Annotated in this window: 67 protein-coding genes and 1 tRNA gene (1 of these 68 only partly in view); 18 read left to right on the top strand and 50 right to left on the bottom strand. The window is 56.5% G+C overall.

Features of this window, described 5'->3' with window-relative positions:
* Positions 1-317: the 3' end of a LysR family transcriptional regulator gene (locus tag AC2FIM_RS18570; RefSeq protein WP_246097333.1), read on the top strand. It extends 562 nt beyond the left edge of the window; 317 of the gene's 879 nt are visible here — the last part of the coding sequence; the start codon falls outside the window, past its left edge; the stop codon is at positions 315-317.
* A gap of 62 nt (positions 318-379) precedes the next feature.
* On the opposite strand, the gene cuyB is transcribed toward AC2FIM_RS18570, so the two are convergent.
* Both cuyB and cuyA read right to left on the bottom strand, forming a co-directional pair.
* Complete coding sequence (gene cuyB, locus AC2FIM_RS18565; RefSeq protein ID WP_271952022.1) at positions 380-1081, bottom strand: cysteate racemase; 702 nt, start codon at positions 1079-1081, stop codon at positions 380-382.
* A gap of 3 nt (positions 1082-1084) precedes the next feature.
* Complete coding sequence (cuyA, locus tag AC2FIM_RS18560) at positions 1085-2098, bottom strand: D-cysteate sulfo-lyase (RefSeq protein WP_271952020.1); 1014 nt, start codon at positions 2096-2098, stop codon at positions 1085-1087.
* 122 nt (positions 2099-2220) lie between these two features.
* Here cuyA and AC2FIM_RS18555 point away from each other — a divergent pair, with 122 nt between their 5' ends.
* Positions 2221-3108: a LysR family transcriptional regulator gene (locus AC2FIM_RS18555; RefSeq protein ID WP_142639713.1), complete on the top strand. Its 888-nt coding sequence runs from the start codon at positions 2221-2223 to the stop codon at positions 3106-3108.
* Between the two features lie 767 nt (positions 3109-3875).
* Here the strand turns inward: AC2FIM_RS18555 and AC2FIM_RS18550 are convergent.
* The 4 genes from AC2FIM_RS18550 to AC2FIM_RS18535 form a co-directional block, all read right to left on the bottom strand.
* Positions 3876-3952: transfer RNA gene (locus AC2FIM_RS18550), tRNA-Arg, on the bottom strand.
* 64 nt (positions 3953-4016) lie between these two features.
* Positions 4017-5399, bottom strand: coding sequence for a sensor histidine kinase (locus tag AC2FIM_RS18545; protein WP_271952018.1), 1383 nt, complete (start codon positions 5397-5399; stop codon positions 4017-4019).
* Between the two features lie 18 nt (positions 5400-5417).
* Complete coding sequence (locus AC2FIM_RS18540) at positions 5418-6836, bottom strand: dihydrolipoyl dehydrogenase family protein (RefSeq protein WP_496679014.1); 1419 nt, start codon at positions 6834-6836, stop codon at positions 5418-5420.
* Positions 6837-6838: 2 nt separating this feature from the next.
* Positions 6839-7570, bottom strand: coding sequence for a TVP38/TMEM64 family protein (locus AC2FIM_RS18535; RefSeq protein WP_271952047.1), 732 nt, complete (start codon positions 7568-7570; stop codon positions 6839-6841).
* A gap of 296 nt (positions 7571-7866) precedes the next feature.
* Here AC2FIM_RS18535 and rpmH point away from each other — a divergent pair, with 296 nt between their 5' ends.
* From rpmH to AC2FIM_RS18475, 12 genes are all read left to right on the top strand, one after another.
* A complete protein-coding gene (rpmH, locus tag AC2FIM_RS18530; RefSeq protein WP_005632162.1) occupies positions 7867-8001 on the top strand; it encodes a 50S ribosomal protein L34 in 135 nt (44 codons plus the stop codon).
* 25 nt (positions 8002-8026) lie between these two features.
* Entirely contained in the window at positions 8027-8452 is a 426-nt protein-coding gene (rnpA, locus tag AC2FIM_RS18525) for a ribonuclease P protein component (protein WP_271952015.1), read from the top strand.
* The gene (gene yidD / locus AC2FIM_RS18520) at positions 8449-8685 is read left to right on the top strand and encodes a membrane protein insertion efficiency factor YidD (protein ID WP_271952014.1); all 237 of its coding nucleotides are present in this window, start codon (positions 8449-8451) and stop codon (positions 8683-8685) included. Before rnpA ends, yidD begins: the two co-directional genes overlap by 4 nt.
* Before the next feature lie 66 nt (positions 8686-8751).
* A complete protein-coding gene (locus AC2FIM_RS18515; RefSeq protein ID WP_271952012.1) occupies positions 8752-10359 on the top strand; it encodes an acyl-CoA dehydrogenase family protein in 1608 nt (535 codons plus the stop codon).
* A gap of 44 nt (positions 10360-10403) precedes the next feature.
* Entirely contained in the window at positions 10404-11297 is an 894-nt protein-coding gene (gene ttcA, locus AC2FIM_RS18510) for a tRNA 2-thiocytidine(32) synthetase TtcA (RefSeq protein WP_271952009.1), read from the top strand.
* 73 nt (positions 11298-11370) lie between these two features.
* Positions 11371-12915: a putative bifunctional diguanylate cyclase/phosphodiesterase gene (locus AC2FIM_RS18505; protein WP_496708317.1), complete on the top strand. Its 1545-nt coding sequence runs from the start codon at positions 11371-11373 to the stop codon at positions 12913-12915.
* Positions 12916-13038: 123 nt separating this feature from the next.
* Positions 13039-14868: a membrane protein insertase YidC gene (gene yidC / locus AC2FIM_RS18500; protein WP_271952005.1), complete on the top strand. Its 1830-nt coding sequence runs from the start codon at positions 13039-13041 to the stop codon at positions 14866-14868.
* On the top strand, positions 14865-15602 hold the full coding sequence (locus AC2FIM_RS18495; protein WP_271952003.1) for an MOSC domain-containing protein: 738 nt from the start codon (positions 14865-14867) through the stop codon (positions 15600-15602). The genes yidC and AC2FIM_RS18495 overlap by 4 nt, the downstream gene beginning before the upstream one ends.
* A complete protein-coding gene (gene yihA / locus AC2FIM_RS18490) occupies positions 15599-16252 on the top strand; it encodes a ribosome biogenesis GTP-binding protein YihA/YsxC (RefSeq protein WP_142639735.1) in 654 nt (217 codons plus the stop codon). The genes AC2FIM_RS18495 and yihA overlap by 4 nt, the downstream gene beginning before the upstream one ends.
* 60 nt (positions 16253-16312) lie before the next feature.
* Positions 16313-17176, top strand: coding sequence for an acetylglutamate kinase (argB, locus tag AC2FIM_RS18485; RefSeq protein ID WP_142639737.1), 864 nt, complete (start codon positions 16313-16315; stop codon positions 17174-17176).
* A 20-nt stretch (positions 17177-17196) separates the two neighbouring features.
* Positions 17197-17871, top strand: a complete 675-nt coding sequence (locus tag AC2FIM_RS18480) for a ferredoxin (protein WP_496679007.1) — start codon at positions 17197-17199, stop codon at positions 17869-17871.
* Positions 17868-18365, top strand: a complete 498-nt coding sequence (locus AC2FIM_RS18475) for a SixA phosphatase family protein (protein WP_271951999.1) — start codon at positions 17868-17870, stop codon at positions 18363-18365. The genes AC2FIM_RS18480 and AC2FIM_RS18475 overlap by 4 nt, the downstream gene beginning before the upstream one ends.
* Positions 18366-18412: 47 nt before the next feature.
* On the opposite strand, the gene AC2FIM_RS18470 is transcribed toward AC2FIM_RS18475, so the two are convergent.
* From AC2FIM_RS18470 to AC2FIM_RS18430, 9 genes are all read right to left on the bottom strand, one after another.
* Positions 18413-19204 carry an amino acid ABC transporter ATP-binding protein gene (locus tag AC2FIM_RS18470; protein ID WP_142639743.1) on the bottom strand — a complete coding sequence of 264 codons (792 nt, stop codon included), beginning with the start codon at positions 19202-19204 and terminating at the stop codon, positions 18413-18415.
* A gap of 12 nt (positions 19205-19216) precedes the next feature.
* Positions 19217-20521 (bottom strand): amino acid ABC transporter permease, encoded by a 1305-nt coding sequence (locus AC2FIM_RS18465; RefSeq protein ID WP_142639745.1) that lies wholly within the window; start codon positions 20519-20521, stop codon positions 19217-19219.
* Position 20522: 1 nt separating this feature from the next.
* A complete protein-coding gene (locus AC2FIM_RS18460; protein ID WP_496679004.1) occupies positions 20523-21791 on the bottom strand; it encodes an amino acid ABC transporter permease in 1269 nt (422 codons plus the stop codon).
* A 127-nt stretch (positions 21792-21918) separates the two neighbouring features.
* Positions 21919-22935: an amino acid ABC transporter substrate-binding protein gene (locus AC2FIM_RS18455; RefSeq protein ID WP_142639749.1), complete on the bottom strand. Its 1017-nt coding sequence runs from the start codon at positions 22933-22935 to the stop codon at positions 21919-21921.
* 206 nt (positions 22936-23141) lie between these two features.
* Entirely contained in the window at positions 23142-23849 is a 708-nt protein-coding gene (locus tag AC2FIM_RS18450) for an ATP12 family chaperone protein (RefSeq protein ID WP_496679002.1), read from the bottom strand.
* Between the two features lie 4 nt (positions 23850-23853).
* Complete coding sequence (locus AC2FIM_RS18445; protein WP_496679000.1) at positions 23854-24525, bottom strand: HAD-IA family hydrolase; 672 nt, start codon at positions 24523-24525, stop codon at positions 23854-23856.
* Entirely contained in the window at positions 24522-25565 is a 1044-nt protein-coding gene (locus AC2FIM_RS18440; RefSeq protein ID WP_496679053.1) for an RluA family pseudouridine synthase, read from the bottom strand. The genes AC2FIM_RS18445 and AC2FIM_RS18440 overlap by 4 nt, the downstream gene beginning before the upstream one ends.
* A gap of 109 nt (positions 25566-25674) precedes the next feature.
* Positions 25675-26988: a replication-associated recombination protein A gene (locus AC2FIM_RS18435; RefSeq protein ID WP_281973750.1), complete on the bottom strand. Its 1314-nt coding sequence runs from the start codon at positions 26986-26988 to the stop codon at positions 25675-25677.
* A gap of 4 nt (positions 26989-26992) precedes the next feature.
* Positions 26993-28378 (bottom strand): trypsin-like peptidase domain-containing protein, encoded by a 1386-nt coding sequence (locus AC2FIM_RS18430; RefSeq protein WP_496708318.1) that lies wholly within the window; start codon positions 28376-28378, stop codon positions 26993-26995.
* On the opposite strand from AC2FIM_RS18430, the gene AC2FIM_RS18425 reads away from it, so the two are divergent.
* Positions 28377-29501, top strand: coding sequence for a TAXI family TRAP transporter solute-binding subunit (locus AC2FIM_RS18425; protein ID WP_496708319.1), 1125 nt, complete (start codon positions 28377-28379; stop codon positions 29499-29501). The genes AC2FIM_RS18430 and AC2FIM_RS18425 overlap by 2 nt on opposite strands.
* A 76-nt stretch (positions 29502-29577) precedes the next feature.
* Here AC2FIM_RS18425 and rplQ read toward each other — a convergent pair whose 3' ends face one another.
* The 9 genes from rplQ to AC2FIM_RS18380 form a co-directional block, all read right to left on the bottom strand.
* Positions 29578-30000: a 50S ribosomal protein L17 gene (rplQ, locus tag AC2FIM_RS18420; protein ID WP_142639761.1), complete on the bottom strand. Its 423-nt coding sequence runs from the start codon at positions 29998-30000 to the stop codon at positions 29578-29580.
* A 117-nt stretch (positions 30001-30117) separates the two neighbouring features.
* Positions 30118-31134, bottom strand: a complete 1017-nt coding sequence (locus AC2FIM_RS18415) for a DNA-directed RNA polymerase subunit alpha (protein ID WP_142639763.1) — start codon at positions 31132-31134, stop codon at positions 30118-30120.
* A gap of 115 nt (positions 31135-31249) precedes the next feature.
* Positions 31250-31639, bottom strand: a complete 390-nt coding sequence (rpsK, locus tag AC2FIM_RS18410) for a 30S ribosomal protein S11 (protein ID WP_037311698.1) — start codon at positions 31637-31639, stop codon at positions 31250-31252.
* A gap of 14 nt (positions 31640-31653) precedes the next feature.
* Entirely contained in the window at positions 31654-32022 is a 369-nt protein-coding gene (gene rpsM, locus AC2FIM_RS18405) for a 30S ribosomal protein S13 (protein WP_142639766.1), read from the bottom strand.
* 200 nt (positions 32023-32222) lie between these two features.
* A complete protein-coding gene (locus AC2FIM_RS18400; RefSeq protein WP_142639768.1) occupies positions 32223-32867 on the bottom strand; it encodes an adenylate kinase in 645 nt (214 codons plus the stop codon).
* Complete coding sequence (secY, locus tag AC2FIM_RS18395; protein WP_142639770.1) at positions 32864-34228, bottom strand: preprotein translocase subunit SecY; 1365 nt, start codon at positions 34226-34228, stop codon at positions 32864-32866. The genes AC2FIM_RS18400 and secY overlap by 4 nt, the downstream gene beginning before the upstream one ends.
* 109 nt (positions 34229-34337) lie before the next feature.
* Entirely contained in the window at positions 34338-34811 is a 474-nt protein-coding gene (rplO, locus tag AC2FIM_RS18390) for a 50S ribosomal protein L15 (protein WP_142639772.1), read from the bottom strand.
* Positions 34812-34964: 153 nt separating this feature from the next.
* Positions 34965-35792: a hypothetical protein gene (locus AC2FIM_RS18385; protein WP_496708320.1), complete on the bottom strand. Its 828-nt coding sequence runs from the start codon at positions 35790-35792 to the stop codon at positions 34965-34967.
* 177 nt (positions 35793-35969) lie between these two features.
* Positions 35970-36182 (bottom strand): DUF1127 domain-containing protein, encoded by a 213-nt coding sequence (locus AC2FIM_RS18380; RefSeq protein WP_142639774.1) that lies wholly within the window; start codon positions 36180-36182, stop codon positions 35970-35972.
* 512 nt (positions 36183-36694) lie between these two features.
* On the opposite strand from AC2FIM_RS18380, the gene AC2FIM_RS18375 reads away from it, so the two are divergent.
* Positions 36695-37708, top strand: a complete 1014-nt coding sequence (locus tag AC2FIM_RS18375; protein WP_185956743.1) for a radical SAM/SPASM domain-containing protein — start codon at positions 36695-36697, stop codon at positions 37706-37708.
* A 122-nt stretch (positions 37709-37830) separates the two neighbouring features.
* Here AC2FIM_RS18375 and rpmD read toward each other — a convergent pair whose 3' ends face one another.
* The 19 genes from rpmD to rplB form a co-directional block, all read right to left on the bottom strand.
* Positions 37831-38019, bottom strand: a complete 189-nt coding sequence (gene rpmD, locus AC2FIM_RS18370; protein ID WP_008757946.1) for a 50S ribosomal protein L30 — start codon at positions 38017-38019, stop codon at positions 37831-37833.
* Between the two features lie 12 nt (positions 38020-38031).
* Positions 38032-38601 (bottom strand): 30S ribosomal protein S5, encoded by a 570-nt coding sequence (rpsE, locus tag AC2FIM_RS18365; protein ID WP_142639778.1) that lies wholly within the window; start codon positions 38599-38601, stop codon positions 38032-38034.
* Between the two features lie 116 nt (positions 38602-38717).
* Entirely contained in the window at positions 38718-39077 is a 360-nt protein-coding gene (gene rplR / locus AC2FIM_RS18360) for a 50S ribosomal protein L18 (RefSeq protein ID WP_142639780.1), read from the bottom strand.
* A gap of 11 nt (positions 39078-39088) precedes the next feature.
* Complete coding sequence (gene rplF / locus AC2FIM_RS18355) at positions 39089-39622, bottom strand: 50S ribosomal protein L6 (RefSeq protein ID WP_058272374.1); 534 nt, start codon at positions 39620-39622, stop codon at positions 39089-39091.
* Positions 39623-39634: 12 nt separating this feature from the next.
* On the bottom strand, positions 39635-40027 hold the full coding sequence (gene rpsH, locus AC2FIM_RS18350; protein WP_142639782.1) for a 30S ribosomal protein S8: 393 nt from the start codon (positions 40025-40027) through the stop codon (positions 39635-39637).
* A 13-nt stretch (positions 40028-40040) separates the two neighbouring features.
* Positions 40041-40346 (bottom strand): 30S ribosomal protein S14, encoded by a 306-nt coding sequence (rpsN, locus tag AC2FIM_RS18345; RefSeq protein ID WP_142639784.1) that lies wholly within the window; start codon positions 40344-40346, stop codon positions 40041-40043.
* Between the two features lie 19 nt (positions 40347-40365).
* Complete coding sequence (gene rplE, locus AC2FIM_RS18340; RefSeq protein ID WP_142639786.1) at positions 40366-40926, bottom strand: 50S ribosomal protein L5; 561 nt, start codon at positions 40924-40926, stop codon at positions 40366-40368.
* On the bottom strand, positions 40919-41230 hold the full coding sequence (gene rplX, locus AC2FIM_RS18335) for a 50S ribosomal protein L24 (RefSeq protein ID WP_142639787.1): 312 nt from the start codon (positions 41228-41230) through the stop codon (positions 40919-40921). The genes rplE and rplX overlap by 8 nt, the downstream gene beginning before the upstream one ends.
* Before the next feature lie 2 nt (positions 41231-41232).
* Positions 41233-41601, bottom strand: coding sequence for a 50S ribosomal protein L14 (rplN, locus tag AC2FIM_RS18330; RefSeq protein WP_005621870.1), 369 nt, complete (start codon positions 41599-41601; stop codon positions 41233-41235).
* Positions 41602-41677: 76 nt separating this feature from the next.
* The gene (gene rpsQ / locus AC2FIM_RS18325; RefSeq protein WP_037311742.1) at positions 41678-41908 is read right to left on the bottom strand and encodes a 30S ribosomal protein S17; all 231 of its coding nucleotides are present in this window, start codon (positions 41906-41908) and stop codon (positions 41678-41680) included.
* Positions 41909-41912: 4 nt separating this feature from the next.
* A complete protein-coding gene (gene rpmC / locus AC2FIM_RS18320; protein ID WP_074736205.1) occupies positions 41913-42119 on the bottom strand; it encodes a 50S ribosomal protein L29 in 207 nt (68 codons plus the stop codon).
* A gap of 244 nt (positions 42120-42363) precedes the next feature.
* Positions 42364-42975 carry a hypothetical protein gene (locus tag AC2FIM_RS18315; RefSeq protein ID WP_496678980.1) on the bottom strand — a complete coding sequence of 204 codons (612 nt, stop codon included), beginning with the start codon at positions 42973-42975 and terminating at the stop codon, positions 42364-42366.
* A gap of 171 nt (positions 42976-43146) precedes the next feature.
* Positions 43147-43353: a cold-shock protein gene (locus tag AC2FIM_RS18310; RefSeq protein ID WP_010437077.1), complete on the bottom strand. Its 207-nt coding sequence runs from the start codon at positions 43351-43353 to the stop codon at positions 43147-43149.
* Positions 43354-43556: 203 nt separating this feature from the next.
* The gene (locus tag AC2FIM_RS18305) at positions 43557-44177 is read right to left on the bottom strand and encodes a 2OG-Fe(II) oxygenase family protein (RefSeq protein ID WP_142639790.1); all 621 of its coding nucleotides are present in this window, start codon (positions 44175-44177) and stop codon (positions 43557-43559) included.
* 142 nt (positions 44178-44319) lie between these two features.
* Positions 44320-44733, bottom strand: a complete 414-nt coding sequence (gene rplP, locus AC2FIM_RS18300; protein WP_085823145.1) for a 50S ribosomal protein L16 — start codon at positions 44731-44733, stop codon at positions 44320-44322.
* 12 nt (positions 44734-44745) lie between these two features.
* Positions 44746-45456, bottom strand: a complete 711-nt coding sequence (gene rpsC / locus AC2FIM_RS18295) for a 30S ribosomal protein S3 (protein ID WP_037311761.1) — start codon at positions 45454-45456, stop codon at positions 44746-44748.
* Positions 45456-45836 carry a 50S ribosomal protein L22 gene (rplV, locus tag AC2FIM_RS18290; RefSeq protein ID WP_039538267.1) on the bottom strand — a complete coding sequence of 127 codons (381 nt, stop codon included), beginning with the start codon at positions 45834-45836 and terminating at the stop codon, positions 45456-45458. The genes rpsC and rplV overlap by 1 nt, the downstream gene beginning before the upstream one ends.
* Positions 45837-45839: 3 nt before the next feature.
* On the bottom strand, positions 45840-46118 hold the full coding sequence (gene rpsS / locus AC2FIM_RS18285) for a 30S ribosomal protein S19 (RefSeq protein ID WP_005980699.1): 279 nt from the start codon (positions 46116-46118) through the stop codon (positions 45840-45842).
* A 3-nt stretch (positions 46119-46121) separates the two neighbouring features.
* Entirely contained in the window at positions 46122-46964 is an 843-nt protein-coding gene (gene rplB, locus AC2FIM_RS18280) for a 50S ribosomal protein L2 (protein ID WP_008757664.1), read from the bottom strand.
* A 319-nt stretch (positions 46965-47283) separates the two neighbouring features.
* On the opposite strand from rplB, the gene AC2FIM_RS18275 reads away from it, so the two are divergent.
* A complete protein-coding gene (locus tag AC2FIM_RS18275; protein WP_496678975.1) occupies positions 47284-48063 on the top strand; it encodes an HNH endonuclease in 780 nt (259 codons plus the stop codon).
* A gap of 151 nt (positions 48064-48214) precedes the next feature.
* Here AC2FIM_RS18275 and AC2FIM_RS18270 read toward each other — a convergent pair whose 3' ends face one another.
* The 7 genes from AC2FIM_RS18270 to AC2FIM_RS18240 all read right to left on the bottom strand — a co-directional run bounded on the left by AC2FIM_RS18270 (position 48215) and on the right by AC2FIM_RS18240 (position 53148).
* Entirely contained in the window at positions 48215-48391 is a 177-nt protein-coding gene (locus AC2FIM_RS18270) for a hypothetical protein (protein ID WP_050605905.1), read from the bottom strand.
* An 80-nt stretch (positions 48392-48471) separates the two neighbouring features.
* Entirely contained in the window at positions 48472-49506 is a 1035-nt protein-coding gene (locus AC2FIM_RS18265; protein ID WP_142639792.1) for a fatty acid desaturase, read from the bottom strand.
* Positions 49507-49676: 170 nt separating this feature from the next.
* Positions 49677-49973 carry a 50S ribosomal protein L23 gene (locus AC2FIM_RS18260; protein WP_142639794.1) on the bottom strand — a complete coding sequence of 99 codons (297 nt, stop codon included), beginning with the start codon at positions 49971-49973 and terminating at the stop codon, positions 49677-49679.
* A complete protein-coding gene (rplD, locus tag AC2FIM_RS18255; RefSeq protein WP_050605826.1) occupies positions 49970-50587 on the bottom strand; it encodes a 50S ribosomal protein L4 in 618 nt (205 codons plus the stop codon). Before rplD ends, AC2FIM_RS18260 begins: the two co-directional genes overlap by 4 nt.
* Complete coding sequence (gene rplC / locus AC2FIM_RS18250; RefSeq protein WP_271951966.1) at positions 50584-51309, bottom strand: 50S ribosomal protein L3; 726 nt, start codon at positions 51307-51309, stop codon at positions 50584-50586. The genes rplD and rplC overlap by 4 nt, the downstream gene beginning before the upstream one ends.
* An 18-nt stretch (positions 51310-51327) precedes the next feature.
* A complete protein-coding gene (rpsJ, locus tag AC2FIM_RS18245; RefSeq protein ID WP_008756422.1) occupies positions 51328-51642 on the bottom strand; it encodes a 30S ribosomal protein S10 in 315 nt (104 codons plus the stop codon).
* 753 nt (positions 51643-52395) lie between these two features.
* Positions 52396-53148, bottom strand: a complete 753-nt coding sequence (locus AC2FIM_RS18240; RefSeq protein ID WP_271951961.1) for an FkbM family methyltransferase — start codon at positions 53146-53148, stop codon at positions 52396-52398.
* A 256-nt stretch (positions 53149-53404) separates the two neighbouring features.
* On the opposite strand from AC2FIM_RS18240, the gene AC2FIM_RS18235 reads away from it, so the two are divergent.
* Positions 53405-53746 (top strand): RidA family protein, encoded by a 342-nt coding sequence (locus AC2FIM_RS18235; protein WP_142639802.1) that lies wholly within the window; start codon positions 53405-53407, stop codon positions 53744-53746.
* The last annotated feature ends 122 nt before the right edge of the window (positions 53747-53868 follow it).

Raw genomic sequence — 53868 nt, 5'->3', positions numbered from 1 at the left:
AGGATGGCCCACCCATCCCCTATCTGGCATATGATCGTTCTTCGTTTTTAGGCATGGTTGTAGAAAATACCATAGACCGCAAACCCCTGAACGCCGAGACGATTTATGTTGATAGTCTGGTTGAGACAATCAAGAGACGCCTGATTACCGGAAGCGGCTTTGCCTGGATGCCCGAAACTGCGATTTCGCCAGAGCTGGACGCGGGATTGCTGGTGCCAATCGGCGATGACGCGTGGTGTGCCACCTTGACGATTTCCGCATTTGCCAATCCGGCGACCTTTGATCAGACAGCGCAACAGCTTTGGGACCAATTATGAACAAAGGTATCTGTTGACTTACAGATTGCCTCCGAACGCTGTGGCGCACTTAATTCAATCGCCTAAACTTGCCCTGCGTGGGAAAATTCGACAATCGCCTGGACAAGCAGGTCAATCGTATCAATGGCATTGACCTCGGCCGCAACACTATCAGCGATGAGCGAGAATTCTGAGCAAGCCACAAGCTGCAGGTCGGCCCCTGCGGCAACAAGTTCTTTCGAGGCAACTCTTAGTGTTTCGCGCCCTTCATTGCACGGACCGTCCGTCTTAATTTTCCGGATCGCTGCAAGCATCTTTTCATCACATGCGGACCAAACCACCGACAGCCCGCGCCTGTGCAACGCTGTCTCGAATAGCTGCGTATGTCGTACGGCGGGCGAGGCAAGCATCCCGACACATCCCCCTGATCCGAGCGTCCCAGCCGCATGATCAGCCGTCAGTTCGACCACGCTCAGCAAGGGTATTTCCACGGAGTCCGTAATCGCCTTGGCATAGTGATGGGCGGTGTTGCACGGCATCGCCAGCGCCAAGGCTCCAGCATCTTCAAGCCGACGCGCCATAGCGGCAAGCGTCGGCCCCGGATCCTCGCCGACGCCCTCGAGCAGATGACTAACCCGCGACGGCACCTGCGGGTTCATGTCGATCAACAAAGGTATGTGATCCTGGTCATCAGTTGCGGGTACGGCCGCCACCAGCTTGCGCTGGAGGAGGATCGTCGCTTCGGGGCCCATACCGCCAAGAATTCCAACCGGGCGCAGTGTCATGGCTCAGACAGTCACCCAGCGGTTTTGATGATCAAAGGCAAAATCATACCCCCCAAGGGCTGCGGCACCCCCGGTGTGCAGGAACACAATCCGTTCGCCATTGAACTCACCCTTGCGGGCAAGATCAATCAGACCGGCCGCACCCTTGGCAGAATAGCACGGATCGAGGAGGATGCCTTCGAGCTCTGCAAACATCTGGATCGCCTCTATGCCGCTTTTCGTGGGCAGGCCATAACCCTCGCCGACATAGTCAGTATTGGCCTTCACGTCTTCGCGCTTGACCATACCTGCGCAGCCCAGTTTTTCAGCGGTTTTGCAGGCGAGGTCAAAAACCATCTGTTCTTGCTTGGGCTGAGGCGCCCTTGTGCCGATGCCCAGAACGGGCACCTGCGCATTCATGGCACACATGCCCGTCACCAATCCGGCCTGCGTTCCTGAAGAACCGGTTGCATGCACCAATCTGTCAATTTGCAAACCACTGTTATTTGCTTGTGCCAACAGTTCGAAGGCCGCGTTAACATAGCCAAGTGCGCCGGTCGGGTTCGATCCGCCGCCAGGAATGACATAGACATTGTGCCCTTCCGCGCGCTTCTTTTCGGCTGCTTTTTCCATCTCACCCGGCATGTCGTGGCCGCCAGGAAACTTCTCGGTAGTTGCGCCATGCAAATGGTCTAGAAGGACGTTACCGTTCGTATTGTAGTTTCCATTTTGGTAACCGGTGCGATCCTCCAAAAGGATGTGACAGGCAAGCCCCAGCTTGGCGGCAAATGCAGCCGTCTGCCGACCGTGGTTGGTTTGCGTGGCCCCTTGGGTCATCACCATGTCGGCACCCTGCGCCTCGGCCTCAGCCATTAGAAATTCAAGCTTGCGGGTCTTGTTGCCGCCGGTCGACATACCGGTGCAATCATCGCGTTTGATCCATATTTCGACCCCCAGCTCTTTTGACAATCGCGTCATGGGTTCAAGCGGTGTTGGAAGATGGGCAAGATGCAGACGGGGAAAACGGGCAAGGTGCATGTCATGGTTCCTAATATTTGCTTTTGTCAACTTACTACGCGCTGAGGCGCATTCCTAATTCGAACTTCGGTACATAAATTGCAGGAATTGCATGTTGTCACGAACTGCACTATCGATCCGCCATGCGTCTTGAGTGGATCGATGATATATTGGCCGTGCTTGATAGCGGCTCTCTCGCCCGCGCCGCTGAAAAGCGATTGCTGACGCAATCTGCGTTTACTCGGCGGGTGCGGCTTATCGAAGACAACATCGGCGCAACGCTGTTTGATCGCCGCCGCAAGCCAGTCTCTTTGATGCCAGGCGTGCGGGAACTGGAATTTGAATTACGTGAACTCAGCACCCGGCTGCATGGGCTTCGGCACAGCCTAAAAACCGCGAGTGATCAGGCCGGCAAGTCGCTGTCTTTCGTTTGCCAACACGCCCTCACAACGACGGTTTCCCCCGAAATTGTGCGTGTTTTGACTGAAGATGGCGAAACCTCGGTTCGCGTGCGGTCAGGAAATCAAGACGAGTGCCTACTGCATCTGATTTCGAAGGAGGTCGATTTTGCCATCATGTACGCGGTGCCTGATGACAAGATGCAAGAACCCGTCAACGTATTTGAAACCAAAACGCTGGGGATGGATACGTTAATTCCCGTCTGCGCGCCTGCTGTGCGTCCGCAAGTGACGGAAGCCGCAATTCCAACAATCAGCTACCCGCCCGAGGTTTTTCTCGGGCAGGTCTATTCCCGGATGATCGCCCCGCGTTTGCCTGAAGGTAAAACCGCAATACCCAAGGCCGAAACCGCGCTTACATTGGCCATTCTAGAATACGCCCTGAATGAAATCGGAATTGCCTGGCTGCCCCACTCGCTGGTCGCGACCCACCTTTCTGACGGCAGGCTTATGTGCATCGAAGATGTGCTGCCCACTCAAATTCTGGCAATCAGGATGGTCCGCTTGGCAAAAGCGCAGCCAGATCATGCGGAGCAAATATGGAAACAACTTGAAGACATTTTAAGTTTCTAGTTTTCCCGCTGCACTCTCTATCCCAAATGGCAAGCCGCCCCTAAACAGAAGGGCTTGATTTTCCCTTACACACCCTTCGCCAGACCGAAAAAAAAACGAAGCCCACACGCAAAACGCTTCGTTATCGCAAAAACTGCTACATCCTAAGCACCTGATCTTGGCAGCAGTCGTCTCTCGAACATGCCCAGCTGCCAAAGAAACGATACAAGCGAGTGGCCACTTTGACCGTTGTGGTTTTTGAAATTCGAATACGCGGCGAACTTCCGCATTCCGCCCATTTTTTCGAAAATCAACGTGTTCTGGCGCAAAGAGTTACGGCGCAGCCCACACCGTCGCACTTGTTTTGGGGCCAGCCGGATTTGGACTAGCCAAACGCCCCTGGCCATCAGGGGAAAGACGCTGCCTTCCCGCTCGGGCAACCCTATTAGACAAAACCGTGTCCTCGACCGTGCCTGCGGGCCGCGCCACCTCCGTCGAATAGCATTGCCTCGCACCCTCCCGCGTTCGCCACGTGGCAGATTAGCAGGAACAGGCAGCTTCGCTGTCAGACCTACAAATCAGCTCTGATTTTCCAAGAGGGGCGATCAGATCAAACCAAACTGTCTGCGGGAGTATGAAATGGGGGCGGCGTGCTATTTGATGACGCAAAGGTCAAATTCAACCGATGTCCAACGTTGGGGGCGCCTTCTGATGTCGAACGTTCACTGCTTTTCTGATCCAACTATGACGGTTGGGTCAGGTTCGTGTGACGTTCAACAGGAAACCAGTGGCGGACCGAGGAGGATTCGAACCCCCGACCCCTTGATTCGTAGTCAAGTACTCTATCCAGCTGAGCTATCGGTCCGCGTTGGTGAGGCGCTATGTAGACCCGGCATTCGGGACGTGCAAGTCGATTCTGTAAAAATAATTCAAAAAGCCCCATCGCCCCGCGGGAGGCGAATTTCAAAGGTGGTACCTGTTGACCCTGTCTCGGTCAGAACAAGGTCACCCCCATGGCCCCGCAACAGTTCCTGTGAGATCGCCAAGCCCAGACCCGACCCGCCTTTGCGGACGCCACCCTGAAAGGGTGTGAACAGATTTTCACGCGCTTTGGCCGGCAGGCCCGGCCCTGTGTCGCTGATCTGAATACACCAGTTGGCGTCCTGCTCTTGCCCGGACAAGGTGATCCGACCGGGCTTTCCTGATGCAACCAGCGCCTGACGGGCATTTCGAACGAGGTTCATCATGACACGGAAAATCTGTTCAGGATCAGCTCTTACGACCAACTCTTCCGGCACATCATTGATGATCTCGACACAGGCATCGGCAACGGCAAGTTTCTCGCTCGCAACCACATCCTCGGCCACAGTGCGGAGCGGAACCAGTGTAAGCGACGGTGCAGGTTCTTCAGCGCGGCCAAATGCCAATGTGCTTTCGCACAGGGTTACCGCTCGGGTGATCGAGTTCACCAGCTTAGGGGCCATGCGACGCACCAACGGGTCTTCGCTGGATTCGATCCGGTCGGTAAACAGCTGGGCCGAGGTCAGGATGTTGCGCAGATCGTGGCTCACCTTGGCCACAGCCCCGCCCAGCTGCGCCAGACGCTCGCGCTGTTTCAGGGCCTGGGTCAGTTCGGTTTGCAACTGTTTCAGCGCCTCTTCGGCCTCGCGCAGCTCGGTCACTTTGGAATCCGGTGAGATGATTCCACGGGCATCTTCGGGGGCGCTGGCATAGCGCTGCATATATCCGACAACGCTTTTGATGGGCTTTACCAGAACCACCCGAACCGCAAGAAACAGGAAAAAAGCCGTGATGATCGAAATCACAAATGACAGGCCCAGAATGCGTAACCCATAATCCGTCATCGCCATACGCAAAGGCATGCTGTCAGTCGTCACCTCAATCAGCAGACCTGCGCCTTTCACAGGCTCGCCAATTACACGGATGACTTCATTTTCCGGCGTGAACAACCGCACGACAGCATCCCGGATCAAAACCCATGGTCGCGCGTCACGCAGGTCATAGGTCTTGCTGATCTGCCCTGGAATAGGAGAGGACAGCATCAACTGGCGCATCTCGTCTCGCCGTAGAACCACGTTATAGACGCCCGCATTGGCCAGCAGTTCAGCCTCAAGTTCCTCGGCCAGCATATCATCGGCCAACAAAGCGAGCGAGGCGATCTGAGCGCGCTCCAGCCGGTTCAGCAGGAAATCTTCGCGGAATCGCGCAATCGAAGGGACAAAAATCAGAACCTCGGCCAACATCACGAAGACCGTCGTCAGGATCAGAAATCGGCCTGACAGCGAGTTCACATTGCTCTCCCTTCCAGGTCAGGGCATCCAGCGCTGGACGAAGCTGACCACACGTTTAACCGTTTGATTCTCAAACAGCCTTGGTGAGAAATAGGCGCCCGCCACCCGTTTGTTAAGCTCTCCAATCGTCGGATAGGGCGAAACCATGGCGGCAACCTGCCCCATCTTCAGATTATTGGCCAGCGCCAGCGACCACAAGCTGATCAGCTCACCCGCCTGATGGCCAACAATTGTGGCACCCACAGGTCGGCCTTTGACGACCATGACCTTGATGAAACCATTCGTTTTACGCTCGGAAATGGCGCGGTCGTTGTGGTGATAGTCAAACCGCGCAATTTCCATCTTATCGCCATGCTCGGCGCGCGCCTGCACCTCGGTCAGGCCAACCTGCGCCAGCTCGGGGTCGGTGTAGGTCGCCCAGGGGATATGTGCGGTTTTCGCCTTGGAGGGCAGCCCAAACAGCGCCGAACGAATGATAATCCCCGCGTGATAGCCCGCCACATGAGTGAATTGCAGCCCACCTGCGACATCTCCGATCGCATAGACCCTGCGGTTCGTGGTGCGCAGGGTGTCGTCGACCTTGATGCCGGTTCGGATGGGCTCGATCCCGGCAGCGGCAAGGTTGAGGCGGTCGGTATTGGCCTTTCGCCCCGCAGCGAGCAGCAGATGCGTGCCCGAGAAGATCTCGCAGTTCTCGGTCACCACTTCAACCGCGCCATCGGAGCCGCGAATCTGTGCCACCATCGCCTGTTCATGGATCGCAACGCCCTCGGCGCGCAAACTGTCCAGCACGACCTCTGCCGCCTCGGGGTCATCCTTGCCCAGCGCCTTTTGCCCTTCGATGACTGTGACCTTGCAACCGAGCCGAATATGCGCCTGCGCCATCTCCATCCCGATGGGGCCACCGCCGATGATCAGCAGATGATCGGGCTTGTCGCGCAGATCAAAGATAGTCTCGTTGGTATAATACGGCACCTTGTCCAAACCGGGGATCGACGGAATCAGTGGTGAAGAGCCTGTTGCAATCACAACCCGCCTCGCGGTGATCAGATGATCCCCCGCCTGAACCTGTGTCGGAGAGACAAAGCTGCCATATTCCCGGATCACCTTGACACCAAAGCTTTCGAACCGCTCTTGGCTGTCCATCGGCTCGATCTGCGCAATCACATCATGCACGTGATCTTTGGCGGCGGCGTAATCCACCTGTGGCACCACATCCGCCACACCCAGCGCCGAGGCATGCGCCTGCCCATAGGCGGCCTTGCCGCTGGCAATCAGGGCCTTGGACGGGACGCAGCCGAAATTCAGACAATCCCCGCCCATCTTGTGACCTTCCAGCAGGATCACATCCGCACCCATCTGGCTCGCCCCCGCGGCGACCGACAGCCCACCTGACCCGGCCCCGATCACCAGGATATCGGATTTCAGTTCTTGCATGATCAGCTGTCCTTTTGGCCGCGCAGCGTTTTGATCAGAATGGGCAGAGCCGCCAGCACACACAAGCCGATGATGGGGCCGATGACAAAAGGCTCCCACAGCAGTGAGACATCCGGCGTTTCACCTCGGTCGAATACACCGCCCAGCCCGACGCCGATCCAAGTATAAACGATGCCACCGGGAATGATGCCCAGCGCCGTGGTGAACAGAAAGTTGCGGAACTTCACCCCCACCAGCGCCGGCACCAGATTGGCCACAAAGAACGGAACCACCGGGACAAGGCGCAGCAGGAACAGGACCGAGATCTCATTCTCGCGCAGGCCGTCCTTCAGCTTTTTGATCGTGCCTTCCGAGGCCTCAAGACGCGCCGTCAAGGACGCCCCCAACCCCCAGCGCGCCGCCAGAAAGATCACCGAGGCGCCGATGGTTGCTGCAAAAATGTTGAAGACCGTGCCTGCGAAAAGGCCAAACAGGAACCCTCCGGTCATCGATGCCACCGCAGCGCCGGGCAGCGAGAACGCAACGATGGCAATGTAAATCGCTATGAACGCACCTGCCATTGCCCAGTAATTGGCATCACGCCAACCCAAAAGGGCCTCTCGGTTGTCGCGCAGGGTTTCAAAAGTCAGGTATTCACCCAGTGTAAAGTAACCCACAGCGGCTACGGCAAGAATCACCAGCAAAGGAATATGTCGCGCAAGCCCGCTGCGCGGGGCCTGAGTTGTATCGCTCATAATGGTGTCCGGTTTTGTGCGTCTCATTCTGGCCTCAACATGCGACGTCACGCGCCCGGGCAACAGGGGCCTCACGCTGCCTTGATCTTTTCGACAGTGAATGTGAGGGTTTTGTGCCTAAAATCCGTATTTTTGAAATCTTTTACCGCGCGGGATTATAGAATTGTTGCAAAAGGCTGCAAAACCCCCACCAAGGGGTTTGACTTACCCCCCGCTTGGCAGTAGAGGACGGGCTTCGAACACCACGGGCAGGCGAATCCGCGCTGCACCCGACCGAATAGATTGGAGACGGAGCGATGAAACGCACCTATCAGCCTTCGAACCTGGTTCGCAAACGCCGCCACGGTTTCCGCGCGCGCATGGCCACCAAGGCCGGCCGCAAGATCCTGAACTCGCGCCGCGCACGTGGCCGCAAGTCGCTGAGCGCATAAACCGCTCACCGATCAGGTTATGAACATGACGCCGCCGGAGGCCCCTGAGGATGGTAAGAACCAACCTGGGGATACGCCCCCGGCGGCGTCCGTTTGCGCATCCAAAACATTGATCATCCTCAGGAAACGATCCGATTTCCTGAACGCCGCGCGCGCGCGTCGGCAGGGCACATCATCAATGATGGTGCAGGCGCGCAAACGCGCCGAGGGCGAGGCGGACGGGATTCGCGTCGGTTTCACCTGTTCCAAAAAGGTCGGCAATGCCGTGGCTCGCAACCGGGCCAAGCGACGCCTGCGCGAAGCTGCGCGCGCGGTACTGCCTGAGAAGGGGCAGGACGGCTGGGATTACGTGCTAATCGGTCGCGCCGATGTCACAGCCGGACGCCCCTATGCAGCGCTGCTGGATGATTTGCGCTATGCTCTGCGTAAAGTCCATGCTGCGCGGAAATGACATTGCTCTCGCATATCCTTGCCTTACCCATTCGGGCGTACCGGTTGCTGTTCAGCCCTTGGGTCGGGTTCAACTGCCGCTATCAGCCTACATGCTCGGCCTATGCGTTGGAGGCACTGGAAAAACACGGTGCCATCAATGGCACATGGCTGGCCGCACGACGGATTGGGCGCTGCCACCCTTTGGGTGGTGACGGGTATGATCCGGTTCCGGACCATGAAGATCCCTCCTGACCCGTCGTCGGACTTGACCGGAGCGCACCTTCGCTGAACAGTTGTGCTGTTCAATTCGAGGGCCAGATGACATCTGACGCGCGCCATTCCCTACCCACACATGACGTTCTGAACCAGCCGCCTGTGCGCGGAGATTTAGACCTTTGGGCCTCTGACCCAGTACTGCAAAATGTGGCAGGCGCGCGAAGCTCTATTCTTCGCAACTATGGTGCAGACCTTGGGCGTGCTGCAGTCAGAGACATGGCGCGCGAGGCCAATTTCCACTCCCCAGAACTTGTTCTGTTTGACCAAGGTGGACGCCGCCTGGATGAAGTGCGTTTCACTCATTCATACCATCACCTGATGCAACTCAGCCAATCATCCGGATACGCAGCCGTTGCCTGGTCTGACCTACCGAATGGTCACGCGACCCACGCCGCCATGGTCTACCTTGCCAGTCAGGTCGAACCCGGACATTGCTGCCCGCTGACCATGACTTACGCAGCCGTTCCAGCACTTGCGGCGAATGAAGAGATTGCCTCGATCTGGGTTCCCAGATTGACGGAATGGAACCACGATTCCTCTATCGCTCCTATCGCCTCCAAAAAAAGCGCCACGCTGGGCATGGCGATGACTGAGAAACAGGGCGGCTCGGACATTCGCGCCACTACAACGACGGCCACACGCGACGGAGATCACTGGCGGCTGCGTGGGCATAAATGGTTCTGCTCGGCCCCGATGTCCGACGGTTTCCTGACACTTGCCCAGACCCCCGGCGGTCTGACCTGTTTCCTTGTGCCCCGCTGGCTGGACGGCGAACGCAATGCAATCCACCTGATGCGGCTGAAGAACAAGCTGGGCAATCGGTCCAACGCCTCGGCCGAGATTGAATACCATGGTGCGCTGGCCTATCAGCTTGGAGATGAGGGCGCGGGTGTGCGCACAATCCTGGAGATGGTGCATCACACACGGCTCGACACTGCGATGGCCCCGGCAGGTTTGATGCGGGCGGCCCTCAGCGAAGCGCATCATTGGGTCAGCCATCGCAGCGCCTTTCAGCGCCGGTTGATTGACCAACCCCTGATGCGCATCGTTCTGGCCGATCTCGTGCTGGACTGGGAGGGGGCGCTGACACTGGGAATGCGTGTGGCGCAGGCTTATGACGGTCATACACCCGAGGATAAAGCCTTTGCCCGCATCGCTGTTGCACTCGCCAAGTTCCTCAACAACAAACGCTGTCCAGTCGTCGTGGTCGAAGCCATGGAGGTGTTGGGCGGCATTGGCTATGTCGAGGACACCCCCCTGCCCCTGCTCTACCGTGAAGCCCCTTTGAACGGCATCTGGGAAGGTTCGGGCAATGTGATCTGTCTGGATATCCTGCGCACCCTGGCGCGCGACCCCTTGGCCGCCCAGGTCCTGCAGGCCGAGCTTGAGGCGGCAACCGGAGTGAACCGCCACTATGATGCGGCGCTGAGGGACCACCGCGCCCGCTGGACCAATATCCCACCCGAAGCCGAGGCGCGCTGGTTTGCGGAGCGCACTGCTTTGCTGCTGACTGCCTCTCAACTGATACGCCAAGCGCCCGGGCCGGTCGCTGATGGATTTGTGGCGTCTCGGCTGACAGGTAACAATGGCCGCATCCCCGGTTCGGTGTCCGGGCTGGACACTGGTGCCCTGCTTGCGCGGTTGGGCTGACCCGCACACTTGCCCGGATACGCCATCTGCTGTAGGGGCAGCGCATGTTTGATGAAGCTGACGATATCCATCCGCTGTTTGCCGGCGCGCCTTCGACCACCGAGTTCAAGAAGCTGCGCAAACGCATCGTGCGCCACACCCGCGAAGCCATCGAACACTATGGCATGGTGGACCCGTCCGCGCATGAGAAAGACGGCAAGCCACCCCGTTGGTTGGTCTGCCTGTCAGGCGGCAAGGACAGCTATACCTTGCTAGCGGTTCTGTACGAGCTGAAATGGCGCGGCCTACTACCGGTCGATCTGCTGGCTTGCAATCTGGATCAGGGCCAGCCGGGTTTTCCTGCTACCGTCCTACCCGAGTTTCTGGAACGCATGGGTGTACCGCACCGCATCGAATATCAGGACACTTACTCGGTCGTCATGGACAAGGTTCCCCAAGGCCGCACCTTTTGCGCGCTATGTTCGCGCCTGCGCCGTGGCAACCTGTACCGCATCGCGCGGGAAGAGGGCTGCACGGCCGTGGTGCTGGGTCATCACCGTGACGACATCCTTGAGACGTTTTTCATGAACCTGTTCCACGGCGGCCGTCTAGCAACGATGCCGCCAAAGCTGGTGAACGAAGAAGGCGACCTGTTCGTCTTTCGCCCCCTTGCCCATGTCGCCGAGGCGGATTGCGAGAAATTCGCCAATGCGATGAACTACCCGATCATTCCTTGTGACCTGTGCGGCAGCCAGGACGGGTTACAACGCCAGCAGGTCAAACAGATTCTCGATCAGTGGGAAAAAAACAGCCCCGGACGGCGGCAAGTGATGTTCCGCGCCTTAACCAATGCGCGCCCTTCGCACCTTTTGGACCCGAAATTGTTTGATTTTGTTAATCTTTCCATCAATTCGAGCGAAAAAACTGAAAAAACGGATGATATTCCACAGCTGCGTTAACGAGTGACTCAGACTGATTTTCTACGGTTTGACCTGAGCGCAAGATGCTCAGGGTAAAGGCGAAGACGAACCGATGAGGAAATCTGTTTCCGTTGATCAATTTCTCGATACTCTCACCACGTATCTGAGTGGCCCGCCGGTGCTGGCCTTTGCTCCCGCCATTTCGCTTGCGGCTTTCTGGATCGGTGGCGAACGTGCGCTTGTCGTTGTGGCACTGAGCCTACCGTTGCTGATCGTCGCCTTCGCCTCAATCAGACGCACGCAAACTGCACGCAACTCTCCACTGCACCAACACGGAAGACTCACGCCAACGGATAAGTTTGCCGCCGAACTTGAATATTTCTTTGACCGTACCGATCACGATAACATGGGATCGGCTTGTATGATTATAGCCTTAGACGGGTTCACTGAATTTGTTGACCTGCACGGAAATGCGGCCGCGACCCATCTGTGCAGCCAATATTGTGACCGCATCTTCTCGGTCATTCGAACCGGCGATATTGCAACACGATTAGACGAGTGCAAAATAGCCATCGGCCTGCGCCCGTCACAGCATCTCGATCTCGAAGCCTGTATTCAAATGTCGGGCCGCATCCAATCCGCCGTTGAAGAGCCGATCACCCTAAACGGCACCACTGCCTATGTCTCGTGTTCAATCGGTTTTTGCCTGCAATCCGCAATTCGCGGATCCGGGTTTGAAAATTGGATTGATGCCGCATCTGCTGCGCTATGCGAAGCTCAGCGTAATGGGCCCTCAACGATCCGCGCCTTTTCAAACGAAACCCGCCGTAGATCCAATATCAGGGCCAACCTTCGCAAAGAGTTCGAGGCTGCGCTGGACAACGGACAAATCCGCCCCTGGTTTCAGCCTCAGGTTTCCACAGATACAGGGCGGGTTACGGGGTTTGAAGCCCTGGCCCGCTGGGAGCACCCGGAAAAAGGTATCTTGAACCCACAGATATTTCTGCCTTTTGCCGAACAGGCCGAGCTGATGGAGAGGCTTGGCCAGACGATGCGGCATCATGCATTCTCCGCGATGTGCGACTGGGACCGGAACGGGATTCACGTCCCACGAATCGGAATCAACTTTTCTTCGGACGAGCTACGAGACCCCGCTCTGCTGGACCGATTGAAATGGGAACTGGACCAAAACGACCTGACGCCCGACCGACTGGCTGTCGAAATTCTGGAAACCGTGTTTTCGCGGCGTCCGGACGATGTGATTACCCGCAACGTGACCAGCCTTGCAGCACTTGGCTGTTGTATCGATCTGGATGATTTCGGCACTGGACATGCCTCGATCGCCTCGATCAAACGGTTTGATGTGACGCGGATCAAGATAGACCGAACTTTTGTGGCCAAGGCGGACAGTGATGCATCGCAACAACAATTGGTCAGTGCAATTCTGACTATGGCCGAAAGGTTGAATGTGGAAACACTCGCCGAGGGTGTTGAAACCACCGGTGAGCACGCGTTGATGGCACAGCTTGGTTGTGACCACGTTCAAGGCTTTGGCATTGGCAAGCCCATGCCGTTCGAAAAGACCATGGATTGGATCTCGGCCCACCAGAACAAAGTCAAAGGCATTCCCAAGATTGGACGGCAAGCGGGTTCCTGATCGCAGGTTTTCACCACAAAAGCCCAATCTGGAACCATAAGGCGGGCGAATCCGCTTGACCTTTGGGGCTGCACTCTGTTGAACCCACCGGGTGTGTTTCACTGCTTAAGGTGGCTGTCCCAGATGGACGATCAGAACAAGAATCTCATCCTCGCAACCGCGCTCAGCTTTGTCGTGATCCTGGTTTGGTTCGTGCTGTTTCCACCGCCCGAGCAAACCACCATTACTGATCAGGCTGAAATCAGCGCCATCGAAAGCGATGAGGTTCAGACCCCCAGCGCCTCCAGTGCGGGCACCGTAGGCGAAGCCACGGCGAGCGCAGAAGAAACGCTGCCCGGGTCCGAGGCCGCGCGGATCAAGATCGACACGCCCCGCCTTGAGGGCAGCCTGTCGTTGTCCGGTGGCCGCATCGATGAATTGTACCTGAAGGATTATAAAGTCTCGATCCAGGACGACGCACCGATTGTCGAACTGTTCTCTCCGGTTGGATCTGAGTCTGCATATTATGCGCTCTACGGATGGGCGCCTGGCGCTGGTGTCACCGGCACGGACGTACCCGGGCCGAACACGATCTGGATCGTCGAAAATGGTGAAACACTTGGGGTGAACGCTCCAGTTACGTTGAAGTGGGAGAATGGCAACGGCTTGACCTTCCGCCGTACCATCTCGGTGGACGAGAACTATATGTTCGAAGTCACACAAGCGGTGGAGAACAACACACAAGCCGAGGTCGGCATGGCGCCATATGGCATCCTCGCCCGCCATGGTATCGGCGAAGATGGCGACCTGCCCGGACTGAAGAATTTCTTCATCCTGCATGAAGGCGTGATGGTCATGGCCGACGGTGTTCTGGATGAAATCGACTACGGCGATGTGCGCGACTTTGACATTGATCCGAACGAACGGGCGCAAGCCGAGGTCTTTCAGGTCAAAGACGGTGGCTGGGTCGGCTTTACTGATCACTATTGGATGACCACCCTGATCCCGGCAGAGGGCACGACCTTCAAGGCAGCAGCCAAATACGATGCCCGTCGCAAGATCTATCAGACGGAAACTGTACTGCCGACATTGCTTGTCGCACCTGGGGCTACTGAAGAGGTCACAACCCAGCTGTTTGCCGGTGCCAAGGAATGGGAAACCATTCGTGAATATCAGGCCGAAGGCGTTCAAAAGTTCATCGACAGCATCGACTGGGGCTGGTTCTATTTCCTGACCAAGCCGATCTTCTGGCTGCTGCACAACATTAACGCCCAGATCGGCAACATGGGCTGGTCGATCATCGGCCTGACCCTGATCATCAAGGCGATCTTGTTCCCGCTGGCGTTCAAGTCCTATGTCTCGATGGCGAAGATGAAGGAACTGCAGCCGCAGATGGAGGCCCTGAAAGAGGCCGCTGGTGACGATCGTCAGAAAATGCAGCAAGGTATGATGGAACTGTACAAGAAGGAAAAGGTTAACCCCGCCGCGGGCTGTTTGCCGATCCTGATGCAGATCCCGATCTTCTTCTCGCTGTATAAGGTGATCTTTGTCACCATCGAACTGCGTCAAGCACCGTGGTTTGGCCCGTTTCAGGACCTCAGCGCACCGGATCCCACGTCAATCATGAACTTCTTCGGCTGGCTGCCTTGGGCCGGGCCGCAACCTGACACCCTTATGGCGTTGATCTTCATCGGCATCCTGCCACTGTTGCTGGGGATTTCGATGTGGCTGCAGCAAAAGCTGAACCCGGCACCAACAGACGCGACACAGGCAATGATCTTTGCCTGGATGCCCTGGGTCTTCATGTTCATGCTCGGTGGGTTTGCCAGCGGCCTTGTGGTGTACTGGATCGCGAACAACACGATCACCTTTACCCAACAGTATCTGATCATGCGCAGCCAGGGTTATAAACCGGATGTATTTGGCAACATCAAATCCGGTTTCAAGCGCGCCGCTAAGACGGATGACAAATGACGGCTGAAGTCACCCATATTTGGCGGCATCCTATGAAAAGCCACGGCCACGAAGCCGTGCAGACCGTGACAGTGACCCCCGGGCAGACAATGCCCGGGGATCGCGTTTGGGCAGTTGCGCACGAAGCGTCAAAGGCCGATGGCACGAAATGGGTACCCTGCGTCAATTTCAGCCGTGGGTCAAAAGCCCCAGACCTGATGGCCATTTCCGCCAAGCTGAACGCGGATCTGCTGACCCTGACCCATCCCAATCGCCCCGATCTAACCTTTGACCCAGATCGGGAACAGGACGTGTTTCTGGATTGGGTGGGCCCGCTGATGCCCGCGGACAGGGCGGCATCTGCCCGGATCGTTCGGATACCAGGGCGTGGGATGACAGACAGCGATTTCCCGTCAATCAGCCTGTGCAACATGGCCTCTCACCGGGCGGTTGAACAAAAATTGGGGCAAGACCTGTCAATCAAACGCTGGCGCGGTAACATCTGGTTCGATGGTCTGCCCCTGTGGGAAGAATTCGACTGGCTCGACCGCGAGTTGCAAATCGGTGAGGCAGTGTTCCGCGTCCGCGAGCGGATTGTGCGCTGTTTGGCGACCACTGCGAACCCCGATACCGGCGACCGCGATGCCGACACTTTGGGCGCGCTGAACAGCTGGGGCCATCAGGATTTCGGCATCTATACCGAAGTGGTCCGCGGCGGGCTAATCTCGGTCGGTGACAAGGTGATACCGTTATGAGCACCCTACCCTTCCCTCTGGCCCAAGATCCCGATGAATTCTCGTTGGAGCGCGGGCGCAAGCTGTTTGCGGGCCCGTCCGAGTTTGTCAAAGGTGTCGTCGCCATGAGTGGGCTGCCCGACCCTGACCGGCTTGAGGTCTGCTTTGCGGGCCGCTCCAATGTTGGCAAGTCCAGCCTGATCAACGCGCTGACCGGCACCAAGGGGCTGGCGCGTGCATCGAACACGCCGGGCCGCACGCAGGAAATCAACTTTTTCACCCAAGGGCCGGAGCTGTATCTGGTCGACCTTCCCGGCTATGGCTATGCCAATGCGCCGGTTAAGGTGGTGGAAAAGTGGCAGCGGTTGCTGAAACAATATCTCAGTGGCCGACAGACCCTGCGCCGGGCCTTTGTCCTGGTTGACGCGCGCCATGGGGTAAAGCCTGTTGATGCCGAGATTATGAAGCTGCTGGACACTAGTGCCGTAACCTTTCAATGCGTGCTGACCAAGGCAGACAAGGTCAAGGCCAATGAACGCGAAAAGGTTCTGAACCAGGTCCGCTCGGCCTTGTCAAAACACCCCGCCGCTTTCCCCGAAATCGTGCTGACGTCGTCCGAAAAAGGGGATGGTATCCCAACGTTGCGCTCGATCATCACGCATCTGGAATAGCTTGGCCCTTGGCAGCACCTTTCAAAGGCCCTAACACGGTGGGCCAGAGGGACCTTAGCCATGAAGACAAGAGATATGAACCGGGATTGGATCGCCACCGCCGCCACATTGAACAGCGCACTGCCCTATCTGCAGCGCTATGACGGGGCCATTGTCGTCATCAAGCTGGGCGGACACGCCATGGGCAGCGATGAAGCGATGGAAAGCTTTGCCCGTGACGTGGTTCTGATGCGCCAGGTGGGCATCAACCCGGTTGTGGTACATGGCGGCGGTCCCATGATCAACGCGATGCTGGACAAGCTCGATATCCAATCCGATTTCGTGAACGGTAAGCGTGTGACGGACAAGGCGACTGTCGAAGTGGTCGAGATGGTGCTCTCGGGCCTCGTGAACAAACGCATTGTTCAGGCCATCAACGGACAGGGAGGGACTGCGGTTGGCCTGTCGGGCAAGGACGCCAACTTGATGATCTGTGATCAAACCGATGCCTCGCTGGGGTTTGTTGGCTCTCCTTCCGAGATGAAACCCGAAATCCTGCACGATCTGTTTACGCATGACGTGATCCCGGTAATTGCGCCTCTGGGCGCCGGGCGCGAAGGTGAGACGTTCAACGTCAACGGTGACACCGCCGCCGGTGCCATCGCCTCGGCCTTGAAGGCAGACCGTCTTCTGTTGCTGACCGACGTATCAGGCGTCAAGAACGCTGCCGGAGAGGTCGTGACCGAGCTAAAAGCCGGTCAGATCCGCGAGATGACCCTGGACGGGACCATCGCAGGCGGAATGATCCCCAAGACCGAAACGGCGCTGGACGCACTGCATAGTGGGGTGCGGGCCGTAGTCATTCTGGATGGGCGCGCGCCCAATGCGGTGCTACTGGAACTGTTCACCGAACACGGAGCTGGGTCGCTGATCCGACCCGATTGATCGACTGCGACGGAGGTGACATGACAGTTCAAACCGCACCTTCCCCGAACATTTATCAACGTGTCGACAGCGCGGCTGCTGAGGTTGGGCTTATCGTGATGGGTGCGTTGCATCCTGGGCGCGCTAATGCCAAGCAATTGGACAGCGGCACCCTGATCCTGCTAGGAGCAGGGCCCACGTTCTGGCCTGTTTTGAAATCAGCCGCTGAATGGCAAGGTCCCGACCCTGTTGACCGGTGGTCGTACCGCGTCGTCAATCAGATGGCGCAGGATTTGGGGGCGCAAGCCTATTTCCCATTCGGTGGCCCACCCTATGTGCCGTTTATCGACTGGGCGCTGAAATCGGGGCGTACATTCAGCAGCCCGGTTGGCGCCTTGGTGCATGACACGGTCGGTATGATGATCTCGTATCGCGGCGCGCTGCATTTTGATGAGGAATTCGAGATTCCCGGTGCCCATAACTCATCGCCCTGTGTTACATGCGATGCCCCTTGCGCTCAGACCTGCCCAGTCGGCGCCCTGAACACCCACAGCTTCTATGACGTGGACGCTTGCCACGGGCATCTGAACACAGAGCAGGGCCAAACCTGCATGACCGGTGGCTGCCTTGCGCGCCTGGCCTGCCCTCTCAGCCCCGGGGCCGGGCGGGACCCAGAACAGTCCGCCCACCACATGAGGTCTTTTCACCCGTCATGACTCGCACTCTGATCCTGACCCGCCATGCCAAATCCAGTTGGGATGAGCCGACGCTCAGCGATCATGATCGGCCACTGAACAAACGTGGACGCTGCTCGGCACCTGCTGTGTCCGGCTGGCTACTCAGGAATGGCTGGCTACCGAATGAGGTGCTCAGCTCTACCGCCCTCAGAACCCGCGAGACGTGGGATCGAATGGGGCTGCAGGCCGATCTGATCCAGTTCGAACGCTCGCTGTATCTGGCCGGTCCCGATCTCATGATGCGGGCCCTGTCGCAGGCTTCTGGCCAAACCGTGCTGATGCTGGGCCACAACCCCGGGATCGCTGAATTCGCCAGACAGCTTGTGCGGCAGGCGCCAGATCACGGCCGTTTCGATGACTACCCGACCTGCGCAACAACAGTCATACAGTTCGAGATCAACTCCTGGGCCGCGCTTCGGTGGCACAGTGGGGATGTCTTGGGGTTCGTCATTCCACGCGAGTTGCCGGAGTAAAAAAGGCGGGGCAAAAACCCCGCCTTTCATGGTTCTTCCGATCGGGATCAGTGACCCAAAATCTGGCTCAGGAACAGCTTGGTCCGCTCGCTTTGTGGGTTGTTGAAGAACTCTTCTGGTTCGTTCTGTTCCACAATCTGACCGGCATCCATAAAGATCACGCGGTTGGCGACCTGACGGGCAAAACCCATCTCGTGGGTCACACAAAGCATGGTCATGCCTTCTTCGGCCAGCTCGATCATAGTGTCGAGCACCTCTTTGATCATCTCAGGGTCCAGCGCCGATGTAGGTTCGTCGAACAACATGATCCGCGGCATCATGCAGAGCGAACGGGCAATCGCAACACGCTGCTGCTGACCACCCGAAAGCTGGCCAGGATACTTGTCGGCCTGTTCTGGGATTTTCACCTTCTCTAGGAAGTGCATCGCACGCTCTTCAGCCTCTTTCCTGGGCGTCTTGCGCACCCAGATCGGGGCCAGCGTACAGTTTTCCAGAATGGTCAGATGCGGGAAGAGGTTGAAGTGCTGGAACACCATCCCGACCTCGGACCGGATCTTGTCGATGTTTTTCAGGTCATTCGACAGTTCCGTCCCATCCACCATGATCGTGCCTTGCTGGTGTTCCTCCAGCGCGTTCAGACAGCGGATCAGGGTGGACTTACCCGACCCTGACGGCCCCGCGATAACAATCCTCTCGCCTTGATTGACGGTCAAATTGATGTCGCGCAGCACATGGAAAGACCCATACCACTTGTTCATGTTGTTGATTTCGATGGCGACCTCGTCGCTCACCTGCATCTTGGATCGGTCGATTTCGCGGTCTATTGCAAGTTCAGACATGTGTTGAACTCCTTAACGATGGCCAGTCTGAAGCTTGCGCTCCAGATACATGGAATAACGGGACATGGAGAAGCAGACGACGAAGAACAGCGCGCCGATAAAAGCGAACAGTTCCCAGTAGATGCCGTTCCAAGCGGTATCAGCGCGGATCGCGTTGGCAAGGCCAAGCACGTCGAACAGTCCGATGATCGACACCAGAACCGTATCCTTGAAGATCCCGATGAATGTGCTCACGATGCCCGGAATTGAGATTTTCAGGGCTTGCGGCATGATGATCAAACGCTGTGCCTGCCAGTAGTTCAGGCCCAAACTGTCGGCGCCCTCGTACTGACCGCGTGGCAATGCAGCCAGGCCACCCCGGATCACTTCGGCCATATAGGCGGCTGAGAACAGGGTCATCATGATCATCACCCGCAGGATGATGTCAAAATTGGTGCCTGGTGGCAGGAACAGGTTCAACAGCAGCGAGGCCACGAACAGTAGCGTGATCAGCGGTACGCCGCGAATGAACTCGATAAAGCCCACACACATGTATTTGACGATAAGAAGGTCCGACTGACGGCCCAGCGCCAACACGATACCAATCGGCAGCGAGACACCGATGGCCACAACACCCAGCAGGATCGCCAGCATGAAACCACCGAACTGACGACTTTGCACGGCTTCGATACCGATCGGCAGGATCGAATCCATGGCACCAACGAAGTAGCTCGATAGAAACAGCCACCAGATCAATGCAGCCACTGCACCACCGATCATCCCGAGCAATTCGCTTTGTTGCTTGCTGACGACGGTGTAGACGGCCCAGCCGGCAACAAATCCAAGTGCCGCCGACAATGGCCCCCAGATGGTACCACCCCACATCAACCAAGGCATCAGGAAGGGGTAGATCGCGCTAAAGATCAGCAACTTGCTCGGAACACGGTCCGAATACAGCACTGGTGCCAGCGCAACCAGCAACAGAACAAGCGCCAGAATTGGCCGCCAGTACAGATGGCTCGGGTAGAATCCGAACAACAGCTGCAGCCAGCGATCATTGATGACAGCCCAGCAAGCATGACCATGGGTGTCTCCCCAGGTTGCCATCATGATCTCACGGCACTCAGTCAGTGAATTGGCATTCCAGACGGATTGGAACGTCCATGGCAGAACGCCCGACAACACATAGTAGATCGCATAGAGCGAAACCAAAGTCAGGATCGAATTGAACCAACCAGAAAACAGATTGTGCTTAACCCAACCTACTATTCCCACTTCGGACGCTGGTGGCGCTTTCTCCGGCAACATTTCCGCGCGGACAAATGAAACATCACTCATATTACCGCTCCACCAATTTGACACTATTGTTGTACCAGTTCATCACTGCCGAGATGCTCAGCGAGATGCACAGATAGACCAGCATCAGCAGTAGAACGCATTCCAGCTCGCGGCCGGTTTGGTTCATGGTGATGCCACCCAGGGTACCTGTGATATCCATATATCCCACCGCAATCGCCAGAGACGAGTTCTTGGTCAGGTTCAGGTAGTTCGAGATCATTGGCGGGATGATCACGCGCAACGCTTGCGGCAGGATCACCAGACGCATAATCCGGCTCGGGCGTATACCCAGCGCGGCGGCGGCCTCGGTCTGCCCCTTGGAAATGGCGAGAATTCCGGCCCGCACGATCTCAGCGATGAAAGCTGCAGTGTAAAGGGACAGGGCCAACCACAATGCGATAAGCGAGTTCCGCAAATGGGTGCCGCCTTTGAAGTTGAACCCTTTCAGTTCCGGGTATCCCAAATGGAATCCCAACGCAGTCAGCAGGATCAACATCGGCACAAACAGTATACCCAACTGAATGTGCCAGATGGTTGGGCGATCACCAGTTGCTTCCTGTTTTGCAGCGGCATTAGCGGATACTTTGCGCATCACAAAAATGCTGCCCGCCAAAACGACCAGAAAGGCGACCAGATCCAATGAAATGTCGAAGCGTAAGCTGGACGCACCAAACAAGTGGATATCGCCAAGACTGCGTGAAAACAGGAGCTCTGGGATATAGACACCGCGATTGGTGACGGCGACAGAGTTGAATAAATCCATCGTGGCCGTCGGGGTTTCGCCTCGGAATGCATTGGGTGCCGGTAAACCTTCGATCAGAATGGCCATAGCCAGAACGATCCAAAGCAGCACAGGCACGTTACGGAACATCTCGACATAAACAGTCATGATCCGCGCGATCAACCAGTTGTTGGAAAGTCGTAATACACCAACGAAAACACCGATAATTGTCGCCGTGATACAGCCGAGAACTGCAACAACAAGTGTGTTAAGCAATCCGATAAACCCAGCACGCAAGTGGCTGTCTCGAGAATCGTATTCCAGCAGGCGTTGGTTGATATCGTAACTTGCAGGTTCGCCGAAGAACCCGAATTCTACGGGTTTACCAAGTGCTTCGAGGTTCTGAATGGTGTTGGAAATGATCCAGGCTGCCAAAAGCATGAAACCGATCATTGCAATGACCTGGATGGTCGCAGATCGGTACCGCGTATCGTAAAGGAGCATGGACAGCCGGAACTGCTCCTTTGGCGGGTCAGTGAGAGTCGACATGACCTATGTATATCCCCGTGTCATCCCGTTATTCGCAGACAGAGTTGATCTCTGTTCAATCTAACCGGGACTGTTTCTTATGGATTGAAAAAGGGCGCAGGATGAACTGCGCCCTCTTCAATGGATATTAGCGGAACGGCGGCGAGTACAGCAGGCCGCCATCGGTCCACTGACCGTTCAGGCCGCGTGCCAGACCGATTGGCGTTTCTTCACCGATGTTCTTGGCAAAGACCTCACCATAGTTACCACCCGCCTTGATAGCGCGCATTGCCCACTGTGCGTCCAGACCCAGCATCTCACCCAGAGTGCCTTCGCTGCCCAGCAGACGGTTCACTTCGGGGTTGTCGGTGCCAGCAGACATCTCGTCGATGTTCGCCGAGGTCACACCCAGCTCTTCAGCCGAAACCAGTGCGTTCAGTGTCCAGCGAACAACGTCGCCCCACTCGTGGTCGCCATGACGGACCAGCGGGCCCAGCGGCTCTTTCGAGATGATTTCGGGCAGCAGGATGTGATCACCGGGGTTTTCGAACGTGGCGCGAGTTGCGGCCAGGCCCGATGCGTCGGTGGTGTAGACGTCACATGCGCCAGCCAGATACTGCTGCTGCGCTTCTGCGTTGGTTTCGATCGGAACCGGCTCGTAGCTGATGTTGTTCGAGCGGAAGAAATCCGCCAGGTTCAGCTCGGTGGTGGTGCCGGTCTGGATGCAGACAGTCGCGCCGTCCAGTTCCTTGGCCGAGCTTACGCCCAGCGCTTTGGGAACCATAAAGCCCTGACCGTCGTAATAGTTTACACCGACGAATTCGAACTTCAGGTCTACGTCGCGGCTGAAGGTCCAGGTGGTGTTCCGGGCCAGCATGTCGATTTCGCCCGAAGCCAGCGCGGTAAAGCGTGTCTTACCTGTGGTCGGAACGAATTCAACGGCGCTTGCGTCACCCAGAACCGCAGCGGCAACGGCGCGGCACAACGAAACGTCAAAGCCCTGCCATTCACCATTTGCGTCGGGCGCGGCAAAGCCGACCAGACCGGTGGTCACACCGCAGTTCAGCTTACCGCGCGCCTTGACGTCGTCCACGGTTCCCGCCATGGCTGCGCCTGCGGCCAGACCGGCAACTGTGGCCGCGCCCAAGATTACGGATTTTTTCATTTTTACCTCTTCCTGATTGTCCATCCCGTTCAGGGACGGTTCTATCCGGCACCTCAGGTACCAGAAAGGTTTCCCCAAAGGTGTCTCCCCTTTAGTGCGCACGAGTTTGGTCGCATTCATAAACAAACGTCAAGGGTCGGATCAGGGAAAACGATGGATCAACTCACAGATGTCCATCAGAGCGGTAAAAATTCAGAAATCTAAGATCAATCAGAGACGTCGTAGAAGCGTTTAGCGTGTAAAAAGGCAGAACGTTTGACTTCGGCTGCTTCATGCGCCTCGTCGTCATGGCCCCATTGTTCGATTTGCCACAGCTCGTCCAACCGCGAAATCCGCCAGATCTCTTGCGCATCACACCAATCGGAAGTGGCCGCAAACCCAAGGATCAACGAGCCCGAAAGGCTGACCAGATCGTGGAAGGCAGCCAGTTGGAAGTTGTTGAAATCATGCACTCGCCGGCGCAACTGATCCAGCGCCGCCACGTCTTGCGGCTGATGCAGGATACCTGTGACGGGCTGCAGGCGAACCGACATGGCTTCCGCGGCCCAGTCCAACACCGGGTCCCACTGCTCAGCTTGCCGCTGCTGCAACTCTTGCGGGTGAGCGGCGCGATAGCACAGCAAATCCGAATCGCCATAATCGGCCAGCATGTCTGCAACTTCGGCGTGCTGAATCAGTACCTTGTCGATGGCTGCATTGGCCGAACGCGTGTAGGGCATCGTCCCTGGGTCAACCTGTTCTTCCTGCGCGTCCCATTCGGCCGCAACGGCCTGAGCCATCGGCAAGGTCGGCAGGATCAGTCCGGCCCGCGCAGGTGTTTTGACCCGACGACCGTCCAGTTCGACCGTAAATCCGCCATCGGCCTCGACCACCTGACATGCAGTCCAAAATCGTTTCGGTTTCCAGTCACTCATGTCTTCAGGTCCAGATATCGTCCAGTGCGCCCGGCAACTGGTCAAAGGTTTCGATTATGCGAGAGGCGGCGGCCAGAGAGGGTCGTTCGTGATACCCCCAGGTCACGCCAATTCCCGTGACACCGGCGGCGGCGGCCATATCCATGTCGAATCGGGTATCCCCGATCATGACAGTATCAACCGCATCGACGCCGGTTTCGGCCCTAGCCGTGTCGATCATCGAAGGATGCGGTTTTGACGGGTGGTGATCTGCGACCTGCCGGGTCACGAAATAGCCTTGCAGACCGTGACCTTCGATCAAAGCATCCAGACCACGTTGCGATTTGCCTGTCGCCACGCCCAGCAACATCTCGGGGATTGCATGCAGTGCCTCGATAACCTCACGGGCTCCGGGGTAGAGCGGCGAACTGGCCATTCCCTGTTCCAGCCGATGTGCGTGATAGGCCTGTTTATAGCCCTCTACCAACCGCGCCTGATCCACAGCAGAACACTCGGGCACCAACTGAGCCATGGCTTGAGGCAGAGATAATCCGACTATGGACAAGATCCCCGCCCTATCCGGAACCGGCAGAGACAAGGCATCAAAGCTGGCGGTCATGGCCGCAACAATGCTGCCCTGGCTATCGACCAGGGTACCGTCCACATCAAATAGAACCAGACGCAGGGGTCCGCTCATTGCAGAGACTCGAACGGATCATCCGCAGCCAGGTCTTCGGCCCATCCGAATGTGTCCCAGCTGTGTTTCATATGATCAGGCAAGGGTGCGGTGACCGTGATCTTCTTACGCGTCACCGGGTGCTGAAACGAAGCCTGCCGCGCATGCAGGTGCAGCTTTTTGCTGATCACACCGCCCAACTGCGCACCCCAGCCATCGCCAAGGTTCTCTTGACCCGAACCGCCGTATTTTCCATCCCCGATGATTGGGTGACCAATCGCTGCCATATGCGAACGCAACTGATGGGTGCGGCCGGTGATCGGCTCCATCGCGACCCAGGCGGCGCGTCCGGCCACTCGGTATAGCGTAGCGTAAAGTGTATGGGCCCGCTTCGCGCCTGGCGTGTCGTTGATTTCGTTCAGATGAACGGGGATCATCTTTTCGCCCTCGCCCTGGCTGCCATGGCCCGGGGCCTTGACCAAACCGGTCTTGATCTCGCCCAGATAAGGGGTCGGCACCCCAGCGACCAGGGCCCAATATATCTTGCGCGTGTCCCGGTGACGGAAAGCGGCGGTCAGTGCTTTGGCGGCCTCGCGTGTGCGGGCCAGCAACAGCACGCCCGAGGTATCCTTGTCCAGTCGGTGCACCAATCGGGGGTTTTCGTCATATCCAAAGCGCAGCGCCTCGGACAGGCCGTCCACATGCCGGGTCTGGCCGCTGCCGCCTTGCACCGGCAAGCCTTGCGGTTTGTTCAGCGCGATCACGTGATCATCACGATAAATCACGCAAGCCTGCATCATCTCGGCATCCGCATCTGTGATCCGCGGTTTCACCTCGACCGGTTTGTGGTCCGCATCCGGCAGAGGTGGCACGCGTACAACCTGGCCGACCTCAAGCCGGGTCGAGGCCTTGGCCCGTCCGCCATCCACACGCAGTTCGCCCTTGCGGCACATTTTCTCGATGCGCCCCTGGCTGACATGCGGAAACAGACGCCGCAGCCAGCGGTCCACCCGCTGATCGCCATCCCCATCCGCAACCGTTATCATCTGCACGCCACTCATGCCATTGCCCCTTGCGCCGCGCGGCAGACCCGCCCGGACCACGCTGTAAACATTGTCCCAGAAAACATGCGCGTCTGTCGCGCGCATCGGCCAAAGAGTCAAGACGGTGCTAGTCTGGTTTCCGTTGCGAACGCAGCTTGGCAAAGTAGTCCAGCCGTTTCTTCAGCTCACGTTCAAACCCACGCTCGACAGGTTGATAGAGAACAGGGCGCGATATGGACTCGGGAAAGTAGTTCTGCCCAGAAAACCCATCCTCGGCATCGTGATCATAAGCATAGCCCGCACCATAACCCTGATCTTTCATCAAAGAGGTTGGTGCATTCAGAATATGTTTGGGCGGCGGCTCACTTCCTGATTGCTTGGCCAGGCGCATCGCTGCCTTGTAGCCCACATAGGCCCCGTTCGATTTCGGAGCCAGAGCCAGATAGACCAGCGCCTGCGCCAAAGCCAACTCGCCTTCGGGACTGCCCAGCCGCTCATAGGTTTCCCAGGACTGCAGACAGATCGCCTGAGCCTGCGGATCAGCCAGACCAATGTCCTCGACCGCCATTCGCGTGATCCGGCGCGCCAAATACCTTGGGTCCTCGCCTCCTGTCAGCATTCGCGCGAACCAGTACAGGGCGGCATCGGGGTCGGATCCTCGCACCGATTTGTGCAGGGCCGAGATCAGGTTGTAATGCTCATCTCCAGATTTGTCGTATTTCGCGGCACGGCGCATGAGCCGGGTCGACAGGGCTTCAAGGTCCAGCGGGCCCTCAACTTTCCACGCGGCAACCTGCTCGATCAGGTTCAACAGCGCGCGCCCGTCACCATCGGCCATTTCCTGCAGCGCATCACGGGCCGCAGGGTCCAACGGCAACCCGCGGTCCAATTCCTGTTCAGCGCGCTGCGTCAGACGCTCAAGATCAGCCAGGCTGAGCCGTTCCAGCACCAGCACTTGTGCCCGACTGAGCACAGCGGCGTTCAACTCGAACGATGGATTTTCCGTGGTCGCCCCGACCAGGAGGATCGTACCATCCTCCATATGCGGCAGAAACCCGTCCTGCTGCGCCTTGTTGAAGCGATGGATTTCGTCAACAAACAGCAACGTCCCCTGCCCGTTCTGACGCCGGATCTTCGCAGCTTCGAACACTTTCTTCAGGTCGGGAACACCAGTAAAGATGGCACTGATCTGCACAAAATGCAGGTCCGTCTCTTGCGCTAGAAGCCGCGCGATCGTGGTCTTGCCGACGCCGGGCGGCCCCCAGAATATCAGGCTCGACAGACTGCCCGAGGCCAGCATCACGCCCAAAGGCGCATCCGGGCCCAACACCTGTTCCTGCCCGATCACCTCGGCCAGCGTTTGCGGGCGCAATCTGTCGGCCAGCGGGCGATGTACAGGCGGCGCAGGGTCAGATGACCCGGTATCGAAAAGGTCACTCATCCGGTCACAGCCTGAACCGCAGGGAAACCGGCCGCCCGCCCCTGAGGATATCCAGATTGATCCGACGCCCCGGATCGGTCAGCGCCTTCACGACATCAGCAGGTCGCTCGACCCGCGCGCCGTTTATCCCATCGACCACATCGCCCGGACGCAGCCCGGACCGACCGCCATAGCGGCCCGCGTCGACCACAACCACCCCCGTCTGCGACAGCAAAAGCCCCAGCCGCGCGATAACAGCAGGGTTGATCCGCGACACGGTCAGGCCTGGCATCACGGTTTCATCGTTCAGCGTCGTCACTTCCGCTGCCGGAACCTCGGGCGCTTTGACCAAAGCGACCTCAAGTTCAGCTCGGTCCTCGCCGCGCAGTCGCGTCACCACCGACGTGCCGCCCACACCGGCCACTGACATGCGGAATTTCATCTCTGCCGGCGAGTTCACCTCATCCCCGTCGACATGGGTCACGACGTCCCCAACCTGCAACCCTGCCTCGGCCAACGGGCTGAGCGCATGGAGATCCGAAATCACCAGACCCTGCGGGATGACCAAGCCCAGAGACTCAGCGATATCCGCACTCATGTGCTGCCCGGCCATTCCGGCCCAGGGGCTGACAAAACTGTCATTGCCGGCCTGCGCTTGTCGCAGGAATTCGGCAACCAGATTGGCAGGGATGGCAAAACCGATCCCGTTCGATCCGCCAGAACGTGTCAGGATCGAGGTGTTGATGCCAATCAGATCACCGTTCACATCGATCAGCGCCCCGCCCGAATTGCCGGGATTGATCGCCGCATCCGTCTGAATGAAATAGCCCCGCGCATTGCCCGTGGCCGTACCGGTCCGCGCCAACCCCGAGATAATGCCCGATGATACCGTCTGCCCGACGCCGAACGGGTTGCCGATGGCCAGAGCCAGTTCACCCACCTCAACCAAATCGGAATCCCGCATGTCGATCGAAGGCAACGCCTCGGCATCTTTCAGACGTAGAATGGCGATGTCGCTTTCCTGATCGCCCAGAACCACCTCAGCCGAAAACTCGCGCCGGTCCGTCGTGACGACCCGTATTTCGGTCGCCGAACCCACGACATGGTAGTTTGAGACCACATAACCGTCATCCGTCAGGATCACACCCGACCCCAGCGAATTCTGAACGCGCGGTCGCGGTTCGCCAAAGCCGCCGCCAAAGAAATCCTGAAAGAACGGGTCAGAGAACAGTGAATTCGAGCGCCCTTCGCGCACGATCTTGGCGTAGATATTCACCACAGCCGGCGCGGCTTGCTTCACCACGGGCGCAAATCCAAGGCTGATTTCGACCTGCGTTTGAGGTACTTTTGTTTCGGCCTTGGCTGAAACCGCAGCAACAGTCAGCAAGAGTGAACACAAGACTTTCCGCATGATCCATCCGTCTATTGGGCGCCCTTCGGATATGCGAGGCCCGCGCAGGGATTGCAAGCATCTTAAGGCACTGGGCGCGTTGACTTGGGGCGGAATGGCTGGGAATGTCCGACGAACACAAAGTGCATTTGATGGAAATATTGTTTTGAGGTCATTCACTCTGAAATGCCTGTCGCGCGGGCGGCTTTTCTCGCTCGCGTTGATCACAACCCTTGGGATAGTCGCCCCGGCGGTACAGGCGGATACCAAACTGGCCATGGGAACCGGAGCGAAAACTGGGTACTATTTCAGCGTCGGCAATCTGCTGTGCAAGTCATTTGTCAAAGCGATGAGCGGTAATAAATGCAGAGCTCGAACCACGGACGGCGCGCTGGAAAACCTAGCAAAGCTGCGCCGCGGTAAATATGACATCGTCGTTGTTCGGTCTGACTGGGCGCTAAATGCACGGGATGGATCGGGTTTTTTCGAGAACAAGAAGCCGGACGCTGCCTTACGCTCGCTTTTCTCAACTCACAGCGTACCCTTGACCGTTATTGCGCGCACGGGGTCAGGGATTACGTCCCTCAAAGACCTGAATGGCAAACGTGTACGTTTGGGCGGGTCGGCATCCCGCTTGGCCAGAAAGCTCCCCTATGCCGAAAGCTGGGATATCTCGGGATTTCGCACAATCAGTTTCGGAGAGATGGACGACCAGCGCAAGGCGTTGTGTAAGGGCGAGATTGACGCCGTCGCCAGTGTCGTCGGCTATCCGTCAAGTCTGATTCAAAAAACAGCCCAGACATGTGCGATTCAACTGGTTGAACTTTCCGGGCGCGATATCGACCGTCTGGTTTCCGGCTCCGACGCGCTCAGCGAAGTGACCATTCCTGCCAATACGTATAAAGGGGTGACGTCACCAACCAAAACTTTTGGCTATAAGGCCATTCTTCTAAGCAGTGCCAACGTGCCCGATGACGATGTCTATGCCTTTGTGAAATCCACCATTGAAAACCTGCCGCAACTGACGGCCGGCCACCCGGCGCTGAAAGGTTTGCAACCAGCTGATATGATCCGCGATGGCTTGCCAGCGCCACTGCATCCAGGGGCGGCCCGATATTATCGAGAGCGCGGCTGGATCAACTAGGCCAGAGATAGAGTTGTGAAAAAGAAAAACCCCCGCGTCCGAGACACGGGGGTTTTCACATGAAAGCCAGGCTTTCTTATTCTTCGTCTGCGGCCTCTTCGGCGGCGGTACGCGCTTTGTCTGCAGCGCCTTTGGCGTCCAGATCGCGGTCAACGAATTCGATGATCGCCATCGGGGCCATGTCGCCATAGCGGAAGCCTGCTTTCAGGATCCGGACATAACCGCCCTGACGCTCGGCGTAACGGGGGCCCAGGATTTCGAACAGCTTTGCGACGTCTTTGTCTTCTTTCAGCTGCGATGCGGCCTGACGACGGGCGTGCAGGTCCCCACGCTTGCCTAGAGTGATCAGTTTTTCAACGATCGGGCGCAGTTCTTTTGCCTTGGGCAGAGTTGTTTTGATCTGCTCATGTTCGATGAGCGAGCCAGCCATGTTCGCAAACAGAGCCTTGCGGTGCTCATGAGTACGGTTCAGGCGGCGGTAACCACGTGCGTGACGCATTTTCTAGTTCCTTCTTCAGCGTTTTGCTTTGTCTGGCCGGCGATGCGTGTCACCGGCTCTCCTTGGGGCATGATTGCCCGTGCATTCCCCGCAAGCGCGGGCATTGGGAAGACGCGCTTAAAACGCGTCTTCGAATTTCTTCGCCAGATCTTCGATGTTGTCAGGTGGCCAATCCTCGACATCCATGCCAAGGTGCAGACCCATGCCGGACAGCACTTCTTTGATCTCGTTCAGCGACTTGCGGCCGAAGTTCGGGGTGCGCAGCATCTCGGCTTCGGTCTTCTGGATCAGGTCGCCAATGTAGACGATATTGTCGTTCTTCAGACAGTTTGCCGAACGGACAGACAGTTCCAACTCATCTACCTTCTTCAGCAGCAGCGGGTTGAACTCCAGACCATCATCTTCGTCCTGACGACCAGCCGATTCCGGCTCATCGAAGTTGACGAAGATCGACAGCTGATCCTGCAGGATGCGTGCGGCATAGGCCAACGCGTCCTCGGGGGTGATCGAACCGTCAGTCTCAATCTTCAGGGTCAGCTTGTCATAGTCAAGAACCTGACCTTCACGCGTCGGCTGAACATCATAGGCGACCTTTTTAACCGGCGAATAGATCGCGTCGATCGGGATCAGGCCGATAGGTGCGTCTTCTGGTTTGTTCTTTTCAGCCGAGACATAGCCCTTACCGGTGTTGACGGTCAGTTCCATGAACAGGTCGGCACCATCATCCAGGTGACAGATGACGTGATCGCGGTTCAGAACCTCGATGCCAGCGCTTTCGCTGATGTCGCCTGCGGTGACGATTGCCGGGCCTTTAGCATTGATCGACAGACGCTTGGGGCCTTCGACCTCCATGCGCAGGGCGACTTGCTTAAGGTTCAAAATGATGTCGGTGACGTCTTCACGCACGCCTGCAACCGAACTGAATTCGTGCAGGACGTTGTCGATCTGAACGCTGGTGATGGCCGCACCTTGCAGCGAGCTCATCAGAACGCGGCGCAGGGCGTTGCCCAGAGTCAGACCAAAGCCACGCTCCAGCGGTTCTGCAACCAGCGTTGCCTGGCGCGCAGGGTCGTTGCCCGGCTTGCTTTCCAGCTGGGTTGGCTTGATCAATTCTGCCCAATTCTTGTGGATCATGTAATCCCTCCATTCCTGTCCGCGCCCCATGACCAACAAGGTGCAGACGCCCGAGGTTCAAAATGACGTGCTGGGGCCGTGCGAAAATGCGGGCCCCAGCTCAATTCTAATTCGCTTAGACGCGGCGGCGCTTCGGCGGACGGCAACCATTGTGAGCGATCGGGGTCACGTCACGGATCGACGTGATGTTGAAGCCCACTGCAGCCAATGCACGCAGAGCCGATTCACGACCCGAACCGGGGCCCTGAACTTCGACCTCCAGCGTCTTGACGCCGTGATCCTGTGCTTTCTTGCCTGCGTCTTCCGCAGCCATCTGAGCAGCATACGGAGTAGATTTACGCGACCCTTTGAAACCCATGGTCCCGGCCGACGACCATGCAATGGCGTTGCCTTGCACGTCCGAGATCAGGATCTTGGTGTTGTTGAAGGTCGAATTCACATGGGCGACGCCCGATGCGATATTCTTGCGCTCTTTTTTCTTGGTACGAGTCTTTTCGCGTGCCATCGGTCAGACCCTCCTTATTTCTTCTTGCCAGCAATGGCCTTTGCGGGGCCTTTGCGGGTACGAGCGTTGGTATGGGTACGCTGACCGCGAACGGGCAGGTTACGACGATGACGCAGACCGCGGTAGCAGCCCAAATCCATCAGGCGCTTGACGTTCATCTGAACTTCGCGACGCAGGTCACCTTCGACGGTGAAGTTAGCGTCGATATGTTCGCGGATGGCCAGAACTTCGGAATCCGACAGCTCATTGACGCGACGGTGCGCTTCAATGCCTACGGCTTCGCAGATGGCCTGCGCCGAGGTGTTGCCGATACCGGTGATATATGTGAGGGCGATAGGTACCCGCTTTGCAGTCGGGATGTTTACGCCGGCAATACGTGCCACGTGTCACTTTCCTTTTTGTTGCGGTTCCGTAGCTCCGGAACCTTTTTTCACAACACTTGACCGTGGCAGTGACGCCAGAGGGCCCAGTATTATTCGAGGTGGTCGGGGCAGTTAGGACGAATCCCGCCTGCGAACTTGATTCCCTTTAGGGATGGGGGTCGATATGGGCTTTTGCGCTTGGCGTCAAGGCCATATTGGAGCTAGCCGAGTACGGCCTCGATCGACGCAGTCACTTCCTTGATATCTGCCAACCCATTGACCGGGCGAAGATCGCCTTTGGCATAGTAATAACCAATCAGCGGCGACGTCTTTTTGTAGTACTCCATCAACCGCGTGCGCAGGCTGTCTTCGTTGTCGTCGGCGCGACGCGTGAACTCTTTTTGCTCACCACAGTTGGTGCAGCGACCATCTGCCGGAATCGGTTTGGTCTTGTCATTATAAACTTCGCCACAGCCCGAACAGGTCGAACGTGCGGTGATCCGATCCACCAGGGCATCGTCATCCACCCGCATCTCGATCACAGTGTGCAGTGACTGGCCCAGCTTGGTCAGCAAAGCCGCCAATGCGTCGGCTTGTGCCAATGTGCGGGGAAAACCGTCAAAGATGAAACCGGCACCGGTTTCGGTGGTCAGCTTCTCTTCGATCAGGCCGATCACGATCTCATCGGTGACCAGCTTGCCGGCATCCATGATGGCTGCGACCTTCAGGCCCATCTCGGTGCCCGAGGTTTTGGCTTCGCGCAGCATGTCTCCGGTGCTCAGCTGCACCATGCCGCGTGTTTCAACAAGATGACGCGCTTGCGTTCCTTTACCCGCCCCCGGGGGGCCCAGAAGAATGATGTTCATCGACGAGCGGGTCCCTTCCTGCCGCGTTTCTTACCCTTCCCGCGCAGTTGGGACTTTTCGATAAGCCCTTCGTATTGATGCGCCAGCAGGTGGCTCTGTACCTGTTGGATCGTATCCATGGTCACAGAGACGATAATCAGAACCGAAGTACCACCGAAATAGAACGGAATGGCAAACTGGCCCCGCAGGATTTCAGGCAGCAGACAAACCGCCGCCAGATAAGCCGAACCCAGAACCAGAACGCGGTTGACCACGTATTCCAGATACTCGGCGGTTTTCTTGCCCGGACGGATACCCGGCACAAAACCGTTCTGCTTTTTCAGGTTATCCGCCACGTCATCCGGCTTGAACGACACGTTGAACGTGTAGAAATAGGCAAAGAACACGATCATCGACGCAAAGAACAGCAGGTACAGCGGCTGACCCGGACCAAAGTTGGCCAGCAGCCAGGACATGACCGGACCGTTGGTGGCGCCCGACGAGAAGGTCGAGATCGTGACCGGCAGCAACAGCAAAGAGCTGGCGAAGATCGCCGGGATAACGCCGGCCGGGTTCACTTTGACCGGCAGGTGGCTCGAGCCGCCCTCATAGATCTTCATACCGGCCTGACGGCGCGGGTATTGAATGTGGATCTTGCGCAAAGCGCGCTCCATGAACACCACAAAGGTGATCACGGCGATGACCATGACAATCACTCCGATGATCACTGCGGGGCTGATTGCGCCGCTGCGGCCACTTGCGAAGAACTGAGCCAACGCTGCCGGAACCTCGGCGATGATGCCAACGAAAATAATCAGAGAGATACCGTTGCCGATGCCGCGCGCGGTGATCTGCTCACCCAGCCACATCAGGAACATGGTGCCGCCAACCAGTGTAATCATAGTCGACAGACGGAAATAAAGGCCCGGATCGGTCGCCAAATCGCCCGACTCCAGCGAAACGGCCAAGCCATAGGCCTGAACAGTGGCCAGCGCCACGGTGCCGAAACGGGTATATTGGTTGATCTTCTTACGACCCTGCTCGCCCTCTTTCTTGAGCTGTTCGAGCGCGGGAACCATCGAGGTCAGCAGCTGAATGATGATCGAGGCCGAGATGTAAGGCATGATGCCGAGGGCAAAGATACCCATCCGCCCAAGCGCCCCGCCGGTGAACATCGAAACCATACCGCCGATGCCCTGCCCCGCTTGCTCCATGAACTCACGCAGGGCCTGTCCGTCGATCCCCGGCACCGGTATAAAAGTGCCAAGGCGATAGACGATCAACAAACCCAGTGTGAACAGGATGCGGTTGCGCAGATCGGTGGCTTTGCCCAAAGCAGCCCAGCTAGTGTTGGCTGCCATTTGTTCTGCTGCTGATACCATAAATCGGTCTCTCTTATGAAAACACCGCCCGGAACCGTTTTCCGGCTCGGGCGGCGTCTTGGAAAACTCTGAGGTCTATGTAAGCGGGTCTTGGCCCGCTCACAAGCGCTTACTCTGCCGCAGCGGCTTTTGTGACCGTCAGTGAACCGCCCGCTTTTTCGACTGCCTCAACGGCAGCTTTCGAAGCACCAGTTACTTCCAGGGTCACCTTGGCGCTGATTTCGCCTTTGGCCAGAACGCGGATACCGTCCAGTTTACGGCGAACCAGACCGGATGCAACCAGTGCGTCCTCGGTGATCGCGGCTTTGGCGTCCAGCTTACCGGCGTCGACGAATTTCTGGATCAGGCCCAAGTTGATAACGGCAAACGCCTTGCGGTTCGGCTTGTTAAAGCCACGCTTGGGCAGGCGTTGGTACAGCGGCATCTGGCCACCTTCGTAGCCATTGATGGCCACACCCGAACGGGATTTCTGACCTTTGATACCACGGCCACCCATTTTACCTTTACCGGAACCGGGACCACGGCCGACGCGGGTCCGTTTCGGTGTGGCGCCTGGGTTGTCGCGCAATTCATTCAGTTTCATTTCGCTTCTCCTTCGCCGGAAATGACCCCGAAGCGTGATGGGTCAAACACGGCATTTCTTGGTTTTGATTCTTGCGGCGCAGTACGCCACCGGAGCCCGATACAGCTTTGTGGCTGAGGATGCAAGTTTTGAAGTGAACAACACCCAAACTGTCTAGCCTTCAGCATTTTGGATTGGCGCGTCCAGTGGATTAATCCGGTGTTTGGCCAGAAGCTTACCCACCAGGCTATCTGGATCTGGCAGGCCATTATACCTGTTCCTCAGGATCGAACGCATCCGGCGACCATAAAAGTGAATGGAAACTGTGTCCTCGTGGAAGAACCTGGATAAATCGGCGTTTGGGCGTGCCAAAGCGCGCCGTCTGGTAAAGTTCACCGGATAGAACACATGCTCAGGCAGAACAAATTGGTGTTCGCCGGTTTGCCGTAAAGCCGAGGCAAAGGCTGACGGACCCCATGCGCCCCAATATAGCGCGGGCACATTGATCGGATCACCTGCATCCTGTGCCGCACGAAGGGGTTCCTGATATCGTTTGGGCAGCCATGGCGGAATCCGATATGGGTCCGTTGTATATTCGATGTGCAGAGCCAGCGCCGGGCTGTCTGACGGAATGCCCAATACGCCGATCGCAATCTCTCCTTCGAGCATTCCGTAAAAATGCCCGGTCTCCGTTGTGAATGGACGCATGCAATAGGCGTCCGTATCCGCCCATATCAAATCGGGCTCCTGCGCCAACATGCGGTATCGGAACTTATCCGAATGCGGCGCCGGGCTACCAGTACGGCTATGCGCAATGAATTCTGTGCCGGGCATCACATCGCGCGCATCGCGGGTATCCACACCTTCAGGTATCCCTGAGACATTCCCATGGGTGTAGAGGCGAACGGATTGACCGGCATTCAGATAGGATTTGATGCAGAGCTGCTCGAGAAAGCACAGCGGGCCATCCACCCACAACATGCCGATCTGGTAGTCTCGCACTGTGTCAGCCTCGTCATCGCGTTATTGGGACATAGCCTCCTCTAATAATTCTCATGGAAAATTTCCAAACGATCCACAATGCAGAGCGACCAATTTCACCGTGCTTGTGCCTTTCAAGCATGCAGAATCAAAAGAGGCGCCAAATGGCGCCTCGGTGTTGTTCATCCTGCCAGGTTCTCAGCAGTAGACGTGCTTATGCGCAATATCACTTATATCGCACCGGCGGATACCAATGTCGTTCAGTTCACGATCAGTCAGGTTCTGAAGCTCTGAATAGGTGCGGCCGAATTCGGCGCGCAGGGCATAGGCCTCTTTCACGCGGGCGATCAGAGTTGTGATGCGGGCGGTCAGACCAAAGCCTTCGCGGGAAAAAGTTGCTGTGTTTGCCATTTCTATATTCCTTTCTAAACCGGAGCGTATTCTCCAGATTTCGTTTGCGTTCCTATTTGGGACAAAGCTCAAATAAGAACGCCAGATAACGCTAACAACAGAAGATTCGGTCTGGCCGGTATGCATTGGGGGAATGGCAGTGAAAACACTGTTTAGACATCCCACTACAGGCTTTCGTTGAAATAGTCCTTTGGATTTCTCGGCTAAAGATAAGATTTATCAAATTTATATATTTTAATATCTTTTTTCTTTTACGGACCCATATTTTCACTATTCTATCACGTATCCGTGAACTATCGGGCTATTTCGGCCTGTTTTACCATTTTCGCCTCGCACGTTTAGGGCGTCCTCGGCTTCATGAATGAGGATACTCCATGCCATTGGTTTCAAGCGTTATTAGAAGGTTGCGCTGGATTCAGCGCCGTCCTTCCTTGAAGCAATCGGCAAACCTGTTGCGCAACATTCGGGGCTATCTTCTTCACTCTCAACAAGCCGCCCCGCTGCCGTCTTTGGTGAAAATTGATATTTCGCCGCTGTGCTCACTAGCCTGTCCACATTGCGTCCATGCGAATCCGGCAGGTCGTGACCGACCCTTGCTCAGCGATCAGAAGTTCGGGAAACAGGACAAACTCAGCATTCAGCAGTACCGGCATATCATTGACCAGATCAAAGATCGCGCGCTTGGTGTAAGCCTGTTCTACTATGGCGATCCTCTGGCACACCCGGACCTCACCGACATGATCCGGGCCACGACCGCAGCCGGTTTGGAAAGCCATATCACCACCCATTTCAGCTATCGGCTAAAAGCCGAGCGGATTCATGACCTGGTCGATGCCGGGCTTAGCCATATCACAATCTCAGTTGATGGCGCGACGCAGGAAAGCTTTCAGGTTACCCGTGTTCGCGGACGCCTGAATTTCGTTCTGAACAACCTGCGACTACTGGCTGGCTATAAAAAGAGGAAGGGTCTGAAATCTCCGTTCATAGAAATACAGCATATCTCTTTCCCCCATCACGCCGAGGATGAACTGGTTCAGGTGAAGGCCATCGTAGACGAGATTGGTATCGACGCCTTTACCACGTTTGAAGGGCTACGGTTCGATGCAAATGGAGATCTGTACAACGTCGTAGACGACGATCCCGATCGGATTGAAAATGGCCCGCCCCTGTCATCATCCCTCACCCCAAGGTGCCATTGGCCCCACAGCAGCACGGTCATTCGCTTTGATGGCGATGTGATTCCCTGCTGTCTCTGGCGATCCGGCCGCCAATATGTTTCCGACAAGAACCGTGATCCGCATGTGTTGGGAAATGTTTTCGACGAACCACTTGAAACCATCTGGAACAACGAAAAATACAAAGCTCTGCGCCGGCAGGTCTGGAACCCGCGTGCTCATTCCAAACGCGAAGCAGCAGCCAGTTTTTGCGATGGATGCCCCAGGCTGTACGAAAAACCAGGCAGAGAACCCCCGTTGCGCCATGAAGTCGACATTGAGTTTGCAGAAAAAAAGGCGCTCGGGTCATAGCCGAGTTTGCGCCGAGGCACTGAACAGCACCATATGACGAGCCGGAAAAAAGACGACCGGCCAAACAAGAAAACGCCCCCGATCAGATCGGAGGCGTTTTTAAGTCTTCAAAGAACTCGCGATTAGCCGCGTTCTTCGATGATCTCTACCAGATGCGGGATCTTGTTGACCATGCCGCGGACCGAAGGAGTATCCTCCAGCTCACGGGTTTTGTGCATCTTGTTCAAGCCCAGACCGATCAGGGTCGCGCGCTGTTCGGCGGGGCGGCGGATCGGGGAACCGATCTGCTTGACGACGATGGTTTTTGCCATGGGTCGCTCTCCTTATGCTTCTGCTTCAGCAGCAACAGGCGCTTCGTCCCGCTTGGGCAGGATGTCAGCAACTTTCTTGCCGCGACGCTGTGCAACCGAACGCGGGCTCTGCTCTTTTTGCAGGCCGTTGATGGTGGCGCGGATCATGTTGTACGGGTTCTGCGAGCCCAACGACTTGGACACAACGTCCTTGACGCCCAGCATTTCGAACACAGCACGCATCGGACCACCGGCGATGATACCAGTACCTTCAGGTGCCGAGCGCATAACCACTTTACCGGCGCCGTGACGGCCTTCGATATCGTGGTGCAGGGTCCGACCTTCGCGCAGCTGCACGCGGATCATCTGACGTTTGGCTTGTTCAGTTGCCTTACGGATGGCCTCGGGTACTTCTTTTGCTTTACCCTTGCCAAAGCCGACGCGGCCCTTCTGATCGCCGACAACCACCAGAGCGGCGAAGCCAAAGCGCTTACCACCTTTTACGGTTTTCGACACGCGGTTGATCGCGACCAGACGGTCTGCGAATTCCGGAGTTTCGTCGCGGTCGCGGCCACGGCCCCGACGGTTTTCACGTTCTGCCATTTGGCATCCCTTTTCTCATGTGGCGCATTGCGGCGCCGTTGTTTCAATCCAAGTGAGCCTCGACTATTGCCGAGGCCCCCGGATCATCGGGGCAGCTGAGGCGCTGCCCGCAAGTCTTAGATCTTCAGACCACCTTCACGCGCAGCGTCGGCGACAGCCTTCACTTTGCCGTGGAACAGGAAGCCGCCACGATCGAAATAAGCCTCTTCGACGCCTGCCTTCTTGGCACGCTCGGCGATGGCTGCGCCCACTTTCGTAGCCGCTTCGACGTTGTTTGTGCCAACTACACCCAGATCTTTTTCCAGGGTCGAGGCCGAGGCCAGGGTCACGCCACGAACGTCGTCGATCAGCTGAGCGCTGATGTTCTTGTTCGAACGGTGAACCGACAGGCGTACACGACCTGCATTGACCTTGCGAAGTTTGTTCCGAACGCGCAGGCGGCGCTTCAGAAACAGGGTTCTTTTGCTGTTTGCCATTGTTTGCGTCCTTACTTCTTCTTGCCTTCTTTGCGGAAGATGAATTCGCCCTTATAGCGGATACCCTTGCCTTTATACGGCTCGGGACGGCGCCATTCGCGGATTTTCGCCGCGACTTCGCCCACCTGCTGCTGGTCGTTACCTTCCACAATGATCACGGTCTGCTTCGGTGCGGTGATGGTGACACCTTCCGGAGCAACGAAATCAACGTCGTGGCTGTAGCCCAGGTTCAGCTTCAGGGTGTTACCCTGCATCTGAGCCCGGTAACCAACACCCTGGATCTCCAGCTCTTTTTTGAAGCCTTCGGTCACACCGGTTACCAGATTGGCAACCATGGTGCGGCTCATGCCCCATTGCTGACGGGCACGTTTGGACATGCCACGCGGGTTGATTTGAACCACATTGTCTTCGACCGACAGCGTAACGTCATCAGTCGCAGTGAAGCTACGGGCACCTTTCGGGCCTTTGACTTCGATGGTCTGGCCGGAAACCGAGGCGGTTACACCGCTGGGCAGTTCGACCGGACGTTTACCAATACGAGACATTGACAGACCTCCTTAGAAGACGGTGCAGAGCACTTCGCCGCCAACATTGTTGGAGCGTGCATTCTGGTCCGACATCACACCTTTCGGAGTGCTGACAATCGACACACCCAGACCCTGACGGACCTGCGGGATGTCATTGACGCCCATGTATACGCGACGACCGGGCTTGGAAACCCGCTTCAACTCGCGAATGACAGGGGTGCCTTCGTAGTATTTCAGGCTGATTTCGATGGCCGGATGACCGTTTTCACCGGTCATCTTTTCGTAGCCACGGATGTAACCTTCGTCCGCCAGCACGTCCAGAACCCAGGCGCGCAGTTTCGACGCCGGAGTGTTTACAGTGGACTTGCCGCGCATTTGCGCGTTGCGGATACGGGTGAGCATATCGCCGATAGGATCGTTCATATCTATGTCTCCCTTACCAGCTCGATTTCACCATGCCGGGGATCTGACCTGCAGAACCCAGCTCGCGCAGCATGATACGGCTGACCTTCAGCTTACGATAGTAAGCATGAGGACGACCTGTCAGCTGACAGCGGTTGTGAAGACGAGTTGCCGAGCTGTTGCGCGGCAGTTTCGCCAGTTTCAGACGCGCTTTGAAACGCTCTTCCATCGGCTTGCTCTCGTCATTCGCGATTTCTTTCAGCTCGGCACGCTTTGCGGCATATTTGGCCACCAGGCGTTCGCGCTTCTTCTCGCGTTCGATCATTGCTTTTTTAGCCATGTCTCAATCCTCCCGGCGCTTAAGCGTTGAACGGCATGTTGAACGCTTTCAACAGGCTTTTCGCTTCAGCGTCGGTTTTCGCTGTGGTGGCAATTACGATATCCAGGCCCCAGACCTCGTCGACCTTGTCGAAGTCGATTTCCGGGAACACGATGTGCTCTTTCATGCCCATGGCAAAGTTGCCACGACCATCGAAAGAAGGCTTAACACCGCGGAAGTCACGAACGCGCGGCAGCGCGATGGTGATCAGACGATCCAGGAATTCATACATCCGGTCACCGCGCAGGGTAACTTTCGCACCCAGCGGCATGTCTTCACGGACGCGGAAACCCGCGATCGACTTCTTCGCCAGTGTTGCAACAGCCTTTTGGCCTGCAATCGCGGTCAGATCTTCAACAGCGGCTTTCGCCTTCTTCGAGTCTCTGACGGCCTCTGCACCACAACCGATGTTCAGAACGATCTTTTCCAGCTTGGGCAGCTGCATATCGCTCTTGTAACCGAACTCTTCTTTCAGAGCGGCACGGATGGTTTCAGCGTACTGAGCTTTCAGACGCGGGGTGTAGGTTGCGGTATCAAGCATCGATCACGTCCCCCGTGGTCTTGGCAAAACGAACTTTCTTGTCACCTTCCATGCGGAAGCCAACGCGGGTTGCTTTACCGTTTTTGTCCAGCAGAGCCAGGTTCGACAGCTCAATCGGGTTTGCCTGAGGCAGGCGACCACCTTGCGAGGTCTGTGACTGGCGGGTGTGGCGAATGGCGATGTTCACGCCATCAACAACGGCTTTACCGGCTTTCGGGTCGACCGAGGTGATAGTTCCCTCTTTGCCCTTGTCCTTGCCAGCCAGCACGACGACCTTGTCGCCTTTGCGGAGTTTAGCAGCCATGATTACAGCACCTCCGGAGCAAGCGAGATGATTTTCATGAAGTTCTTCGCGCGCAGTTCACGAACAACAGGGCCAAAGATACGGGTACCTACGGGCTCGTTGTTGTTGTTCAGAATGACGGCGGCGTTGCGATCGAAACGGATCGCGGTGCCGTCTTCGCGACGGACTTCTTTGGCGGTGCGTACGACGACGGCCTTACGGACGTCACCTTTCTTTACGCGGCCGCGTGGGATGGCTTCCTTCACCGAGACGACAATGATGTCGCCTACAGAGGCGTATTTACGCTTGGAACCACCCAGGACCTTGATGCACTGAACTCGGCGTGCGCCGGAGTTGTCAGCGACATCCAGATTGGTCTGCATCTGGATCATGTGGTTTCTCCCGACCTGTGGGGGCTGGTCTTGTTAGATCCCCCAGGGTTTCGACAAATGGGAAAATCCCGGAGGCTTACGCTTCCAGAACTTCCCAACGTTTCGTCTTCGATTTCGGCGCGCATTCGATGATGCGAACTGTATCGCCGACCTTGAAGGCGTTCTTTTCATCGTGAGCCCGGTATTTCTTGGACTTACGGATGGTTTTCTTCAGAACCGGATGCGTAAAGCGGCGCTCGACGGATACGGTTACAGTCTGTGCGTTGGCATCGCTCGTTACGGTGCCGGAAAGGATACGCTTAGGCATAGGATTACTCCTCCGATGCCGCAGCAGCGGCCTTTTCGTTCAGGATGGTTTTAACGCGGGCGGCGTTGCGGCGGGCCGCTTTGATGCCAGCGGTGCTTTCCATCTGACCGGTTGCCTGTTGAAAGCGCAGGTTAAAGCTTTCTTTCTTCAGGTTGGCCAGTTCCTCGCGGAGCTGGTCAGGGGTCTTGTCACGCAGTTCTTGGGCGTTCATCGCCTTTTCCTTTGCTCAAAACACCAGAAGGCCCCTATGCAGGGTCACCTTTGACCTGGTGGATGAATGATAGACATACGAATCCCCCGACTCGGCCGGGGGAACGCAAGATGCCGCTCTATAGGGGGTTCTGGGGTGGGTGGCAAGGGAAAGTATGGAGGATTGATCGAGAGACCGTTTTTAGCGCTCTGCTCACTTGAGCAACCAGCGACGGGCACGAGATGTTTGAACCGAATTTGGAAGCCTATTCGCTCTTGGAGCGAATTCCATCGAAACCTCTTCCCCAAACCAATCCAGAGTTCGGCAGCATATGCGCCTGCTTCAAAACTATCTTTAGCTCTGGAGAATACAGCACCTTTACCGTTCGTTCGTCATCCCCTGATACATGCTCACGCACCAGAACTTCCCAAACTTTGTATTTACACGTTCCAACCCGTTCAATTCGATTTTTCTGGAACTCAACCGTTACAGTGCCGAGTAAGGCTTCTTTATCGCCATCTTGTATCGTGAAGCCTGACTGCCACTCTTTTTGCTGCTCTAGGTCATCTAAGGAACTAACTGATTGCTCGTATGAACGCTTTGAGGCGTTGAACTTCATAAAGGTCTCGCCGAACAGCAAAGGATGCGCGTAGTGGCTAGCGAAACCTATGCGCCTAGAGTCTTCGGTTCTCAACTCAACGACAAACCCCGTCTCAACAACGGTTTGAACTCGTAAAAGCCATGTTCCGCCATAGTCCAACCAGACGCCTTTACCGACATCTACACGGGTTGGGCACGTCGCAAGTGCAGGTGCGACGGCCAACGCCAAAAAAAGTGAAACCGCTAGTACAACCTTTGCTGGTTTTGGCGCGCCCATGGTTTACTCCCACAAAATAGAAAAGCTGGCATTAATCCCGCCACCCTAGGCCTCGTTGACAGGTGCGTTGAATGCACCAGCCATTACAGCATGTAGACATCCCACTCACAAACGCAAAACGCGGCCTCGTTTGCACGAGACCGCGTCTTCAACTGTCTAAGTCTGAGTGACTTACGCCAGAGCGATGTTCACAGCCGACTCACGACCGTCACGGCCGGGTTCGATGTCGAACGTTACTTTCTGGTCGTCGGCCAGGCCGGTCAGACCCGAGCGCTCGACAGCAGAGATGTGTACAAACACGTCTTTGCCACCGGTCTCCGGTGCGATGAAGCCAAAACCTTTAGTTGTGTTGAACCATTTTACGGTGCCGTTGGCCATATCCGTAGTCTCCTAGTAAATTGCTGTCCGCGGAATTGCGACAGCGCGGCGTTGTCGGTCTGGATCGAAAGACTGAACGCCGATATTCGGGAGACAGTGGTCGAAAAAGAAAAACGTAAGCGCCCCCCACATCGTTTATCTGACGACACAATGCAAGAACTTTTCACACATTCCTTTGAATCAGAGTCCCTTAAACGACCGTGCTAGTCCCATTTATAGTTAAAGCTGACGGAAATCCGCTCATCCTCGGCCATGTTCATCGGCACCTCGTGGCGCAACCAGCTCTCCCATAGCAAGACATCGCCAACCTGAGGCTTCACATAGATGAATGGCTGCAGGTCCCGACGCCCCCCTTTCATACGCGTGGGCGCTGCCATCATGCGGCCCGAGCGCGGGTCTTCAAGCTTCAGCGCGCTAGCGCCTTCGGGCATCGAAACATAAGTCGTGCCCGAGATCACGCTGTGTGGGTGCAGGTGGCTGGAGTGCATTCCGCCCTCGGGCAAAATGTTGATCCAAAGGTCTTCAAGCTTTAGTTCACCCTCACCCAGATCAAACTCCAGATCCTTAGCAAAAGCTGCAACGTGCTGGTCCAGCACCTTAACCAGATCGGCAAAGATCGGAAACCGCCAGGGCAGATCGGTCAGCGAGGCATAGCTGGTGTAGCCGGGATACCCGTTCTCTTCACACCAGTCCTGCCCGGCCTCATCATCCTCGGCGATGACAAGACAGGAGCTTTCCAGCTCCTCCGGGTCGATCTTGGGATCAAACTCGGACAAAGCTGCACGATAGAGACGGGTGACAAAAAGTGATTCAATCTGTGCCATGGGTCTGTCTTAAACCAGCCTCTCGATGAAGGCGATGGGTGTTTTGCGAGGCTGTGGCGGAGCAACGCCATCAAACCAAAAAACCCCGCCGGTTTCCCGACGGGGGTCAATCTTGTCGCGAGCGGGGTCGCCCCCGGGTCGCTTACCAGTCTTCGCGAACCACGACGCGAGTCTTGATCGGCAGCTTCATCGCAGCCAGGCGCAGGGCCTCGCGGGCGATGTCGTCATTGACGCCGTCGATTTCGAACATCACGCGGCCAGGCTTGACTTTGCATGCCCAGCGGTCGACCGAACCTTTACCTTTACCCATACGAACTTCGATCGGCTTAGCCGTAACCGGAGTGTCGGGGAAGATGCGGATCCAGACGCGACCCTGACGCTTCATATGACGCGTCATGGCACGACGTGCAGCTTCGATCTGGCGTGCAGTTACACGCTCAGGCTCAAGAGCTTTCAGTCCATAGGTGCCAAAGTTCAGATCAGAGCCACCCTTGGCTTCACCCTTGATCCGGCCTTTGTGCATCTTGCGGAATTTAGTACGCTTTGGTTGAAGCATATCTTTCCCTCCTTAGCGACGACCGCCACCAGCACCACGAGGTGCAGGGCCGTCCTGGAGTTCCTGTGCTTTACGGTCACGTGCCTGCGGATCGTGCTCCATGATCTCACCTTTGAAGATCCAGACCTTGATCCCGATGATCCCATAAGGAGTCATCGCTTCGGCTTGTGCGTAATCGATGTCGGCGCGCAGCGTGTGCAGAGGCACACGGCCTTCGCGGTACCACTCGGTCCGTGCGATTTCGGCGCCACCCAGACGGCCAGCGACGTTCACCCGGATACCCAGAGAGCCCATACGCATGGCGTTCTGAACAGACCGCTTCATCGCGCGACGGAACGAAACCCGGCGCTCCAGCTGCTGAGCGATAGACTCGGCAACCAGCTGTGCGTCAAGCTCGGGCTTGCGCACTTCGACGATGTTCAGGTGCAATTCGCTGTCTGTCATCAGGGCAATTTTCTTGCGCAGAACTTCAATGTCCGCGCCTTTCTTGCCGATGATGACACCCGGACGTGCAGTGTGGATCGTAACGCGGCACTTCTTGTGCGGACGTTCGATGATCACACGGGCGATGCCGGCTTGCTTGCACTCTTTGTTGATGAACTCACGGATCTTCAGATCTTCCAGCAGAAGATCACCGTAGTCCTTGGTGTCGGCGTACCAGCGGCTGTCCCAGGTGCGGTTCACCTGAAGGCGCATGCCGATCGGATTTACTTTATGACCCATTAGGCTTGCTCCTCAACTTGACGCACCTTGATGGTGATCTCCGAGAACGGCTTCATGATCTTGCCGAAACGGCCACGGGCCCGGGGGCGACCGCGTTTCATGACCAGGTTCTTACCAACCCATGCTTCGGCAACGATCAGCTCGTCGACGTCCAGGTTGTGGTTGTTCTCAGCGTTGGCGATTGCGGACTGCAGGCACTTTTTGACGTCCTGCGCGACACGCTTGTTCGAGAAAGTCAGGTCGGTCAGAGCCTTCTCAACTTTCTTGCCGCGGATCATCTGCGCAACCAGGTTCAGTTTCTGCGGGCTGGTACGGAGCATGCGCGTTTTTGCCATTGCTTCGTTTTCAGCCACGCGGCGGGGGTTCTTTTCCTTGCCCATGACTTACTTCCGTTTCGCTTTTTTGTCAGCGGCGTGACCGTAATAGGTACGAGTTGGCGAATACTCACCGAACTTCTGACCGATCATGTCTTCCGAGACGTTGACGGGGATATGCTTCTGGCCGTTGTACACACCAAAGGTCAGACCCACGAACTGGGGCAGAATGGTGGAACGACGCGACCAGATTTTGATAACTTCGTTGCGGCCCGACTCGCGCGCTGCTTCGGCTTTTTTCAGCACGTAAGCATCGACGAAAGGACCCTTCCAAACAGAGCGAGACATGGATTAACGTCCCTTCTTCTTGGCGTGCCGCGAGCGGATGATCAGCTTCTGGGACGCTTTGTTTTTGTTGCGAGTACGCTTACCCTTGGTGTCCTTACCCCAAGGCGTAACCGGTGTACGGCCACCCGAGGTACGGCCTTCACCACCACCGTGCGGGTGATCGATCGGGTTCATTGCGACACCACGAACCGACGGACGCACGCCTTTGTGGCGCATACGACCGGCTTTACCGAGGTTCTGGTTGCTGTTGTCGGGGTTGGACACGGCACCAACGGTGGCCATGCATTCCTGACGGACCATGCGCAGCTCGCCCGAGCTCAGACGGATCTGAGCATAACCGCCATCGCGGCCTACGAATTGCGCGTAAGTACCGGCCGCACGTGCGATCTGACCGCCTTTACCAGGCTTCATCTCGATGTTGTGGACGATGGTACCAATAGGCATACCCGAGAACGGCATTGCGTTGCCCGGCTTGATGTCGGCCTTGGCCGAAGCCACAACCTTGTCACCAACAGCCAGACGCTGCGGAGCCAGGATATATGCCTGCTCGCCGTCTTCGTATTTTACCAGTGCGATGAATGCGGTCCGGTTCGGGTCATATTCGATCCGTTCAACGGTTGCCGCGACATCAAATTTATTCCGTTTGAAGTCAACGATCCGGTAGAGACGCTTTGCGCCACCGCCGCGGCGGCGTGAAGTAATCCGTCCGGTGTTGTTCCGGCCGCCCGATTTGGTCAAACCCTCAGTGAGAGACTTGACCGGACGTCCTTTCCAAAGCTCCGAACGGTCGATCAGCACCAGCCCGCGCTGGCCCGGCGTCGTCGGCTTGTACGACTTGAGTGCCATGCTTTCTGTCTTCCGTTTAGCAAGTGCAGGGATTTCCCCGCTATGTGATAGGCCCCCGTAGGTGCCAAAGGTATAGGGCCCCGAAGGTCCCCGGTTTCAAATATCATAGGCCCCGGAACGAATCCGAGGCCGCAAGATTGGGTGCGTTTAGCAGTGTTGGGGGTGGGTGTCTATAGGTTAACGGAAATTAGGGCCGACGGAAATTCTATGGACCAAACCACTTCTTCGCGCCGGACAATTTCACTTGCATCGAGGCGCATTCATACAACCTATACTAACCTAAATCTGTCAACTACAGCCAACAAGAGGGGATCTCATTTTGGTTAACAAAATTGGGTTAAGAGAAGCGGAAGCGGCCTACAGTCAAGCGTTGAGAATAAAGCAAGACGGAATTTCGGAGTCCGAGGCACGCAATATCCTCGTCACAGATTACGGCATCAATAACGCCTCTGCTAGCGATATGCTGCGCAATTTCGCACAACTCTTGAAGGGTGAAGTGTATCATCGCACCCTTAGTCTGTTAGTGACTAAATTCTACTTTGATCGAATCCTAGAGGAACTTGGCTCGGATGACCTTCGCAGCGCTTTAGCTTCGACAAGGGCACATATACTCTACTATGAAGCACTGCCAAGCGGTGGAGCCAGACCAGGCCTAAACAAGCTCTGCGATCACTACGAAGACAAGCTGATTGCATACAAAAGCGATACACCACTTCTTTCTGCTGATAAATTGCAGGCTGAATTCCAAGAGCTTGTACTACAGGCGCAACAAGATACTGCCGAAGACCGCCAAAAGCGGCTCCAAAGCGCCAACACCAATGCAAAAAAAGTATCAATCCGTACTGTTGCATTTAGACGCAATGCAGATGTCGTCGCCGAACGATTGTTCCAAGCTGATGGAGTCTGTGACCAATGCAAGGAACACGCTCCATTCAATCGGAAAAATGGCACCCCATATTTAGAAGTGCATCATCGAACACCTTTAGCCGAAGGCGGGGAAGATACACTGAGCAACACGATGGCTCTATGCCCAAACTGTCACCGCGAAGCACATTTCGGAGAACACTTCGAGAAATTTAGATCAAGTACCACAATTTAATGCTCAATAAAGTATCCCCCGCTTTCGCAGGGGCCATTGTCTATTTCCAAAGGTGAGTTGGATCAGAGGCCGTTGGACGCGTCGATAGCCCCCTCTTCCAGGGTCACATACGCTGCATTGTCGCCTTTCCGCTTCCCAAAGCCTCGCGCGATCACTTCTTGTCGCGCGCGGCCTTCTCTTCTTTGGTCAGTTTGGCGTTCCAAACATTCTTGCTCAGACCCAGCTCTGCCGGTGCGGGTTTGGTTTTTCCAACGCTGACTTTGCCTCCTTTATCCAGGAACTCCTGAATAAGGGCCTCATCTGTTGTTTCTTTGGGGACATGTTTCATAAGAGCGACCGTATCCGCATCACACGCCGGGGGCAACGACCGGATTTCCGGCTATCGTTCACACCATCTGACCGATCCCGTCACCCATACAGCGCGCGCGCTTCGGCAAAGGACAGCAGGCGGCGGTTCTTTTCATCCCACAGGTGCAGCCGCGCGTTGGCGAGGCTCTCGCGGATGGTCATCCGGTTGCTGTTGGCCAATTCCTCATGATCCCGCAGCACTTCGGTCAGGCGATAGAACGGGATGCGACTGTACAGATGGTGTACGTGGTGGATGCCGATATTGGCCGTGAACCACTGCAATACGGATGGCAGGATGTAATGCGAACTTCCGTGCAGGGCGGCCTCGTGCAGTTGCCAGTCCTGATCAGGGTCCCATTGCGTCTCTTCGAATTGGTGTTGGACATAGAACAACCAGACGCCAGCGGTCGCGGCGATAAGCGTCGAGGGCAGGAAAATCAGCAGCACCGGCATCAGGCCACCAAAATAGTAGATGGCCCCCAGTGCGGCCAGAATGGCCAGGTTCGTCGCCATCGCGCTGACCCAGAATTTCGGAATACCGGTCAAGCCAAGCGGGAGGCGGTTTTGAAACAGGAACAGATAGCCGGGCCCAAAGCCAAACAGGGTGATCGGGTGGCGATAGAGCCGGTAAAATAACCGGTTCAAGGGCGTCAGCGCCCGGTATTCGGCCACCGTCAGCGTATGGATGTCCCCCATCCCGCGCTTATCCAGATTGCCAGATGAGTTGTGATGGGAAGAATGTGTGCGCCGCCAAACATCGTAAGGCGTCAACGTCAGCACCCCGAGCCCCCGACCGACCCAGTCACTGACCGTCCGGTTCGTAAAAAATGCCCCGTGACCGCAATCATGCTGAATGGCAAACAGGCGCAGCAGAAAGGCCGCGTTCAGAACCGAGATCGCAAGCGCCAGCCAATAGCTCACCGACAAAGACATCCAGGCCAAGGCCCAAAGCGCTATGAAGGGAACACAGGTAACCCCCAGCTCGAACCAGCTACGCGGTTGGCTTGGCTCCCGATATTTGGCCAGCGTCGACACCCAGTCCCGCGCGACAGTCACATCCGGGTTGTCCCGGGTCGAGAGAGTGGATTGGGTCATGCGCCTGCCATATCGTTTGTTTGTTGCATACCGGATAGACGACCCCACCGGCATAGCAATCATTTTCTGTTCGAGACGCTGGGAATGGCGCTCAACTTTTGGTGTCACTACCTAAAGAAAAACCCCCGCTTTCGCGGGGGTCTTAATGGTTTGTCCAAAGACAGGCCCGATCAAAGACCGGTGGAAATGTCGATGGTGTTACCCTCTTCAAGGGTCACATATGCTTTTTTGACGTCTTTCCGCTTGCCCAACTGGCCGCGGAACCGCTTGACCTTACCTTTGGTCACAGAGGTGTTCACCGCTTTGACCTTCACACCAAACAGTGCCTCAACGGCCTCTTTGATCTGTGGCTTGTTGCTGTCAATCGCAACCTCAAAGACAACCGCGCCGTTTTCGGACGCCATGGTCGACTTTTCGGTGATGATCGGTTTGCGGATCACGTCGTAGTGTTCTGCCTTCGCGCTCATTTCAGTCGAGCCTCCAGTGCTTCGACAGCCGCTTTGGTGAGCACCAGAGTGTCACGCTTGAGGATGTCATAAACGTTTGCACCCATCGACGGCAGGATATCCAGACCTTCGATGTTACGCGACGCCTTCAGGAACCCTTCGTTCACGGTCGCCCCGTCGATGACCAGAGCGCGTTTCCAACCCAGGTTTGCAACCTGCTTGGCCAGAGCGGCGGTCTTGCCTTCGGCTTCGGCGTTCTCGATCACGACCAGTTCACCAGCTGCCATTTTGGCAGACAGCGCGTGGCGCAGACCAAGTTTACGGAACTTTTTCGGCAGGTCATGACCATGCGAACGCACGACCGGACCTTTGTAAACGCCACCACCCCGGAAGATCGGTGCCGAACGGGCGCCGTGGCGTGCGCCACCGGTGCCTTTTTGGCGATAGATCTTCTTGGTCGAGTAGGACACTTCCGAGCGAGTCTTGACCTTGTGGGTGCCAGCCTGCGCGTTGTTACGCTGCCAACGGACCACACGGTGCAGGATGTCCGCGCGCGGCTCCAGGCCGAACAGGTCTGCATCCAGCTCGATGTTGCCGGCTTTGCCGCCGTCCAGTTTGATTACATCAAGTTTCATGCTTCACCACCTTCCGCGGGAACTTCTTCCGCAGGTGCTTCGGTTGCAGCCGATTTCACAGCAGCCGGGAAAGGCAGGCCTTCCGGTGCTTTCTTCTTGACGGCGTCCTTGACGGTAACCCAACCGGATTTCGGTCCGGGAACGGCGCCTTTGATGAAGACCAGACCACGGTCGGCGTCGGTTTTGACGACTTCCAGGTTCTGGGTGGTTACACGGGCAGCTCCCATGTGACCGGCCATCTTTTTGCCTTTGAAAACCTTGCCCGGATCCTGACACTGGCCAGTTGAACCGTGCGAACGGTGGCTGATAGAAACACCGTGCGAGGCGCGAAGACCACCGAAGTTCCAGCGCTTCATTGCACCGGCAAAGCCTTTACCAATCGAAGTACCCGAAACGTCAACTTTCTGACCTTCCAGGAAATGCTCTGCCGAAATCTCGGCACCTACTTCGATCAGGCCATCTTCGGAGACGCGGAACTCGACCAGCTTACGCTTGGGTTCAACCTTGGCAGCGGCATAGTGACCGCGCATGGCTTTCGAGGTGCGTTTTGCCTTGGCAGCACCGGCACCCAGCTGAACAGCAGTATAGCCGTCCTTCTCGTCCGTGCGCTGTGCAACAACCTGCAGGTTGTCCAGGTGAAGAACGGTCACAGGGATCTGCTTGCCGTCTTCCATGAACAGGCGGGTCATGCCGACTTTTTTTGCGATAATACCAGAGCGCATAATCTATACCCTCCGATCTTACGACTGCAGCTTGATCTCGACGTCCACACCAGCAGCGAGGTCGAGCTTCATCAGCGCGTCAACGGTCTGGGGGGTCGGATCAACGATGTCGAGCAGACGCTTGTGCGTGCGGATCTCGAACTGGTCGCGGGATTTCTTGTCAACGTGAGGGCCACGGAGAACCGTGAACTTCTCGATCTTGTTCGGCAGCGGGATCGGGCCGCGCACGTTCGCGCCGGTCCGCTTGGCAGTGTTGACGATCTCTTGCGTGCTGGCATCCAGAACGCGATAGTCAAATGCCTTCAGCCGAATACGGATATTTTGGCTTTGCATAATAACAGCCTTTTATCAGGCGTTGAGGTTGAGAGGAGGACAAGCGCGCATCGCCAACCCTCATCGAACCCAAAAGGCGGGAATCACCCCGCCTTGATGTTCTTATAGAGAACTCGCGCGATCTACAGGGGTGTGAGGGGTTTGGCAAGGGGGGAAGTTCAAACAAGTCGAATGCGCTCACCTGGCTCATACCCTATGCGTACATTTTCTGAATTTGGGCGTCTTAACAAGATCGACTCAATCTAAATTTGGTCCACCAAATTCCTGTACTGAATGCCTAGGGATTTTCTTGGACAGACACAAAAAGCCAAAGCAAGATAATTGCCACAAACGGGTTGATAAACAGTGCTGGCACTGGCCAAAGTAATCGATCTTGTCCGCGCCGCTCTGCCATATCAGCCACTAGCGCAAACATTTGCCAGATCGCCCAGAGCAAAAAAGGCCAGAAACAAGAGGATGAATATTGCTTCCATCGTGTGTCTTCACTCTGCCCCTGTTCGTAACGTTCGATATGTCATCAGTGCAACTGAGGCGATACATGTTTCTAACTTCAAATTGGTTGAGGCTTGCACGACCTCTTTCAGATTTGTGGGCGCAGAGTAACCTCATCTCGATCCGAACCTCTGGAAAGGCCGTCCTTTGAGGAGCGGCCACTTTCACGGATAGCGAAAAGCGGGGCGTCTCCCAGCGCGATAGACTCAACGCCTTCGCGGACAACACAACTCGCGTTGCATGCGGAAAGATGCCCTTAGACTATGTCTTGGCTACCCGTGCCGCCATACGAGACAGTCTGGTATCCTGATAGTCGAACACTGAGCTTTCGAATGGGGCAAAAATGGCATCGCAATCGGTCGCTTCTGCAGACGGTGGCCTGACGAATTCGTGTAGCTCAAACCCGTGATCTGCCATCGCGGCGACAAAATCGCTGAACCTATAACCGCCGTGATACCGACGCCGTACAGAGACTTCAGCCAATACAAAGGTGCATTTTTTTAGCATCTCCGATGCACCTTTAATAACCTCGATTTCAAAACCTTCCGTGTCGATTTTCAATCCGAAAGGTTCCTTGTAGGAAGACGCAATCTCATCCAGTGTTTTTACCGGGACTTGTCGCTCTTCAACTTGCGAGGTGTGCTGGATTGCCGCTTCGTCAAACTCCTGCATCGTTGCCCGTGTGCCGAGCCAACGATCGCCAACTGTTGGAATTCGAAGAGTCGTCTGTCCGCTTTCGGCACCAACTCCGCAAGCATGGAAATCAAAATCGATCTTGTCGCCCCAGTTTTTCCGTACTTTGGTTTCGTAATCCGAAATGGGCTCGACCAACACAAACTTGGCTGCGGGGAAAGCCTCGTACAAATGCTCGGTTCCCGAGGCCACCCCGACATCGAATACTGTCTCGACCTCAAAACCCAGATTACCGATATAGGCACCCGTCTCCTTCATTGGCGAAACCTGATATCCTCGCCGCTTCAGGCGTTTGGACAGTCGTTCTACGGTTTCGTCCATGTCGAAGTATCCTTCTTGCGGTTTCGCCCGATGCAATCCACTGAAACCAACTAGAGAGCACTTCAACGGCAAAAGCGCAATCTGGTATACTGTGTCGCTGGCAAGCTAGCCTAGGCGCGGCGAAATGCAATCGACCCGCGGCGTCTCCGACCAGTTCAACTTTTCTGAAAGTTACTCAAGCGGTTTCCGTTTGCCATGCGGGGCATCTTATGACCATGAACGCGTGCATCAAACAGGAAACAGCGAGATCACTCCAATGATAGAACGCATCGAAACCGGCGAGAGATCGTCCAAAATCGTTAAACATAATGGTGTGGCCTATTTGACCGGGCAAGTCGCCGAAGGTGATACCATTCAGGAACAGGTGCGTATTTGCCTTGGGAAAATTGACGACCTTCTAGAGCGCGCAGGTTCATCACGGGAAAAAATGCTGCGTGTGACCATCTGGCTGGCCGATATGAAGGACTTTGCTGGTTTGAACGAGGTCTGGAATGCTTGGGTTCCTGCAGGATACGCACCTGCGAGGGCGTGTGGCGAAGCAAAACTAGCGCGGCCCGAACTGAAGGTGGAATTCATAGTGGACGCCGCATACGACTAAAGCATGCTGCTTCTTTAGGAATTCCCCGTCTTGATTTACCAAATTCAAACAGAAAAAGCCCGCCCCGGTTTGGGGCGGGCTTTTTTGTTTCGACGGTTAGGTCTGAGACTATTCGGCGAACG

It is taken from the genome of Ruegeria sp. CDSC052, assembly GCF_059610685.1.
The sequence above is the reverse complement of the archived record's forward strand: the minus strand, read 5'-3'. Positions and strand labels throughout refer to the sequence as shown.

Bases quoted from the DNA above. Each gene is read 5' to 3' on its own strand.
- cuyB (WP_271952022.1), bottom strand. From the start codon at position 1,081: ATGACACTGCGCCCGGTTGGAATTCTTGGCGGTATGGGCCCCGAAGCG.
- cuyA (WP_271952020.1), bottom strand. From the start codon at position 2,098: ATGCACCTTGCCCGTTTTCCCCGTCTGCATCTTGCCCATCTTCCAACA.
- AC2FIM_RS18555 (WP_142639713.1), top strand. From the start codon at position 2,221: ATGCGTCTTGAGTGGATCGATGATATATTGGCCGTGCTTGATAGCGGC.
- AC2FIM_RS18540 (WP_496679014.1), bottom strand. From the start codon at position 6,836: ATGCAAGAACTGAAATCCGATATCCTGGTGATCGGGGCCGGGTCAGGT.
- AC2FIM_RS18535 (WP_271952047.1), bottom strand. From the start codon at position 7,570: ATGAGCGATACAACTCAGGCCCCGCGCAGCGGGCTTGCGCGACATATT.
- rpmH (WP_005632162.1), top strand. From the start codon at position 7,867: ATGAAACGCACCTATCAGCCTTCGAACCTGGTTCGCAAACGCCGCCAC.
- rnpA (WP_271952015.1), top strand. From the start codon at position 8,027: ATGACGCCGCCGGAGGCCCCTGAGGATGGTAAGAACCAACCTGGGGAT.
- yidD (WP_271952014.1), top strand. From the start codon at position 8,449: ATGACATTGCTCTCGCATATCCTTGCCTTACCCATTCGGGCGTACCGG.
- AC2FIM_RS18515 (WP_271952012.1), top strand. From the start codon at position 8,752: ATGACATCTGACGCGCGCCATTCCCTACCCACACATGACGTTCTGAAC.
- ttcA (WP_271952009.1), top strand. From the start codon at position 10,404: ATGTTTGATGAAGCTGACGATATCCATCCGCTGTTTGCCGGCGCGCCT.
- AC2FIM_RS18505 (WP_496708317.1), top strand. From the start codon at position 11,371: ATGAGGAAATCTGTTTCCGTTGATCAATTTCTCGATACTCTCACCACG.
- yidC (WP_271952005.1), top strand. From the start codon at position 13,039: ATGGACGATCAGAACAAGAATCTCATCCTCGCAACCGCGCTCAGCTTT.
- AC2FIM_RS18495 (WP_271952003.1), top strand. From the start codon at position 14,865: ATGACGGCTGAAGTCACCCATATTTGGCGGCATCCTATGAAAAGCCAC.
- yihA (WP_142639735.1), top strand. From the start codon at position 15,599: ATGAGCACCCTACCCTTCCCTCTGGCCCAAGATCCCGATGAATTCTCG.
- argB (WP_142639737.1), top strand. From the start codon at position 16,313: ATGAAGACAAGAGATATGAACCGGGATTGGATCGCCACCGCCGCCACA.
- AC2FIM_RS18480 (WP_496679007.1), top strand. From the start codon at position 17,197: ATGACAGTTCAAACCGCACCTTCCCCGAACATTTATCAACGTGTCGAC.
- AC2FIM_RS18475 (WP_271951999.1), top strand. From the start codon at position 17,868: ATGACTCGCACTCTGATCCTGACCCGCCATGCCAAATCCAGTTGGGAT.
- AC2FIM_RS18470 (WP_142639743.1), bottom strand. From the start codon at position 19,204: ATGTCTGAACTTGCAATAGACCGCGAAATCGACCGATCCAAGATGCAG.
- AC2FIM_RS18465 (WP_142639745.1), bottom strand. From the start codon at position 20,521: ATGAGTGATGTTTCATTTGTCCGCGCGGAAATGTTGCCGGAGAAAGCG.
- AC2FIM_RS18460 (WP_496679004.1), bottom strand. From the start codon at position 21,791: ATGTCGACTCTCACTGACCCGCCAAAGGAGCAGTTCCGGCTGTCCATG.
- AC2FIM_RS18455 (WP_142639749.1), bottom strand. From the start codon at position 22,935: ATGAAAAAATCCGTAATCTTGGGCGCGGCCACAGTTGCCGGTCTGGCC.
- AC2FIM_RS18450 (WP_496679002.1), bottom strand. From the start codon at position 23,849: ATGAGTGACTGGAAACCGAAACGATTTTGGACTGCATGTCAGGTGGTC.
- AC2FIM_RS18445 (WP_496679000.1), bottom strand. From the start codon at position 24,525: ATGAGCGGACCCCTGCGTCTGGTTCTATTTGATGTGGACGGTACCCTG.
- AC2FIM_RS18440 (WP_496679053.1), bottom strand. From the start codon at position 25,565: ATGAGTGGCGTGCAGATGATAACGGTTGCGGATGGGGATGGCGATCAG.
- AC2FIM_RS18435 (WP_281973750.1), bottom strand. From the start codon at position 26,988: ATGAGTGACCTTTTCGATACCGGGTCATCTGACCCTGCGCCGCCTGTA.
- AC2FIM_RS18425 (WP_496708319.1), top strand. From the start codon at position 28,377: ATGATCCATCCGTCTATTGGGCGCCCTTCGGATATGCGAGGCCCGCGC.
- AC2FIM_RS18430 (WP_496708318.1), bottom strand. From the start codon at position 28,378: ATGCGGAAAGTCTTGTGTTCACTCTTGCTGACTGTTGCTGCGGTTTCA.
- rplQ (WP_142639761.1), bottom strand. From the start codon at position 30,000: ATGCGTCACGCACGTGGTTACCGCCGCCTGAACCGTACTCATGAGCAC.
- AC2FIM_RS18415 (WP_142639763.1), bottom strand. From the start codon at position 31,134: ATGATCCACAAGAATTGGGCAGAATTGATCAAGCCAACCCAGCTGGAA.
- rpsK (WP_037311698.1), bottom strand. From the start codon at position 31,639: ATGGCACGCGAAAAGACTCGTACCAAGAAAAAAGAGCGCAAGAATATC.
- AC2FIM_RS18400 (WP_142639768.1), bottom strand. From the start codon at position 32,867: ATGAACATCATTCTTCTGGGCCCCCCGGGGGCGGGTAAAGGAACGCAA.
- secY (WP_142639770.1), bottom strand. From the start codon at position 34,228: ATGGTATCAGCAGCAGAACAAATGGCAGCCAACACTAGCTGGGCTGCT.
- rplO (WP_142639772.1), bottom strand. From the start codon at position 34,811: ATGAAACTGAATGAATTGCGCGACAACCCAGGCGCCACACCGAAACGG.
- AC2FIM_RS18380 (WP_142639774.1), bottom strand. From the start codon at position 36,182: ATGGCAAACACAGCAACTTTTTCCCGCGAAGGCTTTGGTCTGACCGCC.
- rpmD (WP_008757946.1), bottom strand. From the start codon at position 38,019: ATGGCAAAAACCATCGTCGTCAAGCAGATCGGTTCCCCGATCCGCCGC.
- rpsE (WP_142639778.1), bottom strand. From the start codon at position 38,601: ATGGCAGAACGTGAAAACCGTCGGGGCCGTGGCCGCGACCGCGACGAA.
- rplR (WP_142639780.1), bottom strand. From the start codon at position 39,077: ATGGCAAACAGCAAAAGAACCCTGTTTCTGAAGCGCCGCCTGCGCGTT.
- rplF (WP_058272374.1), bottom strand. From the start codon at position 39,622: ATGTCTCGTATTGGTAAACGTCCGGTCGAACTGCCCAGCGGTGTAACC.
- rpsH (WP_142639782.1), bottom strand. From the start codon at position 40,027: ATGAACGATCCTATCGGCGATATGCTCACCCGTATCCGCAACGCGCAA.
- rpsN (WP_142639784.1), bottom strand. From the start codon at position 40,346: ATGGCTAAAAAAGCAATGATCGAACGCGAGAAGAAGCGCGAACGCCTG.
- rplE (WP_142639786.1), bottom strand. From the start codon at position 40,926: ATGCTTGATACCGCAACCTACACCCCGCGTCTGAAAGCTCAGTACGCT.
- rplX (WP_142639787.1), bottom strand. From the start codon at position 41,230: ATGGCTGCTAAACTCCGCAAAGGCGACAAGGTCGTCGTGCTGGCTGGC.
- rplN (WP_005621870.1), bottom strand. From the start codon at position 41,601: ATGATCCAGATGCAGACCAATCTGGATGTCGCTGACAACTCCGGCGCA.
- rpsQ (WP_037311742.1), bottom strand. From the start codon at position 41,908: ATGCCTAAGCGTATCCTTTCCGGCACCGTAACGAGCGATGCCAACGCA.
- rpmC (WP_074736205.1), bottom strand. From the start codon at position 42,119: ATGAACGCCCAAGAACTGCGTGACAAGACCCCTGACCAGCTCCGCGAG.
- AC2FIM_RS18315 (WP_496678980.1), bottom strand. From the start codon at position 42,975: ATGGGCGCGCCAAAACCAGCAAAGGTTGTACTAGCGGTTTCACTTTTT.
- AC2FIM_RS18310 (WP_010437077.1), bottom strand. From the start codon at position 43,353: ATGGCCAACGGCACCGTAAAATGGTTCAACACAACTAAAGGTTTTGGC.
- AC2FIM_RS18305 (WP_142639790.1), bottom strand. From the start codon at position 44,177: ATGGCACAGATTGAATCACTTTTTGTCACCCGTCTCTATCGTGCAGCT.
- rplP (WP_085823145.1), bottom strand. From the start codon at position 44,733: ATGCTTCAACCAAAGCGTACTAAATTCCGCAAGATGCACAAAGGCCGG.
- rpsC (WP_037311761.1), bottom strand. From the start codon at position 45,456: ATGGGTCATAAAGTAAATCCGATCGGCATGCGCCTTCAGGTGAACCGC.
- rplV (WP_039538267.1), bottom strand. From the start codon at position 45,836: ATGGGCAAGGAAAAGAACCCCCGCCGCGTGGCTGAAAACGAAGCAATG.
- rpsS (WP_005980699.1), bottom strand. From the start codon at position 46,118: ATGTCTCGCTCTGTTTGGAAGGGTCCTTTCGTCGATGCTTACGTGCTG.
- rplB (WP_008757664.1), bottom strand. From the start codon at position 46,964: ATGGCACTCAAGTCGTACAAGCCGACGACGCCGGGCCAGCGCGGGCTG.
- AC2FIM_RS18270 (WP_050605905.1), bottom strand. From the start codon at position 48,391: ATGAAACATGTCCCCAAAGAAACAACAGATGAGGCCCTTATTCAGGAG.
- AC2FIM_RS18265 (WP_142639792.1), bottom strand. From the start codon at position 49,506: ATGACCCAATCCACTCTCTCGACCCGGGACAACCCGGATGTGACTGTC.
- AC2FIM_RS18260 (WP_142639794.1), bottom strand. From the start codon at position 49,973: ATGAGCGCGAAGGCAGAACACTACGACGTGATCCGCAAACCGATCATC.
- rplD (WP_050605826.1), bottom strand. From the start codon at position 50,587: ATGAAACTTGATGTAATCAAACTGGACGGCGGCAAAGCCGGCAACATC.
- rplC (WP_271951966.1), bottom strand. From the start codon at position 51,309: ATGCGCTCTGGTATTATCGCAAAAAAAGTCGGCATGACCCGCCTGTTC.
- rpsJ (WP_008756422.1), bottom strand. From the start codon at position 51,642: ATGCAAAGCCAAAATATCCGTATTCGGCTGAAGGCATTTGACTATCGC.
- AC2FIM_RS18240 (WP_271951961.1), bottom strand. From the start codon at position 53,148: ATGGACGAAACCGTAGAACGACTGTCCAAACGCCTGAAGCGGCGAGGA.
- AC2FIM_RS18235 (WP_142639802.1), top strand. From the start codon at position 53,405: ATGATAGAACGCATCGAAACCGGCGAGAGATCGTCCAAAATCGTTAAA.